Source organism: Viridibacillus sp. FSL H8-0110 (assembly GCF_038003565.1).
Taxonomy (GTDB): Bacteria; Bacillota; Bacilli; order Bacillales_A; family Planococcaceae; genus Viridibacillus; species Viridibacillus arenosi.
Map to the genome: position 1 here is coordinate 1095756 of NZ_JBBOPJ010000001.1, position 57671 is coordinate 1153426.

Below are 57671 nucleotides of genomic sequence, written 5' to 3' on the forward strand. Positions count from 1 at the left end.
ATCTTTGTTCTTCTTCTAATTCTTGTAACTCTGCCAATGCCGCAATAGTTAATATTGCCTCACCTAGTGTTGTAATAGAAGCACCGATTACATGAAGTTTGGCGGGATGATTTTCTGGTGATTCAAAACCTTTTTCGAAGTGTTGTTTGCGATTAGATTAGGATTATTTTCTTTCATTGTCATGCCTCCCCTTGGCTATTTTATGTTTTTTAAACAAGTCATGAAACTCGTCCATGGATTGTTTATGAAAATGAGGAACTTTAAATTGAGAAATAACGGAAGGTAATAAATCATGTAATGAATACTTGGATATTAGGTATTATTAACCAATTTTTACAAAAGTTTAAATAAGTATTTGATTTAGAACATTTGTTCGTATATTATTGAGTTGTAAGTACTTACTAATAACAAACAAAGGGGATGTTAGAATGGTAAAAATCTTTATTGATCCAGGACATGGTGGGAGCGATCCAGGGGCTATTGGAAATGGAATTCAGGAAAAGGATATTACTTTAAAAATTGGCGCAAAGATTAGAGACATTCTTACGGCAGAATATAATAATGTAACAATTTTAATGTCTCGTACAGGTGACTCGTTTCCAAGTTTAACGGATCGTACGAATGCGGCAAATGCATGGGGTGCAGATTTTTTCTTATCAGTCCACATTAACGCTGGTGGGGGAACTGGTTTTGAAAGTTTTGTATATCCAGGGGTTGGGGTACCCTCTACAACTTATCAAACTAATATTCACACAGAGATTATGAACGTGAATCAGTTAACGGATCGTGGTAAAAAACAATCCAATCTACATGTTTTACGCGAATCGAACATGCCTGCACTTTTAACTGAAAATGGGTTTATTGATAGTGTAAGTGATGCTACAAAGATGAAAAATGAAACGTGGCTTACAAATGTAGCGCGTGGACATGTGAATGGATTAGTTAAGTGCTTTAATCTACCTAAGAAGGACTCTGCGATTTATCATACAGTTATTTCGGGTGATACGGTTTATTCATTGAGTGTAAAATACGGTAGCACAGTTACTCAAATTAAGACGTGGAATAATCTTGATAGTAATTATACAATTTATTTAGGACAAGTATTGAGAGTGAAATAGCAAAAAAATATCATAAAAAGCGCATCCAATAGGGTGTGCTTTTTACCTACTCGGGAAAGGTGGAGACTAAACATTGGAGAAAATAGTAGAGGTCGATCATCTTTTAGATAATCATGAGGGGCGTATAAAACAGTTAGAAGTGAATGACTTAGACAAAGAAAAACGATTGCGTGCAGTGGAGCAATCTTATCTGAAATTAGAAAATACGATACTACAAGAAAATCGAGATACACGTCTGTTATTTCAAAATACTATTCAAAATCAGTGGGAACTTATTAAATCTCGTGACATAGCAGTTGAAAATGATAAAAGTCGAAATTATGATCTAGCTAAGAGTAATTTAGAAAGACGAACAGAATTGGCTATGAAGTTACTCGGTACAGGAGGATTATTATATTTATGCATTCAATCCCTACTTGAGTGGATGTCTAAATGAGAAGTAGGGATGATTTAAGAATTAATAGAAAAACAGATTATAGTGCTAATCATTTTGGCCGTGATGGAGGGAATAAAACGAATAATGAACATAATGAAGAATTTTATGATACTCACTGCGTTAGCTGTGAGTATTTTTGTTTACTACCTAAGAATAATTCATAAACCCCAGCATTGTGGTCGTTATCTGTTAAATATACATAATTTGCCGAATAGTGCTAGTGAGTTGCGTTTAAAGCATTTAGGTTGGGCAAATGAGCAAGAGCGTTTGCAAAAACTTGAACGGTATAAAGCTTTGGATCCCGGGGCTAAGTATGGTGATATTAGGCAATACACTTCTATATTAGATGAAAATCCTAATTTGATTGAGTGGCAAGGTTTGAAAAGGAGTGAACGCAATTTATAACTAAAGTAAACAGAATGTAACAATGGCGAAAAATGAGAATTGACAGGGAAAATACAGCATATACTAGTGGACTAATACGATATTTACAAAACTTTAACATAAGAGAAAAGGGGGATAAGTATGCAAAGTAGGCTTTCTTTATTTGTGAAAGTATTTATGCTAATGGTTAGTTTTTTATTATTTGGCCAGACGATTGATGCTGGTACTCAGGACTTAAATCCATTAAGAGAAGATATTGAAAAGATTGTAAGGGAACAGCTTGACGGAGCAGAAGTGAGTATTTCCGTTCGGCAAAAAAATTCTGGGCATCTGATCTATTCATACCATGGTGGTCAAGTGATCAAACCAGCATCGAATATGAAATTGCTGACCTCAGCAGCTGCTTTAGAAACACTTGGTAATAATTATCAGTTTAAAACACAATTGTTTACGAACGGTAAGATTACAAATGGTCTTTTAGAGGGGGATCTGTACATAAGAGGAGAAGGGGATCCGACTTTAATGAAAGAAGATTTGGAGCAGTTTGCAGGGGAATTGAAAGCTAAAGGTGTTCATACAGTGGATGGTCATTTGATCGGTGATGATACTTGGTTTGATAGTGAATTATTAACGCCAGGTATTGTATGGGATGATGAACCGTATTATTACGCTGCTCCGATTACTGCATTAACAACTTCGCCCAATACTGACTATGATACGGGGACTGTTATCGTAGATGTGTCGACAGAGTCAGTTGATACTCCACCTACTATTAAAGTCACACCTTATATTGGTGAAATGGAAATAATTAATAAAGCAAAGACAGTCAAAGAAACTGATGCGTACACATTAGATATTACGAGACTATACAAATCCAATCAAATTGTCATTAGTGGAAATTTGCCAATAGGTAAAACGGGGCGAGAGTGGATTACAGTAAAAAATCCGACCATACACACATTATCTTTGTTTCAATCAGTTTTAGAAGAAGCGGGCATCCAATTTATAAGTGGTCATACGCTTAAAGTGATGAAGACGCCTAAAAAAGCTACTTTGCTAGTTGAAAAAAGGTCAATGCCATTAAAAGATATTATGATTCCATATATGAAACTTAGTAATAATGGAATCGCCGATATTTTAGTTAAAACAATGGGGCGAGTTGAGAAGCATGATGGAAGCACTAAAGCGGGTTTAAAAGTTGTAAGATCTTACGGCAAATCATTAAAACTTGATATGAAAACATGGAACTTTGAAGACGGTTCAGGTATGTCCCATAAGAATAGTGTATCTAGCAATGCATTAACGGATATGCTTTACAAAGTTCAAAAAGAGAAAAATTGGTACAAAACTTATTATTCTAGTTTACCTGTAGCTGCAAATGCTGAACGAATGATAGGAGGTTCGTTGCGTAATCGTTTTAAAGACCCATTAACGGCAGGTAAGGTTATTGCCAAAACAGGTTCTCTAAATGGGGTCAATACTTTAAGTGGATATGTGCAAGCAGATAGCGGCAAGTGGTACATTTTTAGTGTTCTTGTACAAAATAAGGAAGACACCATTCCGGTCATTGATAAAATAGTAACTACTATGGCGAAAGAATTATAATAAAATTTAGCACCTTCTAAAGCGTTTTTTATCCTTTAGAAGGTGCTTACGTATGTATTTATTTTTCTCTAGTTTTACTACTAATGAAAAAAACACCTGCATAGAGTATAGATGAGGTGGTTTTTTGAAAAATAATAATAACGATAAGATGGATAAGAAAGAACAGCAACTCCAGCAGTTTGTACGTCAAAACGAAGGGAAAATCATGACGTCAAATGAAGGTGTGAAAATCTCCAATGATGAAGATTCGTTAAAAGCAGGGGACCGAGGTCCAACGCTAATTGAAGATTTTCTTTTCCGTGAAAAAATGGCGCATTTTGATCGAGAGCGAATTCCTGAAAGAGTTGTGCATGCACGTGGATATGGGGCGTATGGTGAATTTGAATTGTATGAGTCACTTGAAGAATTAACAATGGCTAAATTCCTTAATGATACTGCTGTCAAAACGCCATTATTTATACGTTTTTCACAAGTGGCAGGTTCTAAAGGTGTAAATGAAACGAATCGAGATGTCCGTGGTTTTGCTACGAAATTTTATACTGAAGAAGGTAATTTTGATTTAGTCGGCAACAATATTCCTGTGTTTTTCATTCAGGATAGTATTAAGTTCCCGGATTTAATCCACGCAGTTAAACCGGAGCCTAATAATGAGATTCCTCAAGGGCAAACAGCGCATGATACATTCTGGGATTTCATAGCAAATAATCAGGAGTCAGCTCATATGGCAATGTGGATTATGAGTGATAGAACCATTCCAAGAAGTTTCCGAATGATGCAAGGCTTTGGAGTTCATACATTTCGATTCGTCAATAAGCATGGCAAATCCCGTTTTGTGAAATTTCATATAAAGCCCGTACTAGGCTTACGGTCACTCATTTGGGATGAGGCGCAGAAGTTAGGTGGGGCTGATGCAGATTACCATAGAAGAGATCTATGGGAAAATATAGAAAATGGAAATTATGCAGAATATGAACTTGGTATTCAAGTGCTAGAAGAGGCAGATGAATTTAAATTTGACTTTGATATATTAGACTCTACTAAATTATGGCCTGAAGAAGATATACCAGTTAGAATGATTGGGAAAATTACCTTAAATCGAAATGTTGATAATGTATTTGCTGAAACTGAGCAAGTCGCATTGCATCCTGGAAATATTGTTCGAGGTATTGATTTTACGAATGATCCACTTCTACAAGGCCGACTATTTTCTTATTCGGATACTCAGTTGTATCGCGTAGGTACGAATCATCAAGAATTGCCGATTAATCGCCCTGTTTGTCCTTTTCATAATAATCAACGTGATGGAGCTTCTCGCTACATCATCGACAAAGATCGAATTGCTTACCATAAAAACTCATTAGCAGATAATACACCATACACAGTGCCAGGTTCAAAAGGGGGCTTTGTCACATATCCTTCTTTGGTAGATGGGAGAAAAGTAAGAGAAACAGCAGAAAGTTTTGAAGATCACTTTTCGCAAGCGCGCTTGTTTTGGAATAGCATGTCACCAGTAGAAAAAGACCATATTATGCAAGCTTTTAGCTTTGAATTAGGAAAGGTGCAAAGTATTTCCGTAAGGCAACAAGTAGTGAATATGCTAGGTCATATTAGTACAGAATTAGCAACAGTAGTTGCTACTGCATTAGGTGTTGAGGTTCCGAAAGTGCCAGAATCTCAGGTGAAAAAGTCATCTCCAGCTTTAAGTCTATTTAATACTAAACATTCACCAAAAACGCTAAAAGTGGGTGTTATTTTAGAAAGTGGTTTTAATGGTAGGGAAACTAATTATTTATTAGAACAGTGGAAAAAAGTCGGGCTCCAACCTGTCATTGTTCATGATGAATTAGGTGTAGTGAAAGGTACTGACGGCATAGAATTAAAAGTAGACCAAAGTTTTCTAACGGGTTCACCTTTACTTTATGACGGGCTTTATGTAGGTGTAAGTCCAAATGCAAATGAAAATTCCCTATGGAAAACAAAGTCCTTTTTAATAGATACGTATAATCATTTCAAACCAATTGGTGCTTCTGAAGCGGCTGCGCCAATTTTAGAGTCGATTGGAATTTTAGGAAAGCCAGGTGTATTAGTAGATCAAAATCCGCAAACTTTTTCGAAGGAATTTATAGATGCAATGACCATTCAACGTTTCTGGCAACGTGTATGAAATGAATAGGGAAAGATTCCAGGGAACCCTCAATTTAAAGGGTTCTTTTTTGTATAGGCATTTGTCACGCATTTTTGTTATTTGCATAAAATACGATGAGACGAATCATTTAATGAAAAGAGGTTTTTAATCAATGTCTATTTCTTACATGGATTTTACACAACCGAATGTAGAATTCTTTTTTGATTTAAATAAAAACAGATTATTTACGCGTAATAATGAAAATTTTATTAATAGTCTAGGTAGAAATAATTTAAATACGCTAGGGAATGTATCGCTTTTTGATATATTTTTAAGTAAAGATCGTATTATTGAACCGCATTATCATCAAAATGCTTCGGAGTTAGTATATTGTATTTCAGGATCTGCAGTCGTTTCTTTGATTAACCCATTTACTAATAAAGTGTCACATATACCGATTACCCCTGGGCAAGTTGCGAACATACCTCAAGGTTGGTGGCATTGGGAAATAGCGACAAAAGAAAAAACGCATTTACTTGCTATTTTTGATGCCCCGTATCCAGAATCTATATTAGGGTCGGATCTCCTTACAAAAACACCTACTGAAGTACTTGCTTATGCTTATTGTTTAGATCCTAACCAATTGAAAAAAACGCTTGCACCTTTAAATAATGAAACAATACTCATTGGCCCAACTGACAATTGTTTGAAACAGCCAAAGAACACCAACATAGAACAACCTAGCATACCTATGACAAACTATCATCCATATTATAACGCTGTACAGAATCCTTATTATTATGGAGGAGGGCATTGATCATACTTTGCATGTTGTTCGTATATAGGGCTAGAAGTTTTTTGATGAATATGATGAATAAAGGACAACATCGAAAAAAAGTAAAGTTAACTAGGTCGATAAATAAGGTTCCTTTGTGTCTTTTTTAGAATCTCTTCTTAATGAATCGATGAGCCTAACGAAAAACTGGGTCATACAAGAAAAAGTCAAAAAGACCGTCATCCAAATGGATAACGGTCCTATTATTATTTGAATAGATTAATGGTAGTGATAATGATTGGTATTGCAAAAACATCAATTAAAAATGCGCCAACGATTGGTACGATTAAAAATGCTTTACGAGATGGTCCGAAACGGTTTACAACAGCTGACATGTTAGCCATTGCATTTGGTGTTGCACCTAATCCGTGTCCAGCAAAACCAGCAACCATTACAGCAGCGTCGTAGTTTTTTCCAAGGATACGGAATAACACGAAGATACTAAATACGACGATAAATAATACTTGAACAAATACGATAGCAAATAATGGTAATGCTAAATCTGCGATTTCCCAAAGTTTAATACTCATTAATGCCATTGATAGGAAGATACCTAATGTCACGTCACCAATTAAGTTAACACTCTTCATATGAACTGAATGTGGTTTAATTTTATCTAAAACATTGCGTACAATGACAGCAGTAAACATAGCACCTACATATCCTGGAAGAACAAATCCTGTAGCTTCTGAGAATAATGTGCCTAAATATGTACCAACCGCCATACAGAATGTAATGATAAACACTTGGAATAGAAAAGATTCAGAAGTAATTGGATAGTCATCATCCTCGTGGCTAGCAACTTCCTCTTCTTCTGCAGGTTTCAAGTCGTGTTTAGTGATTAAATATTTAACAATCGGACCACCAATAAGACCGCCTGCTACAAGACCACATGTTGCAGCCGCAGCGCCAATTGTCATCGCTGAGGAAATTCCGAGATCCTCTAATGTTTGTCCGAACGCAGCGGCAGAACCATGTCCACCTTCCATTGATACAGCTCCAGCCATCATGCCAATTAGAGGGTCGATGCCAAATAATGATGCAAGTGAGACACCGATTACATTTTGCATAAGTGCTAAAAAGCCACAAGCTAGCCAATAAATGATTAGTAATTTCCCGCCAAGCTTTACTAATTTAAAACTTGCCCCTAAACCAACAGTCGTGAAAAAAGTAATCATAAACAAACTTTGTAAAGAGGTATCTAATGAAATTTCTAAAGTGCCCGTTGCTTGTAAAATAGTCGCAAGTGCTGCGAATATTAAGCCCCCAACAACCGGTGCTGGAATACAAAAACGCTGTAAAACCCCTATTTTTTTAATGATAAAGCTACCTAAAGTTAATAGAGCAACCGCTAAAAAGACGGTTGTTATTTGATTAATTTCTAACATCTACCATACCCCTTTATAAAAGAAACTATTGCTTCGTTGACGAAATATGCCCCTAATTTTGTCGTTCTTCCCCCTTCGTCTAACGATGGATTCACTTCACAAATATCAAATGACACCGTTTTGTCATCACTTGTCACAAATTGAATAATAGAACGTACAATTTGTGGAGATAAGCCAAACGGAGAAGGTGCACTAACACCAGGTGCAAATGCAGCGTTCAATACATCTGTACAAAGTGTTAGCAACACTGCGTCATGGTTATCGATAAATTCTTGTAACTCGCTTTTATAAAGTTGAGATGAATCAGTAAATAGCTCATCTTCATAGATGTAGTGAACACCAAGTTCATCTGCTTTTTCGAATAATTCCATTGTATTGCCATAACGTTGAATACCAAGTACAAAATAGCTAGCATTCATATCTTTTTCTAAAATTTGACGGAACATCGTACCAGATGATGGCTCAATTTCATATGAGCGCAAGTCAAAATGCGCATCAATATTGATTATGCCGAGTTTTTTATCCGGTCCAATCGCTTCTCTAATTCCTAAGTAATGGCCATATAGAGTTTCGTGACCTCCTCCGAGCACGATACACTTAGATTTAGAATTTAAAATTTTAGTAACAGCTTTACCTAGTTCAATTTGAGCTTCTTCAAGATGCGAACCTTTACATGCTATATTTCCAGCGTCCTGTAATTTACTTTCAGAAGGCAGTATCCAAGGCAAACTTGATAATGAGGATCTTATAGCATTAGGAGCAGCAGCTGCGCCAAGACGTCCTTGATTTCTTCTAACGCCTTCTTCACATTCAAAGCCAATAATAGTTGAAGTGGAAGTTGTACTTTCCTTGATTTCTTGAATATTAATTGGTTCGACTGCTTGATGGTATCGAAAACTCACTCGATTTGTCGGATGGTCTATACGACCTTGCCATTGTTCTTTAGTAATCATTGTATACATATATTTCACCTCAACGTTTAGAATAATTAAAATTGATTGTAAATTCATTATATATTTCATTAATTATAATTTCTAATATATAATTATTATAAAATAATAGTTAAAAACTATAAGTGGAGAGAGATAATAATTATGGATTTAAAAAGATTATATTATTTCATCACAATTGTGAATAATAAAAGTTACTCTAAAGCAGCTGAAAAACTACATATATCGCAACCTTCCTTAAGCAATGCAGTAAAGAAGCTAGAACATGAAGTTGGAGCACCTTTACTTGAAAGAAGTACTCGAAAATTTGTATTAACGGATGCAGGTGAATTGCTATATACGAGAGCAACTATCATGTTATCTCAAATGGATATTATGAATAAAGAAATGAAGGAAGTAATAGTTGGAGGAAAAGGTGAAATTGTACTTGGTATAATTGAATCACTTAAGACTTGGCTACCTAATTTGATCTATACCTATAAACAAAGTTACCCGGCTATGGTATTTAAGCTTTTTGATGTACTAAGCGTAGAGCATGTTAAACACTCTCTTCAAACATATAAATCACATGCAATCATTACGAATCAATTGATTTATGAGGAGGATATAGAATCGATTCCACTTTATAAGGAACGATTAGTAGCTGTGTTGCCTCAAGGACATCCACTAACAAAAAAAGCTAGTTTGAGCTTAGCTGATTTAGAGCAGGAATCATTCATTATTAGTACAGAAGGTTTTCAAACACGAATAGATATTATAAATGCCTTTAAAGTTGGGCAATTAAACTTAAACATTCAATTTGAGATAGAGCGTTTTGAAACAGCAGTTTCTTTAGTGAGAAATAATTTAGGGGTTACAATTGTCCCTGAAAATTATGTTATGGAGCCAATCGACAAAACAGTTGTCCAAAGACCGATTGATCATCCTTCCCTTGAAAGAACAGTCTATCTAGCATATATGAAAAATCGTCATCTTCCAGTAGCGATACAACACTTTTTACAGTCAGTTGAGCAGCATTTTACAGCCAATTAACCTGTGTAGTATATTTTGGAAGGTGACTTCGATTATATACGATAGAAGACGGTTATAATGGGAGAAAGTCGCCTTTGTTACTATGTGAGATATAGAGTTTCTACCTATATAAATATTGGAAGTAAAATCCTTTTTATTGAACTTGTTGCTTTGAACTTCCACTATCTAAGAGGGAATATGGGTGTGTAAAATGTTTTTGTGTATATGCAAAATATGATAAAATAGAGTGGGAGAGTGAGCACACATGCGAAAAAAACGACACAATATTCTAAAACAAGATAATGTCATTGTGTTTCCTGGAGCTATTAATAAACTAATAGCTGATGGGCATCACTATGCAGAGCATTATCAATATGACTTAGCTGTGCAAGCTCTTAGTGAAGCATTGCAGTATACTGAAGGCGATGAAAGTACGCTTAGTGTATATGCTTTCTCCTTATATGAAATACGAAATTTTGAAAAAGCGAAAGAGGCATGTGAGAAATTACTCGCGATAGGTCCTCATAAATACATAGAAGCGATGGAGTTATATCTCACTGTCTGCATGGAATTGAAAGAGTTCAATCAGGTAGAGGAATTAATCAGATCATTACTTGAAGAACAAGTCATTCCAGAGGAATCAATTCCTAAGTTTATTCGCTTGCAAGAACTTAATGCTCGTATAGCAGAGAATCTTATTCAGGCAGATGAGCCGGTAGTCGATCAGGAGATTGATAGTACAGCGTTACAACCAGATCATTTTTTCTCTTTATCTTATATGAAACAGTTTCAATTATTGCAGAGTATTCGACATGTTAATATTCGTCATATAAAAGAGGAAATTGTAGCCATTATCGAAGATGACCGAATCCACCCCTTACTTCAAAGTGAGGCATTGTTATTGCTAGTAAATCAACAAGTTGATACAACGGTGAAGGTTACAAAATTCAATGTTCTGTGTACGGTTAATCCTGTCGAGTTAGCAGAACCATCTGCCTTACCTGTTACAGAAGCGGTCTTGGCAATTGTTGAAGATGAGCTACAGCAAGAACCATCGGCATTAGATATGGTACAATATTTGATACAACGACATATTGTCGTAACTTATCCATTTGAATGGTTCGATTATGAAGCACGGGAAATAGCGGATGGCTACGTTGACTTTGTACATGCAATGTTCGGAGAAGTAAAGGAAACTGATTACGACTTGATGGACTTTTTCCACAAGCTTGAGCAACTTTCTGAACTGCCTGACGTATGAAATAAGTTGAAAGTATAGCTATCTATGATATACTAAAATGGTTGTCAAAATCGTAAAAACGAATGAATTGTCTAACATTTGAAATTATTTTTGGAGGTAGAATAAATGTCAGTGAAATGGGAAAAACAAGAAGGTAATACTGGATTATTAACAGTAGAAGTATCTGCTGAAAAAGTAAACGAAGCTTTAGATCAAGCTTTCAAAAAAGTAGTAAAACAAATTAACGTACCGGGCTTCCGTAAAGGTAAAATGCCTCGTCAAATGTTCGAACAACGTTTTGGTGTTGAATCATTATACCAAGATGCATTAGAAATCTTAGTAAATGGTAACTATCCATTAGCTCTTGATGAAGCTGGAGTAGAACCAGTTGATCAACCAGAAATCGACTTCGAAGCTATTAATAAAAACGAAGCGTTCACGTTCACAGCGAAAGTAACTGTTCGCCCAGAAGTAACTCTTGGTGACTACAAAGGTTTAGAAGTGACTAAACAAGACACTGCTGTAACTGATGAAGAAATTGAAGCTCAATTAAAAGAACAACAAGAACGTCTAGCTGAGCTAGTTGTTAAAGAAGATCAAGCAATCGTAACTGGCGATACTGCTGTTATCGATTTCGAAGGTTTCGTTGATGGCGAAGCATTCGAAGGCGGAAAAGGCGACAACTACTCACTTGAAATCGGTTCTGGTTCATTCATCCCAGGATTCGAAGAACAATTAGTAGGTGCAAAAACTGGCGAAGCTAAAGAAGTTGAAGTAACTTTCCCAGAAGAATACCATGCAGCTGAATTAGCTGGTAAAAAAGCTACTTTCAAAGTAACTATTAATGAAGTTAAAGGTAAAGAACTTCCTGAGCTAAACGATGATCTTGCAAAAGAAATCGATAGCGAAGTTGAAGGTTTAGATGCTCTACGTACTAAACTAAAAGAAAAAACTGCAGCTGAAAAAGCAACTGCTTCTGAAACAGCTTTACGTGATGAATTAGTAGAAAAAGCAGCAACTAACGCTTCTATGGATATTCCAGAAGCTATGATTAACACTGAAATTGATCGTATGATGCAAGAATTCACTCAACGCCTTCAAATGCAAGGTATGAATCTTGATCTTTACTACCAATTCTCAGGACAAGACGAAGCAGCTCTTCGTGGACAAATGAAAACTGACGCTGAAAGCCGCGTTCGTGTATCATTAGTTTTAGAAGCAATTGCTGAAGCAGAGAAAATCGAAGTAACTGAAGAAGATTTAACTGCTGAATTAGAAAAAATGTCTGCACAATTCGGTATGGATGCAGAACAAATTAAAACTGCTTTAGGTGGTACTCATGTTTTAGAACACGATATCAAAATCCAAAAAACAGTTGAGTTCCTAGCTGAAAACGCAAAAATTACTGAGTAATATTTAAATAGCATCATGAATTGATAGGACAAGGTACGTGGTTTTTAGCGTACCTTGTTTTATCACATACATAATTAGCACTTTGTAATACATAGAGAGAATTATAAAGCAAAGTGTTACAAGCTATACAAAATCATTATATTTGATAATGTTAACGTAATCTTGTAACATTATTGCTTGAATAGGGGTGAAATAATTGTTCAAATTTAATGACGAAAAAGGCAACTTAAAATGCTCATTCTGTGGCAAACCACAAGAACAAGTTCGTAAACTGGTTGCAGGACCAGGTGTATATATTTGTGATGAATGTATCGAGTTGTGTTCTGAAATCGTAGTTGAAGAACTAGGTACAGAAGAAGAAGTAGAATTAAAAGATATTCCGAAACCGAAAGAGATACTTGCAATTTTGGATGATTATGTCATCGGTCAAGAGCGTGCGAAAAAAGCCCTATCTGTTGCAGTGTATAATCACTATAAACGTGTAAACTCAAACAGTGTAATTGACGATGTAGAACTTTCAAAATCTAATATCGTGTTAATCGGCCCAACTGGTAGTGGTAAAACATTACTAGCCCAAACATTAGCGCGTATTATTGATGTACCGTTTGCTATTGCAGATGCTACATCCTTAACAGAAGCTGGTTATGTTGGTGAGGATGTAGAGAATATTCTACTTAAACTGATTCAATCTGCTGATTACGATATCGAACGTGCTGAAAAAGGGATTATTTATATTGATGAAATCGATAAAGTAGCCCGTAAATCAGAAAATCCATCGATTACACGTGATGTATCTGGTGAAGGTGTACAACAAGCGCTTCTGAAAATTTTAGAAGGCACAGTTGCTAGCGTTCCTCCTCAAGGTGGACGTAAACACCCACATCAAGAATTTATCCAAATCGATACAACTAATATTCTATTCATCGTTGGTGGAGCATTCGACGGAATTGAATCTATTATTAAGCGTCGTTTAGGTCAAAAAGTAATTGGCTTCGGTTCGAATGGTAAGAAAGACGAACTTGAAGATAATAACTTGATGAAATATTTAATCCCAGAAGATCTATTAAAATTCGGATTAATTCCTGAATTTATTGGTCGTCTTCCGGTTTTAGCAAGTCTTGAACAACTAGATGCGGAAACACTTGTTCAAATTTTAACTGAGCCTAAAAACGCGCTTTCTAAGCAATATCAAAAAATGCTAGCTCTTGATGACGTTGAACTTGAATTCAATCAAGATGCATTATTGGAAATTGCTAAAGAAGCAATCGAACGCAAAACAGGTGCTCGTGGTTTACGCTCAATTATTGAAAACATTATGTTAGATGTTATGTTTGAACTACCTTCTCGCGATGATATTGCAAAATGTATCATTACGAAAGAAACGATTACAGAAAAAGCTCGTCCAAAACTTTTACTTGAAGATGGAACTGAGTTAAAATCAGACAGCGAAAAAACATCTGCTTAATAACTGATTGAAAAGCTGGCTTCGAAAAAGTGCCAATCAGCACTACTCGAAAGCTGGCTTTTTTTAAAATTAATTTCAGTCGATAAACACTTATGAAGAGTGAAATTGAAATGGTAATCATTTCTGTAATTAATAATGTTTGATTTGCGGGTAAATCGGACAAAATCTAATGGAGGTGATCACCCGCATGACTGAAGTAAAAAGAACAAAAAATATCCCATTATTACCCTTAAGAGGTTTACTAGTTTATCCCACGATGGTATTACATATCGATGTAGGTCGAGAGCGCTCTGTTGCAGCTCTTGAACATGCAATGCTGGAAGATAATCTTATTTTCTTAGTCACTCAAAAAGAGATGAGCATTGAAAATCCTACGCTGGATGATTTATATACAGTCGGGACAGTCGCATATGTAAAACAAATGCTAAAGTTACCCAATGGAACAATTCGTGTTCTAGTTGAAGGTCTAAATCGTGCGAAAGTCGTTGATTATCGTGATGGAGAAGAATTTGCAGTTGTAGAAATTGAAAACTTTGAAGATTCAAAAACTGTAGATGCTGAAACAGAAGCCTTAATGCGTACTCTTTTAACTTATTTTGAAAAGTACTCGAAAGCTTCGAGTAAAGTAACAACAGAAACATATGATACTGTTGCTGATATTGAAGAACCAGGACGCTTTGCAGATATGGTTGCTTCTTATTTGCCGTTGAAAATTAATGGCAAACAAGAGATTCTTAAAATCATCGACGTAAAGGAGCGTTTGGAAATATTAATCCAACGTTTACATGATGAGCAAGAAGTATTGAATCTTGAGAAAAAGATTGGCTCTAAAGTAAAACGTGCAATGGAAAAAGCGCAAAAGGAATTCTATTTACGTGAACAAATGAAGGCTATTCAAACGGAACTTGGTGATCGTGAAGGCAAAACAGGTGAAGTATCTGAATTGAAAAAGAAAATTCAAGAATCAGGAATGCCTGAATCTACATTAAAAGCTGCGTATAAAGAATTGGATAGATACGAAAAATTGCCTGCAGCAGCAGCTGAAAGTGGCGTTATCCGTAGTTATATTGATTGGCTTGTTGCTTTACCATGGAAGGAAAAAACCGAAGATAGACATGATATTAAAATGGCAGAAAAAGTTTTAAATCGTGATCATGAAGGACTTGATAAAGTCAAAGAACGTATTCTTGAGTATTTATCAGTTCGACAATTAAAACAATCTTTACGTGGTCCTATTTTATGTTTGGCGGGACCTCCTGGAGTAGGTAAAACTTCTTTGGCAAAATCGATTGCAGAAGCTTTAAATCGTAAATTTGTCCGTATTTCACTTGGTGGTGTACGTGATGAGTCTGAAATTCGTGGGCACAGAAGAACTTACGTGGGTGCGATGCCAGGACGTATCATACAAGGTATGAAAAAGGCCGGTACAGTAAACCCTGTATTTTTACTTGATGAAATCGATAAGATGTCGAATGATTTCCGAGGAGATCCTTCAGCCGCTATGCTTGAAGTATTAGACCCAGAACAAAACAATTCATTTAGTGATCATTACATTGAAGAAACTTATGATTTATCAAATGTATTATTTGTTGCGACAGCAAATGATTTAAGTACGATTCCTGGTCCATTGCTTGATCGTATGGAGATTATAACTATCGCAGGTTATACAGAGCAAGAAAAGCATGAAATTTCGAAAAAACATCTTATTCCGAAACAACTGAAAGAGCATGGTATGTCAAAGACACAATTGCAAATTCGCGATGATGCTATTATTGATCTAATTCGATATTATACTCGCGAAGCAGGTGTTCGAGGATTAGAACGTCAAATTGCAACATTATGCCGTAAAGCAGCAATGCAAATTGTTGCGGGTGATAAAAAACGTGTGGTAATGGCGGCTAAGAATCTTGAAGATATTCTTGGGAAACATCGTTTCCATTACGGCCAAGCTGAAACAGAAAATCAAATAGGTGTGGCGACTGGGTTAGCGTATACAACAGTTGGTGGTGATACTTTACAGATTGAAGTGTCATTAACACCTGGTAAAGGCAAATTGCAGTTAACTGGTAAACTTGGAGACGTGATGAAGGAATCTGCTCAAACGGCTTTATCTTATGTCCGTTCAAAATCAGAGGACCTTAATATTGACCCGGAATTTTTTGACAAACATGATATTCACATTCATGTACCAGAAGGAGCCGTACCAAAAGATGGTCCATCAGCGGGGATTACAATGGTTACAGCTATAACTTCTGCAATAACGAAACGTCCAATCCGACGAGAAATTGGGATGACCGGTGAAGTGACGTTGCGTGGACGAGTATTACCAATTGGTGGTTTGAAAGAAAAAACGTTAGGGGCGCATCGTGCAGGCTTAACGACAATTATTTTACCGAAAGACAATGAACGCGATATTGATGATATACCAGATAGTGTTCGTGAACAGCTTTCATTTAAGATAGTGTCAAACGCAGATGAAGTACTGGAAATAGCGTTAGACGGAGGAGAAATATGAAAGTTAATAATGTAGAGATGGTCATTAGTGCAGTACGACCAGCACAATATCCAGAGGATGGTCTGCCAGAGTTCGCTTTGGCAGGACGTTCAAATGTAGGTAAGTCATCTTTTATCAATCGAATGATTGGACGTAAAAGTATGGCGCGTATTTCATCTAAACCAGGAAAAACTCAAACACTAAATTTTTATAAAATTGAAGAGCAATTGTTCTTTGTGGATGTTCCAGGTTATGGTTATGCGAAAGTTTCAAAATCTGAGCGTGAAGCTTGGGGACGAATGATCGAACAATATTTCACAAGCAGATCTCTATTAAAAGCGGTTGTGTTAATTGTGGATATTCGTCATAAACCAACAGTTGATGACTGTATGATGTATGATTTTTTGAAGCATTACAATATCCCATGTATCGTCGTTGCAACGAAAGCGGATAAAATTGTAAAAGGTAAATGGGAAAAGCATAAAAAAGTCGTGAAAGATGTATTGGACATGGATCCAAATGATCCGCTTATCTTATTTTCTTCTGAAAAAAGCATGGGTATGGACCAAGCTTGGGCAGAAATCGAAAAAAGAATGTAACAGTTTAATAGGAAGAGCGCGAGTGATAGTTGCTTGCGCTCTTTTGTTATGTAGTGAATAGTTATGTGCTCGTTTGGGGAAAATAATATATAAAGCAATAAGGTTGTTGTTCGACAAATTTTTTGATACACTTACATTATAATTATTCTAAATAAGACGCGTGCTATTATCATTCATATACCGTTCACAATTAAAACTAGCTGTGACGGACATTTATGCTATAATAGAAATCGTGAATTAGATGAACGTGAGAGGTGTATGATTTCATGCATACCATCGTAGTAGGCTTGAATTATAAGACAGCTCCAGTAGAGATTCGTGAAAAATTCTCATTTATTGAGAGTGAAATACCGAATGCTATGAGAGCTCTTCAAAGTGAAAAAAGCATATTAGAGAACGTAATTGTATCTACATGTAACCGAACAGAAGTGTATGCTGTTGTCGATCAATTGCATACCGGACGACACTATATAAAACAATTCCTGGCAGATTGGTTTAAAGTTCCTGTTGAAACTTTTTCTGCTCATTTATATATTCGTGAAGATGAACAGTCGATGGAGCATTTGTTCCGCGTAACTGCAGGGATAGATTCAATGGTACTTGGAGAAACGCAAATCCTTGGACAAGTGCGTACAAGCTTCTTGAATGGGCAAGAAATCGGTGCAACTGGTACTGTTTACAATAAACTATTTAAGCAAGCTATTACATTTGCAAAACGCGCGCATGGTGAAACAGCTATCGGCGAAAATGCAGTGTCTGTTTCTTATGCGGCAGTAGAACTTGCTAAGAAAATCTTCGGCTCATTACAACAAAAACATGTTGCTATTTTAGGCGCAGGTAAAATGGGTGAGTTAGCTACTCAAAATTTGTATGGTAGTGGTGTTGGTAAAGTAACGGTGATTAACCGTACATTTGAGAAGGCGGAATTACTTGCCTCTAAATTTGAAGGAACAGCAAAATCAATGCAAGAGCTACAATGCACACTTCTTGAAGCTGATATTTTAATCAGTTCAACTGGTGCGACAGACTATGTTATTGATTTTGAATTAATGCAATTTGTAGAACGTTTAAGAAAAGGAAAACCATTATTTATGGTAGATATCGCTGTACCTCGTGACTTAGATCCGCGTATTGGCGATTTACCAAATGTTTTCCTATATGATATTGATGATTTACAAGGCATAGTTGAGGCGAACCTAGCTGAGCGTGAACGTGCTGCTAAGCAAATTTCGTCAATGATTGACACTGAAATTCATGAATTCCAAGACTGGTTATCAACACTTGGTGTTGTACCTGTAATTGCTGCGCTTCGTAAAAAAGCAGCAACAATTCAAGAGGAAACAATGCAAAGTATTGAAAACAAAATGCCTGATTTAACAGAACGTGAGAAAAAAGTGTTAAGTAAACATACGAAATCAATTATCAATCAATTATTAAAAGAACCAATTTTGCAAGCTAAGGAAATGGCTAGTTCAGCAAAAGCAAATGAACAATTACAGCTTTTCCAACAAATTTTCGGAATTGAGAATGATGTGCAAGATGAAGTGAAAAAACACCAATTAGAAGAAAAAAATCGAATGCAAAAAATAGCAGAAGAAGCACAATCTTCTAGTCCTGGATTATCATATTAATGAAATTTGTTTAGGAGGCGTTTTCGTATCTGTATGGTAAACTAATAGATGCGAAATCGTCTTTTTTTCGAGATAAAGTTAAAAATAAAGGAGTAAGTTATGGCTGATTTGACGATGACAAGACTACATGAAGCGATGGTCGTCTTATATGCAATCAGTCTTGTATTCTATTTTATAGATTATTTAAATAAGGATGCAAAAGCTCACCGTGTTGCATTTTGGCTACTTTCCATCGTATGGATTTTACAATCAGTTTTTTTAGTAATGTATATAGTGGAGACACATCGTTTCCCTATACTATCGTTGTTTGAAGGAATCTATCTATACGCTTGGTTATTAATAACCATTTCGATTCTTTTACATTGCGTATATCGAGTAGATTTACCAGTATTCTTCATCAACGTAATTGGATTCATCTTCATGACGATACATACATTTGCACCATCGCAAATTACACAGTCGCCAGTAGGTGAGGCACTAAGCTCTGAGCTTTTATTTATCCATATTACGTTTGCAATACTTTCGTACGTGGCATTCTCACTATCGTTTGTTTTTTCGACATTATATTTGATTTTATATAATGTATTAAAGAAAAAGAAATGGACTAAGCAATGGACGAGACTTCCATCATTACAGCAAACTGAGCAAGGAATGACGGCTTCATTATTAACGGGTATACCGTTATTATTAATAAGTTTAATTTTAGGACTACAATGGGCATATTTAACATTAGATAACATATCTGTATTTGATGTGAAAATTGTTGGTTCATTTGTTTCGTTGTTAATATATTGTTTCATCATTTATGGAAATCGAAAAAGGAGATTACATTCGACAAGTTATGCGTGGGCTCATGTGTATGCATTTCTATTTGTAATCATTAACTTCTTTTTAGGAAGTAAGTTATCTGATTTTCATCTCTGGTATTAATAGAAAGGTTGGATTATTGTGAGAAAAATAGTAGTAGGTTCAAGAAGAAGTAAACTGGCTTTAACGCAAACTAATTGGTTTATCAATCAAATGAAACAGGCGGGTGCTCCGTTTGAATTTGAAGTCAAAGAAATCGTGACTAAAGGTGACCAAATTTTAGATGTCCAACTTTCTAAAGTCGGCGGTAAAGGACTTTTTGTAAAAGAAATCGAACAAGAACTCTTTGATAAAGGAATTGATTTTGCTGTCCATAGTATGAAGGACATGCCTGCAGTTCTGCCCGAAGGTCTTGTAATCGGCTGTATCCCTCCACGTGAAGATGCACGTGATGCTTTCATTTCAAAAGGTCATGTGAAATTTGCTGATCTACCAAAAGGTGCTGTTGTTGGAACAAGTAGCTTACGCCGCAGTGCACAATTATTAGTCCAACGTCCAGATATCGAAATCAAATGGATTCGTGGAAACGTAGATACGCGTTTAGCGAAACTTGAAACGGGCGAATATGATGCGATTATTTTAGCAGCAGCAGGTCTTAAACGACTAGGCTGGAGTCAAGATGTCGTAACAGAATACTTATCTGCTGAAATGTGTATCCCTGCTGTTGGGCAAGGTTCTCTTGGTATTGAGTGTCGTAGTGATGATGCTGAATTATTAGCCGAGCTTGCTAAATTAACAGACAAAGCAACTTGGGAAGAAGCACATGCAGAGCGCGCATATCTTGCAGCAATGGATGGCGGTTGCCAAGTACCAATCGCAGGTTACGCAAAATATGATGGAAAACAAATTGAACTAACAGGTTTAGTAGCAGCCCCAGATGCGTCTGTTATTTATAAAGAAACAGTGACAATGGAAGATGCTAAAGCAGCTGGTGAAGAAGTTGCTCGTATTTTAACAGAGCAAGGAGCCTTTGATTTAATTCAAAAAGTAAAGGCTGAGCAAGATGCTGAATGATTTATCTCTTAATGGAGACAAAATCGTATTAACAGGCACACATGTTACAGCAGCTGTGAAAAAGCAAATTGAACAATTAGGCGGTCAGGCTATACACCTACCGCTTATTACTGTTAATGAGATTAAAAGTGACATGGACCGACAACGACTTGAAAAAAGTAAGCAGTATGATTGGCTTATTTTCACAAGTCAAAATGCGGTCCTTGCTTTTATAAGTAAAATACAGCGTTTTCATTTCCAGGCATCTGAGTGGTCATGTAAAGTGGCTGCTGTTGGTACAAAAACAGCCGAAGCTCTTGAAGAAATAGGTTTTGAGATTAAATTTATGCCATCAACTTTTAGTGCAGATGTATTTGTACAAGAGTTTCCTACAATTGCAGGAGACAATGTATCCTGTCAATTTTTTAAGGGTTCGATGGCAAAGGATACTATAGTAAAAGGTTTATCTTGTCATGTCGATGAATGGACTGTCTATGAAACCGTTCAAACGACAGAACATACTACAGAACTGCTAACACTTTTAAAAGAATCGACAAATGTAAGTATTGCCTTTGCAAGTCCATCTGCAGTAGAGGTTTTTTCTGAGCATGTAGCAAAGGTAATCGGTTGGCATTCATTTATGGTTCTATCCATTGGACATATCACGGAGCGAGCGCTAATTAAGGCGGGAGCTAAAGTTGATATAATGCCACCGACCTATACAATGAAAGCTTTGATTCAAGAGTTAGCTAATAGAAAGGAACATCTAAAATGAAAGATTTAACATTTAAAAGACACAGACGTTTACGTCAATCTGCTACTATGCGTTCAATGGTAAAAGAAACATATTTGCATAAAGAAGATTTCATCTATCCCATTTTCGTCATGGATGGCGAAAATATTAAAAATGAAGTATCTTCTATGCCAGGCGTTTTCCAATTTTCAATTGATCGTTTAGGTGAGGAAATGGATGAAGTAGTATCACTAGGTATTCCTTCGGTTATTCTTTTTGGCTTACCTGCCGAAAAAGACGAAGTAGGTACTCAAGCTTTCCACAATCACGGTATTGTTCAAGAAGCAACTCGTTTTGTGAAAAAAAATTACCCAGAAATCGTTGTTATTGCAGACACATGCCTATGTGAATTTACTTCTCATGGTCACTGTGGCGTCGTTAATGACAAAGAACAAATTTTAAATGATCCTTCACTAGATTTATTAGCAAAAACGGCAGTTTCTCAAGCAGAAGCAGGAGCAGACATTATTGCACCATCTAATATGATGGACGGTTTTGTAGCAGCGATTCGTAAAGGCTTAGATGATGCTGGATTTGAAGATGTTCCAATCATGTCTTATGCAGTAAAATATGCCTCAGCATACTATGGGCCATTCCGAGATGCGGCTGATGGCGCACCTAAATTTGGTGATCGTAAAACATATCAAATGGATCCTGCAAATCGTATGGAAGCAATGCGTGAAGCTACTTCAGACGTAGAAGAAGGAGCAGATTTCTTAATCGTTAAACCAGCATTAGCTTACTTAGATATTGTACGTGATGTACGTAATAACTATGATTTACCGATTGTTGCTTACAATGTAAGTGGCGAATATGCGATGGTCAAAGCGGCATCTATTAATGGCTGGATTGACGAAAAACAAACGGTCCTAGAAACACTGCTAGGTATGAAACGCGCAGGAGCAGACTTAATCATTACTTATCATGCAAAAGATGCAGTTCGTTGGATGGAGGGAAAATAATTCATGACACGTTCATATGAAAAATCAAAACAAGCTTTTCAAGAAGCAGTAAACTTAATGCCAGGTGGCGTAAATAGTCCAGTTCGTGCATTTAAAGCAGTGGATATGGATCCCATTTTCATGGCTAGTGGTAAAGGAGCAATCATTACGGATATCGATGGTAATGATTATATTGACTATGTATTATCATGGGGTCCACTAATTATTGGTCACACGCATCCTGATGTTGTAGCTGCTATTCAAAAAGTAGCTGAAACAGGAACGAGCTTCGGTGCTTCTTCACTAGTAGAAAATGAACTAGCAAAAGTAGTAATAGATCGTATTCCTTCAATCGAAATGATTCGTATGGTATCTTCAGGTACGGAAGCAACAATGAGTGCAATCCGTGCAGCACGTGGCTTTACAGGAAGAGATAAAATTTTGAAGTTCGAAGGTAGCTATCACGGACATGGTGATAGCTTACTGATTAAAGCTGGTTCGGGTGTCGCAACACTTGGTTTACCAGACAGCCCAGGTGTACCATTGGGAATTGCTCAAAACACATTAACTGTTCCTTATAATGATTTAGAATCTGCTAAACTTGTCTTCGAAAAATTCGGCGAAGAAATTGCTGCAGTAATCGTTGAGCCAGTTTGCGGTAATATGGGTGTCGTTCCTCCGTTACCAGGATTCCTTGAGGGATTACGTGAACTAACAACAAACGCTGGCTCACTATTAATCTTTGATGAAGTAATGACTGGTTTCCGTGTAGGGTATCATAGTGCTCAAGGTCACTTTGGTGTAACACCAGATTTAACTTGTCTTGGTAAAGTAATCGGTGGTGGACTACCTGTAGGTGCATTCGGTGGTAAGCGTGAAATTATGGAGAAAATTGCTCCGGCAGGTCCAATCTATCAAGCGGGTACATTATCAGGTAACCCACTTGCAATGTCTGCTGGTTTAGCAACAATAAGTCATTTAAAACCTGAAACATATGATTATTTCACAAAATTAGGGGATCAATTAGAAGCAGGTTTCCGCGAAGCTGCAGAAACTTACAATATCCCGTACACAGTAAATCGTGCAGGTTCAATGATTGGTTATTTCTTAACTAATGAGAATGTCATTAACTTTGAAACGGCGAAAACTTCTGATTTACAATTGTTTGCTGAATACTACGGTTTAATGGCGAATGAAGGAATCTTCTTGCCGCCGTCACAATTTGAAGGTGTATTTGTTTCTACAGAGCACACTGAAGAACATATTGCAAAGACAGTTCAAGCTTTCCAAAAAGTATTTAAACAACTTGCACGCTAATATAATAGTAAAAGAAAAAGGCTTTCTCCATTTAGAGAAGGCCTTTTTTTATGCATGTAAATACATTGATAATGTACCTAATATAAATAATCTTTATCATAGAGCATCAATGACTTTAATGGATCCGAACAACAAACGAATAACTAAAACCGTTTGCTCTAAGGACATAACATAATGCATATTCACGATACTATCAAGCATATAATCTATTAGATATATGAAGGAGGTCAAGCTATGCAACATATTTCCTGGGAAATCGCAGAAGGATTTAACTTCCCTGAAAGTTTTGGTAAACCGCAAGATACGTCGAATGTGAAAATTACACCTCGTTGGACACAAGAAGAGTCAGGTGAATCAGTATTCTTAACAGGTATTTATCATATTTCTGCCAATGTAGCATTTGCAGAAGGAGAAACACCACATCATGGGACTTCAACTTGGACAACAATAGAGGATTTAGACATGCAAGGAGAATCGGGTTATTTTGAATATGCTGTGCCGTTACATGTAAATTTGCCGCGAGATCGAGTGAATAAAGACGTCCCTGTAGAAATAAAAGTAGACTATATTACGACAACATTCCAAGATGATGGTAGCTGTCATTTTAGCTGGCAAGCGACATGTAATTATGAGGAGCCGCAAGCTGCTACTGCACAAGTAGAAGCAGAAGTAGTAGAAAGTTCTTCTACCACTACTGCTGAGGCAAGTGCTCAAGAAATACCAGAATCTGATGCGCTCTTATGGGATTTAGAAGAAGCATATACGATTAAAACGTATAATTTAAAGGAAATCCGTAAACAGTAAGTACCACAATAAGGCTAATACCAAAAGTAATATAATGTCTCCTGTTGTCGGGATGATGATTACACGAATACCTTGGAAGCAACAAAGAGGAATGATAATACTTCTACAGTAAAACCTTGTTTTCCGTAGCCAAGGTGGTAGAAAATAAGGGTTATATTTTCGACGTGACATGAAATGTAGTCCTCCTTTCTAAAAAACTTGAAAATGCATCTTTTTTTCGATACAATAAGGTCATCTTAATATAGATGCATAGATAGGGAAGAGTAGAATGCATTGTGTTTGCCAAAGAGAGGAAACGTTAGGTGCGAGTTTCCGCTTACACACATTTGAAGGTCGCCCTGGAGCAGTTTCTGTGAACCTGATAAAGCTTAGCAGAAGCCGGTTAGAAGCCGTTATACAATGAAGTGTCAGCACGTTTTTTGTGTTGAAATAAAGGTGGTACCGCGAATTCAACTCCTTCGTCCTTTTTAGGCGATAGGAGTTTTTTATTTGCAAAAAACTACAAGTTACTTCGTTGTTAACAAAAAATTAAAAGGAGGTCGTCAAATTGACAGAACAACAAACGACATCAATGCCAACGAAATATGATCCACAGTCAATCGAACAAGGGCGTTATGAATGGTGGCTAAAAGGCGAATTCTTTAAAGCACAACCTGAAAGTGGCAAAGAGCCATATTCAATTGTAATTCCACCACCAAACGTAACAGGTAAACTACACTTAGGGCATGCTTGGGATACAACATTACAAGATATTCTAATTCGTATGAAACGTATGCAAGGATACGATGCACTTTGGTTACCGGGTATGGACCATGCGGGTATCGCAACACAAGCAAAGGTAGAAGCGAAACTTCGTGAAGAAGGCATTACTCGTTATGACTTAGGTCGCGAAAAGTTCGTAGAAAAAACATGGGAATGGAAAGAAGAGTATGCAGGTCATATTCGTCAGCAATGGGCAAAAATGGGTCTAGCGCTAGATTATTCTCGTGAACGTTTCACATTAGATTCAGGACTTTCTGATGCAGTAAAAGAAGTATTCGTAAAACTTTATGAAAAAGATTTAATCTACCGTGGCGAATATATCATCAACTGGGATCCTGCGACAAAAACAGCGTTATCTGATATCGAAGTTATTTACAAAGATATACCAGGTGCTTTTTATCACTTCAAATATCCATTAACTGAAGGAACTGGAACAATTGAAATTGCTACAACTCGCCCTGAAACAATGCTAGGTGATACTGCAATCGCTGTTCACCCTAAAGATGAACGTTACCAACATCTAATCGGCAAAACAGTGACATTACCAATTGTAGGTCGCGAAATTCCAATCATAGCAGATGAGTACGTTGAAATGGAATTTGGTACGGGTGTTGTGAAAATTACACCAGCTCATGACCCGAATGACTTTGAAGTAGGTAACCGCCATGACTTACCACGTATTCTTGTAATGAATGAAGATGGTTCAATGAATGATAATGCTGGTAAATACAAAGGTATGGATCGCTTTGAATGCCGTAAAGCAATCGTGAAAGATTTACAAGACATGGGTGTTTGCTTCAAAATTGAGGATCATATGCACTCAGTAGGACACTCTGAACGTTCTGGTGCTGTTGTTGAGCCGTATCTTTCAACACAATGGTTCGTTAAAATGCAACCACTTGCAGATGCATCATTAGAGCTTCAAAAAGATGAAGAAGGCAAAGTGAACTTTGTACCTTCGCGTTTTGAAAATACGTATTCCCGTTGGATGGAGAATATCCGTGATTGGTGTATTTCACGTCAACTTTGGTGGGGTCACCGAATTCCAGCTTGGTACCATAAAGAAACTGGTGAAATTTACGTAGGTACGGATGCTCCAGCTGATGCTGAAAACTGGAATCAAGATACTGATGTATTAGATACTTGGTTCTCATCTGCATTATGGCCGTTTTCAACGATGGGCTGGCCAGATGAAGCCAACGAAGAATTTAAACGTTATTACCCAACAAGTACATTAGTAACGGGTTATGATATTATATTCTTCTGGGTTTCTCGTATGATTTTCCAAGGCATTGAATTTACTGGAACACGTCCATTCGAGGATGTATTAATTCATGGTTTAGTTCGTGATGAACAAGGACGCAAAATGTCTAAATCACTTGGTAACGGCGTTGATCCAATGGATGTTATCGAAAAATACGGTGCTGACTCATTACGTTATTTCTTAGCAACTGGTTCTTCTCCAGGTCAAGATTTACGTTATTCAAATGAAAAAGTAGAAGCTGTTTGGAACTTCTCAAACAAAATTTGGAATGCTTCACGCTTTGCTTTGATGAACATGGAAGGCATGACTTACGATGAAATCGATTTAACTGGTAAAAAATCAGTAGCAGACCAATGGATTCTAACTCGTCTGAACGAAACAATCGAACAAGTGACAACTTTAGCCGAGAAATTTGAATTTGGTGAAGTAGGTCGTCAATTATACAACTTCATCTGGGATGATTTCTGTGATTGGTACATCGAAATGGCGAAATTGCCATTATACGGTGAAGATGAAGCAGCGAAGAAAACAACGCGCTCCGTACTAGCATATGTTTTAGATAATACAATGCGCCTGTTACATCCATTTATGCCATTTATCACAGAAGAAATTTGGCAAAACCTTCCGCATGAAGGCGAATCAATTACAGTAGCTGCTTGGCCGACAGTTGATGAAACATTAACTTCACAAGCACAATCGAATAACATGAAATTACTAATGGACATTATCCGTGCTGTTCGTAACATTCGTGCTGAAGTACAAACACCAATGAGCAAAAAAGTACCTTTATATGTTTCAGCTAAAGATGCTGCAACGCTTGCAGTACTAGAAGATAACAAAGCGTATCTAGAAAAATTCTGTAACCCAGAGCCGTTAACACTTGGCGAAGGCATTGAAGCTCCTGGACAATGCATGTCAGCTGTTGTATCTGGTGCAGAACTATTCTTACCACTTGAAGGATTAATCGATGTAGCGGCTGAAATTGAGCGCTTATCGCATGAACTTGAGAAATGGGATAAAGAAGTGAAACGTGTTCAAGGTAAACTGAACAATGAACGTTTCGTATCTAAAGCTCCAGATGATGTTGTAGCTGCTGAACGTGCAAAAGAAGCGGACTATATTGAAAAATATGCTACAGTGGAGAAACGTATTAACGAATTGAAAAATATGTAATCAAAAAAATCGCTCAAGTATTTTACTTGAGCGATTTTTTTGATATTAAAACGAACAATTTTCGGTAAAATATGAGAAATTATTGTAATTTAATTCTCAACAGATATAAGTTGAAAGATATTTTAGTTCTATTGAAATTAATCCTGCAAGGAAAAGTCAAGTGGTAATTATAACTAAAATGTAATATAGTTATTGTTCTTTATAATGGCTTATAATAAGAAGGTAATTGATTAAATAACAAGCACAATATACATACCAGGAGTGTTGAATAGTGTTTACAAATATAGAACAGTGCGTCGAGTTTTTAACCTCATTAAAAAAAGGTAGTAGTACATCGATTCCATTAGAAGTCGTTACTTCATTATTACATGAGTTTGGCGACCCTCAACATACTTTTAAAACAATCCATTTAGCAGGTTCAAACGGCAAAGGCTCTACTTTAAATGCATTAAAGGAAATATTAAAATACAGTCAAGTAGAAAAAGTAGGCTGCTTTGTTTCTCCACACTTAGAGCGCATAAATGAGCGTATTACAATTAGTGACAAGCAAATTACGGATGAGCAATTCCTGTTATACGTCAATAAGGTGTTTGCTGCAATAGATGAAAAGGACGGAGTATACCCAAGTTTTTTTGAAATTATGACAATTGTTGCTTTCCTCTATTTTGCAGATGAGAAAGTAGATGTTGCTCTAATTGAAACAGGTATTGGTGGCAAATTAGATTCAACTAATGTGATTGATCCCGTCATTTCAATAATTACAACGATTTCTTTAGAACATACAGCGATTTTAGGTGATACTTATGATGAAATTGCTTATCAAAAGGGTGGCATTATTAAAGAAAATAGACCTGTAGTGACAACGGTAGAGAATGAAGATGCAATAGAAGTTCTTCGGAAAATAGCAGAAGAGAAGCATGCACCTATAGCTATTTTTAACGAGGATTTTACGGCAACAAAAGTCACTCAAAAGGAACATACACAGATGTTTAATTACTCTAAAGGTGATTATGCCATAAATGATGTTGAATTACTTATGGCAGGTCCTCATCAAATTAACAATGCTTCATTAGCTATTACAACGGCATTATTGTTAAAAGATGCTGGATACTTTGATATTACAGAAGAAGCTATTCGAAAAGCTTTAAAAGAAGCTAAATGGGCGGGACGTTTTGAAGAGTATGGTCATCTTATCGTAATTGATGGAGCGCATAATCCTGAAGGAACAGAAGCACTAATTGCAACATTAAAAGCGAAATATCCGACGAGGGAATACGATTTTATCTACGCCGCGCTACAGGACAAAGATCATCTAAAAAGTATTAAGATGATGGCGGAAGTGGCAGCATCTATGACATTTACGCAAATAAGTATGCCTAATGCCGCACCAGCTGCAGAATTAGCAGCATTATCACAGCACCACCATACTTATTTTGATGCAGATTGGGAATGTGTAGTGAAACGAGCAGTTGAGGAAAAAGAGGACGAGCATGTATTGGTCATAACAGGATCTCTTTATTTTATTTCTGAAGTACGTGCATTTTTAAACAATAAAGTGAAACAGTAAACGGGGTGCCGACATGATTCCTAAATTAGATCATTATAAAGAAAAGTGGGGTGTCCGTAGTGATGCCTCTATAAAGCCAGGGTTAACAGCTATTACTGAAGCATTGCAATTAGTAGGGAACCCACAAGAAAAATTATCCGCAGTCCATGTAGCAGGTACAAATGGCAAAGGCTCAACAATTACTTTTATAGAACATATAAGTAAGGCTCATGGACTGTCAACCGCTACATTTATGTCTCCGTGTATTGAAGATGTACACGATCAAATTCAGCTAAATGAACAACCCATTAAACCAGAAGAAATGGATGTAGTATTTAGTATCATGGCGGATGCGGGATTAGATGGAAAGCTAACAGATTTCGAACTGTTAACAGTAGCAGCCTTTTTAGCTTTCGAGCGCTTAGCACCTGATATTACTATTATCGAATGTGGTATGGGGGGACGCTTTGATAGTACTAATGTTGTGACGCCAATCGTGTCAGTTGTACCTAGTATTGCTATAGAGCATACAAATTTTTTAGGCTCGACTATAGAAAGTATTGCTATGCATAAAGCAGGTATTATTAAAAAACAAAGGCCTGTGGTGACAGGTGTGTTACCAACTGAAGCGATGGCTATATTTACACAAGAAGCGGAAAAACTTCGCTCACCATTACTTGTCTACAATGAAAATTTCACCGTTACAGAGGAAAACTCGACGGAAATATACATGGCTAATGATGTACGAATCACGAACTTAACACGTACAATGCCAGGGCTGCATCAGCGTAGTAATATGGCTCTAGCAATTACAGCATTTAATATCGTTGCACAAGTAAATGGAGTAAAAACAAATGTCGATGCATTTCGAAATGGGATTCAAAGTGCTCAGTTAGCATGTCGCTTTGAACAACTTGCACCGAATCTCTATATTGACGGGGCACATAATCCAGCGAGTGCTAAAAGTTTGGTCGATGCGATTCAAGAGCGATTTCCTAATGAACCCATTCACTTTATCGTGGGCATGCTTGGGGATAAGGATATACGTGGAGTTTTAGCAGAATTAGAAAAAGTAGGTACTACCTTTACTTTTGTAAATATAGCGAATGATCGTGCGATGGCTGCTGATGAGATTATGAAAATGAGTTATGCGGAAAATAAATCGACAACATATGACATTTTGACTACTGTTCAACAAAAGTTGCTGTTGAATGAAGTAATTATCATGACTGGTTCCTTATATTTGTTAGCAAAATGGCGAAAAATATTGCATGAAACATTTAATTGAATTTCTTTAAATGGATGACTTTGGTAAAACGATTTGCTATAATTGCTTAAAAGTAGGCATAAATACTCACGATGAGAGGTGTGAGAAGTGAATTTGTCACTAAAGTTCAGATGGGCCGTATTTATAGTATGGTTGGCAACTGTACCAATTGGTTTAAATTTGGTATACCACTATTTTCCTCCACCAACTTATATTAATTGGTCTGAGTTAATAGGTTTCATAGTATTGGCGATCATTACAGCCATTTTCCCTTTTGTTATAAACGGGGTCCCTTTATTTTTTATGCAATGGGTAAACTTAGCGGTCTTTTTGAAATATGGTTTATTTATAGAATTAATTGTATTCCAAATTGCACTGATTCCCTTTTTATATCGTGCAAAGTTACTTAAGTTAAGTCTATATCGTATACCTTGGAATTCGATAATGTTTTTCCTCGTCTCTTTCATCAGTGGTTTACTTTTTATCTTAATTGGTGGAGAATTTGGTTCGCTTAACATTCCTCATATTGTCTTATTCGGAATGTTTTACTTATTTATGAATACATTTGTGAATCATGTATTACTGAAATTGAGCTTAATCGTTATGAAGAAAAGAGCTCCATTTCTAACAAAAGATGATTATTGGGACTATAATAGTATGCTATTTACTTTTCCTATGGGGTTAACACTATATCTACTGTCGGAATATGTGGGTCCTATATCATTTGTTTTACTTGGATTGCCATTCTTGATAGTGACTCAGATTTTAAGAATGTATAGTACATCAGAAAGAGTAAATGAATACTTATCGTTGGCTGCCCATTTTGGCCATCAGTTAGGGGATCGCTTAACGAGTGATGAAGTTGTGGATTTATTTATGGGTAAAACAATTGAAATCATGCCTGTAGATCATGCTTACATTATCGATATAGTGAATGGTCAGCTACAATTCCTTAGATCACATGAAAATGGAGTATGTACAGCAGTTAATATCTCTCATGAAAATATTTTAAAAACACCTATCAAAGAAATAATGAATACTGAACAAACAATTGTCTACAATCAACAGACCGAATGGATAGGGATGGGGATAGGTTTTTTACCTTTTGCTACACAAAGTATAGTAATGATGCCAATCTCGAGAAATCAAAAAATGGTAGGAGTTTTCTTATTAGCTTCTAATAAGAAAAAGTTCTTTGAAGAATATAAAATTCGTATATTAGATATACTATGTTCTTATTTTGCTGTTTCAGTGGAGCGGTCGCGTTACATTGAGGCGACAATAAACAAAAGTGAGCGCTGTGGTTTAACTGGGTTATATAATTACAGATATTTCGAAGAACAACTTACAGTTAAAATGCAACAATTAATGGACGGAGAAATACGTCAACTTTCGTTAATAATGCTTGATATTGATCATTTCAAACTTATTAATGATACGTATGGTCATCAAAGTGGCAATAGCATTTTATGTGACTTCGCTCGTACTTTAGAGGGAGAAGTGGGAAGTAAAGGACTATTAGCTAGATTTGGTGGTGAGGAATTCGTTATTTTACTTCCCAATATGTCTAAAAGTGAGGCACTGCACTTAGCTGAAGATATTCGTATGAATGTGCAACATAAGTTATTTGAAATTGGATCCGATTTGAGTTTGAGCCATATAAAAGAACATGTCACAATCACGACAAGTGTTGGTGTCTCAACTGCTCCTGAAGATTGTGATAAACCAATGGCATTAATACGAAACGCTGATAGGGCTTTGTATGTAGGAGCTAAACAAAAAGGGCGTAATCGAGTAGCGGAGTATCTAAAAACCTAATTAATAGCTAAGAGATTCCTAGAATTCTCTTAGCTATTGCAACATATAATGATTAGCAGAATACATATCAGTTAAATATTTTTTACTTATGAATGCCTGCATTTCTACACTATTTAAAAATAAGCAATGAAAACTTGAAATATAAAAGAGAGGATGTACTAAAATCAATCAATTTGAATTTCTAAACAAAGATCCTGGAAGTAGACAGTTAGATAAGGTTCTTCGTGCACTCCAGAATATTGAACAGCTAACTATCACGAAGATTGATCATATTGTGATTAAAAATGATGTAGACATTTCATTAAATAATTTGTCAGGAAAAGAATTAATAGATGGAATAACGAATCATAGTAGTGAATCAATAATTACTGATGAAAACCTGTCCTTTAATCATTCATCAGTAAATCAACAAGTAGAAGAAATTCAGTATGCAACTCCCGTGTGTTCAAATGCATCTGTAAAGTCCTCACTTAAGCCCGAATGTATAACATTTGATGCAATGCTAATCTCTCCAAATTATGACGATGTCTATGATTTTATTAAAGAAGTAGAAAGATTAGATCGTATCGTCCGTATAGACAAAGTAAACTTTTCAGTTCCAAACGGAGATCAAGTTTTAAATGGTTTGAAAGAAACCATTCAAACGACATTAAAGCTCACGACTTTTTATTGTAGGGATAAGTCTTATTAATTTTAATTACTGAAGTTGGTTGTAGAATACTTTTTCTATGTGGTTAGTATTCTTTTTTAGTTGAGACGAGGAACATTTAGGTTATAGAAGATTCCTTAAATGGATTCCAAATGAGTTTTTAGTTCAAGAGACCAATAAATTTTTCTGTAGAAAATGTGCAACAGAATAATTAAAAAGGCGTTTCAAAGTTAATTCTTCAACTTTGAAACGCCTTTTTGTGTTTAACAATATCCTTAATTTTTTTAGTTATTTATTAAAAGAATTAATACTATTATATTACTCTTCTATTAAAGCTCCTTGAGATGATAATTGTTTAGGGTCATCATAAGACGGAACTGTTTCAATAGGTATAGGGTTAGAGGAAGCATATTGAACATATGATCCACCTGAAGCAGTAAAAGATTTTGCAATAACTGCTCCTGTAATATTTCCACTACCTGATAAAGTAACATCTGCGTTTGGTGCGAAAAATACTTTAGTAATGGCTGAAGAAGCTCCATCTAATTCAACTTTACTTCCTCCAGAATAAATATCCCCTTGGAATCCTCCGCTACCTCCAAATTTAATATTGGCGTTTTTTGCATATAGTGATCCAAAGATCCTTTGATCACCAGCCATGTTTATTGCATTATTTCCTTTGTAATACACTTTTAGTTTGGATATACTCCCATTGTTGTTTACTGTACTTGAAGAGTTTGTAGTTATTTTATCTTTCACATAAATAGTTAATTTTCCAGAACCTATTATGTTTATATGTCCATTATCAATATTTAAGTGGTCTACTAGGAGGGACTTGTCTGTATTACCAACATTGATCGTTAATGAATAGTTACTAGATAGTATGATATTTTTAAATTTCATATTATTTGTCATATTAAGTGTGTATTTGTTAGTAAGGTAGTGATTAATTAATAAATCGCCATTTTGTATGACATTTGTCTTTTCGGAGTCATTTTTTTTGACTAACTCATTATTAGGGTATTTCAATTGCTCTAAATTTTTAAAATCATCCTCTGGGAAAGAAGGTAACTCGATATCAATAGGAGTGCTAAGATCTGCTTTAGGTTTATGTCCATAATACGCAGGAATATCTATACTCCCGGGATTAGATGATTCGGTTGCAATATCTGCCCCATAAATATTAGCGCTTCCTGATAATGAGATAGTATTTTTAACATGGACTGCATATTTAGGTGTATATGTCTCGGGTGTTGGAGTCGTTTCAACAACTAAATATACAATATATTCTTGTGTTACTGTTCTTTTTTTGCCTCCAATTTCACCTGTTGATTTTATATAGTATTTGTTAGAGTCATCTTTATCTTTTGTTAATATTATTGTTGATTTCGGTTTTTTGCCAAAATGTTCTTCATAATTACTAAACTGATTGACTGTTGAGCTTGCAATAATTTGCTCAGCTTGAGTGTAAAAATAGTCTGTGAAATTAAACTTTAATTTTTCTTTAGTAGTTAAAGTTTCATAGTGATTTTTAGTGGAAATGAAAGCATCGTTTACCTTGTTATTAAGTTCTTCTCTTTTTTGTACAATACCTGCTTCTGCAATATAGTATACCGATTGATCTGTACGTTCACCTGAAGATTGCTTCATTGTTGTTGCAGTAACGCTCATCAATGAAACACCAAGTATCGACATAACAACCAGTACCATAAGGACGATAATTAGTGTATAGCCATTTTCATTTTTTAAAGTGTGGTTATGTTTATATAATTTTCTCATTAGTTTCCACTCCTAACGACTATGTTTGTTTCAACAGTTTTGCCATCAAGATTTGTTATTTTTATATTCCATGAATTTTCTTTGTATTCAACCAAGAATTCTTCAATATTAGTAGCGAATGGTACACTGTTTTTCGTGATGCCATTTGTACTTTTCTCGAATCTATATTCTTCATTTTTTATTTTTATCCCATCTTTAATAGAGACAATATCAGTTGTTTTTCTCATTTCTTTTGTAATGACTTTTAAGACATATGAAACCTCATGAAGCTGCTGATTTTTATTTAATTGTTTGTCGTATTGTTTAGAACTAGACAATTGAACGTTGAATATTAAAGTAGCAACTAAAGCGGATATAACGATAACTGCGAGTGTCTCTACTAATGTAATTCCTTTTTCGTTGTTTGCTATATTCTTCATTGTTTGCCTCACTTCCATACGAATACATTTTCCATTTGTGCTTTCGGAGTAACCTCTTTGTTCTCATAGACAGTAATAACTATGTTCGTTAAATTAGGTGCATTTGTGTTTTTTTTAAGCTTTAATTTAATAGTATTTTTAGCTTCTGTTTTAATGAATTCAACCCCATTAGCTTCAAGCGTATAGCCTAAACTTTTTAAGGCTTTTTCTTGATTGCTCTCCTTTTTACTCACTGCATAGGCCTTTTCCATTTCTGACTGTGCGATATAAGTCGCATCTACTATATTTTCTGAGCTCTTTCCTGTTTTTGCTGTTTGGATAAAGAAGGTAAAAAATGTTATTAGTAGAATTACTAATATAACGAAAGATGCCAAAACTTCAATAAGTGTGAATCCTTTTTCATTTGAATGAAACATCTTATAGAATTTCTTCATTTTTAAAACCTCTTTCGTAAGATTGATGGAATATATTTTTCAACAATATGAGGTGATAGATAAAATAAAATGCAAGTGGTTCAAATAACCTGTTTTATATATTAAACTATACACTTATATCATACCTTCTTCTGTGATATATAGCATATGTTTTCATTAATTATTCACAAAAAACATTTTAAATTGTGATAAAAGTCGTATCTTTTAGGATAATTTTTATTTATAATCTAGTTTATAGATGAGGATATACGAATATACAAAAAAATATAATAGGAGAATTAGAATATGAGGTTATTTACGAAATTTACAATAATTACACTGCTAGTATTCGGTTTTCTTGTTTCATTTGAATATAACGGGGATAAAGCATTAGCTGCTCCAAAAGGTTCTACTATAGGTAATGTATCTATAGAGAATTTGTCTAAGGAAGAGATGAAAAAACAGTTAAATGCAGCCGTTGATACATGGCAAAGTAGCGAAATATTGATAATGGTTGGGGAAAAAGAGATTTTATTGACCGGGGAAGATTTCAAATTCGATATAAATGCCTCTATTAGACAATATGAACTTAGTATTGAGAAACCTTGGTATGCGTTTTGGGAAAAGAAACGTATTGTACATGAGTCTTTGATTGTAGAAGCAAATCCTACTTTAAAAGAGAAAATTGAAAACCAAACAAATTTAAAAGATGAAAATTTAATTACTCAAATTCTTGAAGCGGCATCTTATCTGAAGAGTTCTCCGATTAAGGTTGCAGTTAAAGATATATCAATCGATCAAGCTGAACGAATTTCATTTGAAACGATAGCTTTGAGTGAAAGCCAAACCGCAGAAATTTCGAAAATTGTTGCTCAATTAAATGGTTTTATAATTGAGCCGGAAAATGAAGTTTCATTTAATGAACTAATAGCCAATGCTTCTAACAATGAAAGTGTAATGACGATTGTAGCATCGGCTTTATATAGTGCAGTAGTACAAAGTAGCTTTGAAATTTTGGAAAGACATCAAGCTAATGAAATTCCAACCTATGTGAATCCAGGGTATGAAGCTGTTGTTAATCCAATATTTAAAAAAGATTTGCGATTTGTATCCCATAGTAAAGTACCAGCAAAAATTGTTGCTACAGTAAATTCAGGTGAATTAAAAATTGAACTATATTCTCTACGAGGCAATCCAAAAGTGTCAGTCTTTGAAGAGGATAAAAAAAATGTTAAGCCTCGAACTATTTATCGATATTCTTCTTATTTAGAAGAAGGAGAAAGAGAGATAGCTCAACAATCAGAATCAGGTCTACAACTAGTAATTTATCGTACAGTCACTAATGATGATGGAAATGAAAAGACAGAATTAATAAGTCAGAATTACTATGCTCCACAAAATGAAATTATTGAGCTTTCATCAAAACAAACACCGGTTGATTTGAATTCTGCAAGTGGAGAAGAAGTTTCAGAAGAATGTAATGAGGATGATACCTCAGATGTTTGCAAACCAACAACTACTAAACGAAAAAAGGCAACTAAAAGTAAAAATGGTGGTCCTGTTCCCGAAGGAAGCTACTATACCGAAACAGGGGATATTGTAACACCTGGTGATTCTAAATAAGGTTGCAAAGAGGTGAAGGAGAAATGAGTAAGGTAAAAAGAAAAAGACTCGGGGATTTATTAGTTGAAGCTAACGCAATTACTCAGGAGCAGTTAGATTATGCTCTAAAGAGTAGAAATATAAATGAAAGACTTGGAGATTTTCTAATCAGAGAAAATTTACTAACAGAGCAATTATTAATTGAAGTACTAGAATTCCAATTAGGCGTACCTCATATTAGTATCAGTCAATATGCAATTGAACCGGAACTCATTCAACTAGTACCAAAAGAATTAGCTAAACGTTCGTTATTAATGCCTTTGACGCGTGAAAAGAATAAATTACTCATTGCTATGGCTGATCCTATGGATTATTTCGCGATAGAAGAAGTTCGTATGGTGACGGGCTGCCAAATAGAAACGAGTATTGCAACGAAGGATGATTTATACCGTTCTATTTCTAAATACTATGATTTACAGGAGACAATGGATGCGGCGTTGAATGATTTTATCCCACTAGAAAAGGATGAAGAAGTAGAAATTTTTGATGATGATTCTCCTATTGTTAAGTTAGTTAACCAAATTATCTCGAATGCTGTTGTTCAAAGAGCGAGTGATATTCACTTTGACCCACATGAAACTGAACTACGTATTCGATTACGTATAGATGGTGTATTAAAAACAGAGCGTTCCCTTCCGAAACATATGCAAAATATGATCATCGCTCGTATTAAGATAATGGGGAATTTGAATATTACAGAAAATCGTTTACCACAGGATGGGCGAATAAAGGCAAATATTAATCTTCACCCGATTGATATTCGATTATCTACGTTACCTACAATTTATGGTGAAAAAGTTGTTATGCGTGTTTTGGATTTGAATAATTCACACGGAGATATTCGAAAGCTTGGGTTTTCAGATAATAACTTAGTGCATTTTAAAAAAATAATTTCTAAACCGAATGGAATCGTACTTATTACAGGTCCAACGGGTTCCGGTAAATCTTCTACATTATCTGCGACATTACATCATCTAAATGGTGAAGATGTCAATATCGTGACAGTTGAGGATCCAGTTGAATATCAAATGGATGGTGTAAATCAAATTCAAGTTCGTGAAGAAATAGGATTGACGTTTGCTACTGGTTTAAGATCTATTTTACGTCAAGATCCAGACATCGTCATGATAGGTGAAATCCGAGATTTAGAAACAGCGCAAATTGCGACTCGTGCATCTCTAACTGGGCACCTAGTATTAAGTACATTACATACGAATAGTGCGGTTGAATCTATTTCTAGATTGATTGATATGGGGATTGAGCCGTTTTTAATTTCATCATCAGTTGTCGGAGTAGTGGCGCAGCGTCTTGTTAGACGAGTCTGCCGTGATTGTGGTGAGTATCATGACTTATCTATACAGGAACAGGAGATTTTTGTGAAACATAATGTCCACGTTGAAAAAGTAAAGCGTGGTAAAGGATGCCCGTCATGCAATAAGACGGGATATAGAGGGCGACTTGCAATTCATGAAATACTCGTAGTCGATGATTATATAAAAGAATTGATACTAAATAAAGCAGGAATTGCAACGATTAAAAAGCAAATGTATAACAAAGGCTATCGAACATTATTAGAAGATGGACTGTTAAAGGTAGCGGAGGGTATTACAACGACAGAAGAAATATTACGTGTAGCGACTGATAACTAGGATGTGAGGAAATGGCAAAATCTATTATAGAATTACTAATTTATGCGGACGACAGTGACGCTTCAGATTTACATGTAACTGTAGGTGTACCTCCGCATTATCGGATTAACGGACAATTGCAACCGTATGGAGAAGAGAATCTGACACCTGATGATTTAGAGCTGATGATAAAAGAAATTCTGCCTCCGCATCGTCAGGAGGAATATGAAATAAAAGGTGAAGTTGATTTCAACTACTCACTCCCTGGAAGATGTCGGTTCCGTATGAACGCCTATCATCAGCGCAATAGCTGTACATTAGCAGCACGTAAAATTACATCTGAAATTCCAACAATCGATCAATTAGGCATGCCGGAAGTATTGAAAAATTTATGTAGTAAACCCCAGGGGCTCATTCTTGTAACAGGACCAACAGGCTCAGGTAAATCTACAACTTTAGCCGCAATGATTGACTATATTAACACCAATAATGCGAAACATATTATTACGCTAGAAGATCCTATTGAATATTTGCATAAACATAAAATGTCGATTGTAAACCAACGAGAAGTAGGAACAGATACGAATAGCTTTGCAAACGGTTTACGTTCAGCTCTTCGTCAAGATCCAGATATTATTCTAGTAGGAGAAATGCGTGATCATGAGACGATTTCAACAGCAATTACAGCTGCTGAAACAGGACATTTAGTCATGGCGACATTACATACAAGTAGTGCTCCAACGACAATTGACCGTATTATCGACGTCTTCCCACCTCATCAGCAAAGTCAAATTCGTATTCAGCTAGCGAATGTGTTACAAGGAATTATTTCACAGCGACTGTTTAAACGAATAGACAAGCCAGGTAGAGTAGCAGCAACAGAAATTTTAGTACATACTCCATCTGTTTCTAATTTAATAAGAAATGATAAAGTACATCAAATTCCGAATATCATGCAAACAAATCGAGCAGTTGGCATGCATACAATTGAAAGTTCTATTCAACATCTTTTAGCGAAGAAAATAATAGATTTTGAAATTGCCAAAACGTATTTGAATGCAGGTGAATTTGGATGACAGTATATCGCTATAGTGGTCGGTCATCAAAGGGATCTACGGAGAAGGGAACTATTGAAGCTGGCACCAAGCAATTAGCCGTTAAAAAATTGCGAGATCAAGGCATTAATCCTAGACAAATTGAAGAATCCAAAAGTATTTTGCACAAAGATTTATCGCTTGGTAGTGGAGTGAAAAATGAGGACTTTGTTATTTATTGTCGCCAATTTGCAACGCTGATTCGAGCAGGTATATCGATCGTAGAAGCAACACGGATTCTTAGTGCGCAAACGTCTAGTAAGGCGCTAAAAAAAGCTTTAGTTAGTGTGGAAGAGGATATACGCTCCGGTATTGCTTTTTCTGCCTCAGCAGCAAAATATCCTAAGATTTTTCCGACGCTCTTTATCAATATGATGAAAGCTGGGGAAGCAACAGGTAATTTAGATGACACATTAGATCGAATGGCTTTTAGCTATGAGAAATCGTTTAAATTACAGAAGAAGATTCAATCGGCTATGACTTACCCGATTGTGTTAGTTATATTAATCGTTTTTGTGGCCGTTTTTATGCTGCTATGGCTTGTCCCAAGATTTACAGCGTCCTTTGCTAGTTTTGGTGCTGAACTACCAGCCATTACATTGGTTGTCCTGGCATTTAGCGATGCTTTGAAAAAATTCTGGTGGCTATTTTTACTCGTAGCTATAGTTGCAATCGGAGGATTTGCTTTTCTATTTAAGAAGAATGAAAAAATTAATTTTATGACGCACTATATCCTACTGAAAATGCCGATTTTCGGAAAAGTACTGCAAAAATCGGCTATTGCTCGTATGACTAGAACGTTATCAACCTTATTTAGTAGTTCAGTTCCCATATTAAGTGCTTTAGCTATTGTTGAGAAAATTATCGGTAACCCTGTAATAGAAGAAGTGATTAGTGAATCTAAAAGTTCATTAGAAAAAGGGAGTCCACTATCGCAGCCGTTAGAGAAAAGCTGGGTATTCCCACCACTTGTAACGCAAATGGTTGCTATCGGAGAGCAAACGGGTTCTTTAGATTATATGCTAGAAAAAATAGCGGAGTTTTACGAGGATGACGTGGATCGTACAGTCGATTCGCTGAAATCCTTAATTGAACCATTAATGATTTTGCTATTAGCAGCTATTGTTGGATTTATAGTAGCAGCCATTATGCTACCGATGTTTAATTTATATGAACAAATCTAGTGAATTTTTAATTGGAAGGAGGTGAAAGGAAAAATGACAACCGAGCAAGTACAACTATCATCTAAGGATCAACTTACATATACGAAAAAAGGAGGTTTTATCATGAATAAGATCAAAAAAATGATAAAAAATGAAAGAGGTATGACTTTAATCGAACTATTAGCGGTAATCGTTATTATCGCGATTATCGCTGCTATCGCAATTCCTGCCATTGGTAATATAATTAATAATCAAAAAGACAAGGCAATTTTAGCGGATGCTTCCACAATTTTAGCTGGGGCAAAATTAGCAATGGCTGATGGGGCGTGTGGAGCTGATAATTCATGTAGTAACGTTGAATTAGAAGGTTTTGTAGATGAGTTAAAATATCCTCTTGTTGCAGCAGATAAAGTTGATAAAACTACAAATGGTTACTCTATTACGTATACTGCTTTAGAAAAAATAAATAATAATAAATATAAAGATGGTGTTGCTACAGGAAATGTAATAACGAGCGACAAATTAATTGAAAATATGGGAAATAAATAACTGATATACAGCAGCCTCCACTGCTGTATTCCCTTTAATCTTTCGTTGAAGAAAGCCATAGCATTTCAAATGCATTCCCGGCTTTCTCCACCGAAGTATTAAAGCTTTTCGATGTGGGAGGTACTCTGATGATATTTAAGAAGAAAAAGCGACAACTGTCATTTATATATAATGATTATGCAATGCATATGTTAGCAGTCAGTTCAAATGATTTAGAGCAGGCTACAATAGAAGGTATTCCTTTAGATGAAGGTATTGTGGTGGATGGTGTCATTGAAGATGAGCTTTCTTTTTTTGAGCTACTAAAGGAGCAAGTAAAAAAATATGGACTTAAAGGTCAGAATGTACGCTTTTTTGTGCCTGATAGTACAGTCATGATGAAGGTAATTGAGCATCCACAGGAATTAAAGGGAGAAGAAGCGATTAAAGAGTATGTAGAGATGGAGCTAGGACGTTCAATTCATCTACCATTTGAAGATGCACTTATTGATATTTATGATGCACAGGCTGGGGATGGAAAGGCGACTTTATTTGCTACGAGTGCAGATGAGATTCAGAAGTTGACGGGGCTATTAGCTGATGCTGGCTTATCACCTGTTGTAGCGGATATAAAAGCGATTTCTAATCTACGTTTGCTTGAAATGGTTATGCCGAATATACATAACAGCATTACGCTAATTACAGATTGGTCTATTAATGAGCTCTCAATAACAATTTATTCGCAAGGGGAAGTCGAATTTTTACGCTATCAAACGATTAATACAGAGCGTAGTAAATGGTACCCGAAACACACGGAAGATGCTTTTGATTATGCTTACAGTGATGATGTGATGAATTATAAAACAGCATTAATGGAGCCGTTATCTGAAATTGATCGTATTTTAAACTTTTATCACTATTCTTTAAATAAAGGTGAAAAGAGCGTAGGGAATATTGTTGTTATAGGAGATTCACCTGAGCTGCCATACATCATTGACATGCTAGAAAGTCAATTAACTTTGCCGGTACATACTTTAACAGATTCAGTGATTACTAGTAAGTTTCCTAACTTTAAGGCATCACAATCAAGTTTAATTGGACTAGCCTTAAAGGAGGTAGAGTAGGGTATGATTCCAGATATTAATCTCTTACCTAAGATAGAAAGAAAAAAGACAAATAGTCTACTTTTTTGGTTATTTGTAGCTGTCATTTGCTTGTTATTTATTGCTATTGGGGTGAAATATTTCTCGTTAAAAAGTGAGGTTGAATCTTTGTCCTCAGAGCAACAAGGTTTATCAACAAAAATTGATCGTTATAAAGACCAAATCGCGAATATTCAGAAGCAATCACAAGGTACACTTGCACAATCTGTACAATTTGTTGAATCGGTTTCATACCCGGTTGCACCGATTATTGATAGTTTAGAAGGTCATCTTGAATCGTACGAAAAGCTTACGGATATTAAATACGGTCCTGAAGGTATTGTAGTGACAATCGACTTTGAAACGCTTAACGACGTATCTCTGTATGTTCAAAAATTATTAATGGATCATTTATATACAGATGTCCAAATTGAAAAAGTAACTTCTTTTAAACCAGAAAAAAACGAGTATAATGACGCCGATTCAGATGAGGATTTAGTACCCCGCTATACAGCAGAGTTTAAATTGGCTATTAGTAATTCAGATTTACTTGCGGAGGTAGAACGTCCATGAATTCTTTAGGGAGTAATGAGAAATCAGCATATATTCTTATCGGAATACTTGTTATCACAATCTTAGGCGCTATCTTTTATTACGCGGTATATCCAAAAATGGAGGAAAGTAATTCATTGAAATATCAAATCGCGGATATGAAGAAAGAGGCAGCCACACTAGATGAACAGCTTGATATAATGAAGGAAGAACAAAAAGCTAATGAGAAAAGTATGAGTGAATTAAAAACGAAAGTACCGTTAGATCGTGATTTAAGTAATGTGATTAATGCTATTGAACAAGTGGAATTAGTAAGTGAAACGAATGTAATTGATATTACATTTAATAATTATGATGAGACAGTTAAAGAGACAATCCAAATGGAAGAAACCTCAACAAATAAGGAGCCACAAAATCAAGCAAGTAGTGATAATGTGAATGGTAATGATGAGAGCGAAACGTCGGTTACTCCTGTTTCGCCGATTGCATCTAGTAGTCTACCAGAAAAATTAAAGCTAATATCAATGACGCTATCAATTAATGCAAAGGATAAAAAAGAAATAAGAGCTTTTTTAAAGGAAGTTGAAGTATTGCCTCGTATTATGCGTATTGACTCTGTTGAGTACGAAATACCAAATACAGATGTACAAAGTTCAGGGGCAGATGAAGCGCTTGAAGCTACCGTTCAACTCACAGTATTCTACTACGAGGGTTCAGTAGAAGAATAAACTATAATAAGAGGGATATAAATGATAATTGTTTATGCACTATTCTTTTTTATATTTGGTCTAGTTTTTGGTTCGTTTTTTAATGTAGTTGGGTTAAGAGTACCTAAGGGAGAGTCTATTGTTAGCCCGCCTTCACATTGTACAAATTGTCAAAGGCGGTTAACAACTAGGGACTTAGTACCTGTGTTATCTTTTTTGTTTTTGAAGGGTAAATGTAGAAAGTGTGAAACGAAAATTCATTGGGTATATCCGTTAACGGAATTTGTGACAGCTTTTCTTTTTACATTGGCGTATTTGGAATTGGGATTAAATCCTGAATTGATTATTGCACTATTATTTATTTCCTTATTAATCATTATTACAGTTTCAGATATTGCGTATATGTTGATTCCTAATAAGATTTTATTGGTTTTTGGAGTGCTCTTAGTGGTTGGACGTTTTTTCATCCAGTCGAACCCATGGTGGGACAGTATTGTTGGGGCATTTGGTGGATTTTTAATATTATTACTCGTTGCGATCCTGTCGAAAGGTGGGATAGGGGGCGGGGATATTAAATTATTCTTCATCATTGGACTAGTACTTGGTATTTATTCGACATTACTTGCGTTATTTTTGGCGTCGGTTATTGGTTTAATAGTAGGCGTTGTACTATTAAACTACCGAAAGCAAGGGCGTAAAACTCCGATTCCTTTTGGTCCATCGATTGCATTGGCAAGTATCATTACTTATTTTTATGGCGAACAAATTCTCGAATGGTATATGAATTTGTTATTTTAACAAGATAAATTTTATGGACAAGACGACAAGAGTCTTGTCTTTTTTTATGGTCATCATGCTACGGTTAATAGAGGGGTGATGACATGAAATTTGAATCTAGAAATAATAAAAAAATGCTGCTCTTGTCTATGGTGCATGGTGTGATTATTGGTGTGGCAGGAGTATTTCTATTTTTCATTGCATTGCATTTTTTTGATGGACAGGCAGAAAAGCAAGTTACTAATGATAAGAAAACTGCATCTAAAACGACAACAACTGCTAAGGCTGATGACAAAGCATATACCTTTTATGCACAACAGTATGGTGTTTTTTCAAGTGAGCAATCCGCGACAGAATTTTTAGGTACTAATCCGAAACTATATACTAGTGCGATCGTTTCATTTGGCGGTCAATATTTTGTATGGTCTGCAGTTGGAACGAAGGAAAAAGAAATTAAAGAAAGAGTAGATAAAGATTCTTTCGTAAAAAAGATTAGCTTTAGCGGTGCTAAATGTGAAAGTCCGGCACTTGTCGAAATGCCCAAAGTACTGAGTGCATCAAAAGTGTCAAAGTTTACTTTTGAAGGCGGTAAGAAAAAGATTGATCCACCTTCTAAATGGGCTTCTAACATTGAAGCAGTGTCAAAGGTTTCGGACGATATTCTAGTAATCAGATTGCAGCTAATTAGCCATTATACAGCTCAAAACAAATGTCTCAAAATTGGATTTTAAGGTGTTAAAACCCATCAAATCTCGATTTTAACACTTTTGAAAAAAATGTCATTTCGATTATGATGTCAAAAAAGGAGGGAATTGAAATGACTTTAAATCCAGTAACGACTATTGTTTTAGTGAGCCCGAAAGGCAATGCTGAGGATATTTTTGCTCGCATTAAAATACCTTATGAGGTTGAGTATCATCATGTAGCCATTGATTATCCTTCAACTACATCACCTTTGGATTTTACTGTGTACTGTTCTTTTGTGACTTTGTGGCGTCAATTTATGGTAGAGCATAATAAGGCATATATTTCTACGAAAAGAACCGTTAGCATCAATGGTGAAATTATGAGCCCCCCTACTACTAGACAAGCTGCATATCGTTATTTAGCTAAACTATCAAATCGTCAACATATTGTAACGACTGCGATCGCAGTTAGATATCTTGGACAGCTAACAATGGTTGTAGTTGAGTCCAAAGTAACGATGAAAAAATTATCTCAAAAAATAATTGAACATTATGTTGAAACAGGGGAACCTTTTGAACATGATATTGGTTATAATATACAAGGATTAGGGGCAAATTTATCGGAATCTATCGAGGGTGATTTTGATAATGTCGCGGGATTACCAATTGACTCTTTGCAAGAGCATCTAATTAACAAAAAGATTCTCGATGTAAAGGAAGGGGAGATAGTCGATGTCTACTGACACTATTAAACCAATGATGATCCGTGATGTGCACCAAGATGACCGCCCAAGGGAACGATTAAAGCGACAAGGAGCAGAGAGTTTATCGAACCAGGAGCTTATCGCAATATTATTACGGACAGGAACGAAGGAAGAATCTGTTTTACATATTGCAAATCGAGTTTTAACTTCTTTCGAACAGCTTCACGAATTAAAGCATGCAGCCATTGAGGAAATCATGACTGTAAAAGGAATCGGGGAGGCAAAAGCGATTCAACTGCTGGCTGCCATTGAGCTCGGCAGAAGAATTTCGCAACAGCGAATAGAAGATCGCTATACTATTCGATCTCCTCAAGATGCAGCTACATACTTAATGGCTGATATGACTGCTTTACTACAAGAGCATTTCGTAGTGTTGTTTTTGAATGTTAAAAATCAAATTATTCATAAGCAAACGATCTTCATTGGTAGTTTAAATGCTAGTATCGTTCACCCACGTGAAATTTTTCGTGAAGCTGTTAAACGCTCTGCTGCTTCGCTTGTTTGTGCGCATAATCATCCCTCAGGCAACCCCGCTCCTTCACCAGAAGATATTGAAGTTACAAAACGAATCCAGGAAGCCGGCTATATAATAGGTATAGAGCTTTTAGACCATGTCATAATTGGGGACCACCAATTTATAAGTTTAAAGGAGAAAGGGTACATGTAACACTGTAATTTTTCATTCCTTTCCGTTATAATAAAACTTATGATTTTATGACAGCTAAGAAAGTTATGGCTATAGAGAAAGGAAGAACATAATAGTGTTTGGATTAGGTGGGAAAGATGTCGGGATTGACCTCGGCACAGCAAATACATTGGTATTTATTAAAGGTAAAGGAATCGTACTCAGAGAGCCTTCTGTAGTTGCGAAAAATACAAAAACAGGTGAAATCGTAGCAGTAGGTAACGATGCAAAAAATATGATCGGACGTACTCCAGGTTCAATCGTAGCAATCCGCCCAATGAAAGATGGCGTAATTGCTGATTTTGATATTACTACTACTATGATTCAATATTATTTACGTGAGGCTATGAAATCTTCTGGTGGTAACTGGAAAAAGCCGAATGTGATGATTTGTGTACCTTATGGTATTACATCTGTTGAACAACGTGCTGTTATAGATGCATCTCGTCAAGCAGGCGCGAAAGATGCTTTCACAATTGAAGAACCATTTGCAGCGGCGATTGGTGCTAACTTACCAGTATGGGAACCAACAGGTAGTATGGTTGTTGATATCGGTGGTGGTACTACTGAGGTTGCTGTTATCTCATTAGGTGGTATTGTGACAAGTGAATCTGTACGTGTTGCGGGTGACGCAATGGATCAAGCCATTACAGCTTATATTCGTAAATCATATAATTTAACAATTGGTGAACGTACTTCTGAATCTATTAAAATGGAAATTGGTTCTGCAAGCACTGAAGGTCCAGAAGAGCGCATGGAAATTCGTGGTCGTGATTTAGTAACTGGTTTACCAAAAACAATTGAAATTTCTTCTATCGAAATTGCTGAAGCATTACGTGAATCTATCTCTGCTATTATCGACGGCGTGAAGAAAACATTAGAGCAAACTCCTCCAGAGCTTTCTGCTGATGTTATGGAACGCGGTATTGTATTAACAGGTGGTGGAGCTCTACTGAAAAGCTTAGATAAAGTTATCAGTAGCGAAACAAATATGCCGGTATTTATTGCTGAAAACCCGCTAGATTGTGTTGCGATTGGTACTGGTATGGCGTTAGATCATATCGATTTAGTACGTCGTCAACAAACGAAAGGTTAAGGAGGTTTAGGCAATGCCACAGTTTTTCTCGAATAAGCGATTAATTTTGCTGCTTGTCGGCGTAATTTTCCTAGTGGCATTGATTAGCTTCTCCTTACGCGATCGTCAAAACGCCTCGCTTCCTGAACAAATTATTAAAGATACAGTCGGTTTTGGACAATCTCTAGTGACCAAACCGGCTCACTACATAACAGGAATCTTTAATAATGTCGATGCATTATTAAACACGTATGATGAAAATAAAAGATTAAAATCGCGTTTGGAAGAATTTGCAGTACTGCAGGGCGAAGTCAATGATTTGAAGATTGAAAACGACAAGCTAAGAGCTATAATTGACAAAAAAGAGGATTTAAAGAAATTTAATCCGATTCAAGCAACTGTTATTGCACGAAATCCAGATCAATGGGAAGAAAAGTTAATTTTGGACCAAGGTACGATGGATGGGATTAAAGTCAACATGGCAGTTAGAACATCTGAAGGCTTAATTGGTAAAATCGTGCAAACGACACCGTATACATCAGAAGTAGAGTTATTGACTACCAATAATCCGAACTATCGTGTATCAGCGGTTGTTGCAAATAAAAAACAAGTATTTGGTCTAATAGAAGGTTTTGATGAGAAGCGTAACGAATTAATACTAAAACGTATTGACTCTAGTTTGAAAGTGAAAAAGGGCGATAAAGTTATGACATCTGGTTTAGGTGGTATTTTCCCGAAAGGTATTTTAATTGGGGAAGTAACAAAAGTTACTACAGATGATTATGGTTTAACAAAACTTGCTTATGTGAAACCAGCTGCTAACTTTTCTATGCTTGATCATGTCATTATTGCGAAAAGAGATTCTATTAATATTGATGGTTCTGATGGCAATAGTACAAACAATGACGAAACAAATAAAACTACTACTAACACGACTGGGGATGGAGAATGATGGTACGTTTTCTAATTCCTCTAGTCGCTGTTGTTTTGTTCTTTTTGGAAACTGAATTCGCCCTATTCTCACCGATTAAATGGAATGGTGAATTAGCTTATTTAGTACCAAGATTTTTGATATTATATTTGATATTTCTTTCGATATACTACAATCGAAAACGAGCTATGCTATATGGATTAATTTTTGGCCTCTTGTATGATATCTTCTACATTGATATTATTGGATTATATTCATTTTTGTACCCATTTATTTGTTTTATAGCAGGTTCTACAGTAAAATATATCCATCAGCATTTGTTTGTAACAACAACATTATCGCTACTATTAGTCGCGTTATTAGAGATTATCTTACATCAATTTTTCTTATTAATTTCATTTACGACTATTCCATTTTCAGAATTTTTAAATCAGCGTTTAATACCAACAATGATAGCGAACTCGATTTTCCTAATTATGCTTGGTTGGACGTTTAGATATTTAATACAAGCGCGCGTATTGCAAAAAGCAAATCAATCCATTTTATAAAAAATCGTGAGGTGACGCATTTGTCGACAAAGCAGCTAGTCTATATTAAAGGTACGAAGGATGGACTTGTGCTTCGACTAGACGATCAATGCGCTTACTCAGAGTTAATCGATGAACTTAAGCGTAAGGTGTCCGAAGAAGGTATGGAAGGTCAAGCTGAAGTACAGATTCAATTAGGAAATCGTTATTGTGATGAAGAACAATTAAAAGAAATATTGCATATTGTTCAGAAATCCGAGCATTTAAAAGTTTCAAAGATTAAGAGCGATGTAATTTCTGTAGAGGAAAGTAATCGTAGAGTGGTAGAAAGCAGATCAGCTACTTATGTTGGTATCGTACGATCGGGACAAACGATTCGTGCAGAAGGTGACTTAGTGGTTGTTGGAGATGTTAATCCTAACGCTAGAGTTGAAGCAGGCGGTAGTATTTTCGTCTTAGGGCGTTTGAAAGGAATTGCTCATGCTGGTTCAAAAGGCAACCGCGAAGCAGTTATAGCAGCGTCTTGGCTTGAAGCAACCCATCTACTGATTGCTGACTTGATGGAACTTATGACAAATGAATTAGCCGTTTTGTCCGAAACACCTGAAATGGAATGTGCGTACATACATTCAAATGGTCATATTACGATTGACCGCTTGCAAGATTTGCGTTTATTTAGACCAAATCTGTCAACGTTTAAAGGAGGAAGCTAATGTGGGAGAAGCAATTGTAATAACTTCTGGTAAGGGAGGCGTTGGTAAAACAACGACTACTGCAAATCTAGGAACTGCATTGGCCCTTCAAGGAAAAAAAGTATGCTTAGTTGATACAGACATCGGTTTACGCAACCTTGATGTTATCCTTGGATTAGAAAACCGCATTATTTATGATTTAGTAGATGCTATTGAAGGACGATGTAAAATTCACCAAGCGCTTGTTAAAGATAAACGCTTTGATGAATTATTGTTTTTATTACCAGCTGCTCAAACGACAGACAAGACAGCAGTAACACCACAACAAATGAAGCAGTTAATTGGTGAATTAAAAAGAGATTATGATTTTGTGTTAATTGACTGTCCAGCTGGAATTGAACAAGGTTATAAAAACGCTGTTGCGGGTGCAGACAAAGCAATAGTTGTAACAACACCTGAGATTTCAGCGGTACGTGATGCAGATCGCATTATTGGTCTGTTAGAACAAGAAGAAATAGAACCGCCTAAATTAATTATTAATCGGATTCGTCCACATTTAATGAATCGAGGCGATACATTAGATGTGAACGAGATTACTACACACTTATCAATTGATTTGGTAGGAATTATCCCGGATGATGAAAATGTGATTAGCTCATCTAATAAAGGTGAGCCGATTGTGATGGAGCCAACTACGCAAGCGGCTTTAGCATATCGCAATATCGTGCGAAGAATCCTAGGTGAATCAGTTCCACTTATGACTTTAGAAGGTGAGAGTAAAGGTGTTTTCGCTAAACTCAAATCACTATTTTCTAAGTAAGTTCTGAAGATGCTCGTCCATAATAGACAAGCCTTGAAGCCTGGTAAATAATGTTCTCGATTAGTTAGACTACTCAACACATAAAATGTGATGAGTAGTCTTTTTGTTTGGTAGGGAATATGTAAGGTGGAAATAGAACTTGAATTTCAGAGATAGTACAAAAAAGTACTATTAATTTAATTTATTTCTCTCTCTAATTAAAGTTAATATATTACATGTAAATGAATGAAGTACCTTCTCTACTCATATATTGCAATAAAGAATACTATGAGGTGAAGAGTTTGAAGAATAAATTGAAGTGGATTTTGGCATTCCTCATTACACTTTGTGTTGTCATGATTTCAACACTTGAAAAAAACGGCACGATGCAGACGAATATTAAGCAAATTACAAGTACTGGTGAAGATTTTGTAGTGCTACGAAATTGGACAAAGGGTTTGCTTAATCCAGATGCTAAAGAAGTTGATTCAATAACTGTTACAGCTCCTTTATATGAGGGAGAGCTCGCTACATTTTCCACTTTACAGCCGTTCTCGAACGGTACTTTACTGTCTTATAAAGAGAATATAAGTATACGTGCCAAACAAGATGGACTTGTCATTTTCACTGGCCATACGCAATCACTTGGGAAAACGATGACAGTTATTTATGAGAATGGAGAAAATGTTACGTATGGCTTTTTAGACGAATTGACAATATTACCGTATACCTCAGTTAAGGAGGGAGAAACAATTTCGAATTTAACATCAGGGCGTCTTTATTTACAAGTTGAGAAAAAAGGAACTATGCTTGATTCAACCGCGATAAAAGAGTGGTTGAAGTGAGAGAGAAATTAAGCATATTGAAATTTCGGATACATCCTACAATGATACCGATAATCATTATATTATTGTTATCAGGTAATGTAGCACATTATGCCATGATTCTCGGTTCATTGCTTTGGCATGAATGCGGACATTTAATAGCAGCTAACAAATATAAGCTTAAAATTGAAGGCTGCACGATCATGCCTTATGGAGGGGAAATTAGACTTGCAAAAACACAGCTGATTCGTAAAAAGTATAGGTTGGTTGTTGCGGCTGCAGGGCCGATAGCTACTTCTTTTCTCTTGATTTTAGCTCTGTTCATGCCAGGGGCGATTCAAGAACCGCTGGTATACATACAGTTCTTTATTTTATTTATTAATCTATTGCCTATTTGGCCGTTGGATGGTGGTCGTATAATCGAAATCTTATTAAGTGGAAAACGACCTCTATATGAAATACATGAGTTTTTTTTAAAGTATTCGATTATTACGTGTTTAGCGGTTTTACTGTGCTGTATATTATTATTACCAAAATCGGTATTTTTGCTCTTTTTATTTCTTTTTATTTTATTTCAAAATATAAAAGAATGGCGATATCGGAAATATACTAAAGCATTTGAAAAGTATGCGTTGAATATATTGACGTAATAGTTTCTATGTGGTAGTATTTTAATGTTATTGTTTGTAGCACCCGTGCTACTACAACCGCGCTGAAAAGGTTTTAAGTATCTTTCGGGATCACCTGATTGAGGGCGAGTCTGAGTTATAAGAGGAGGTGCAGATATGTACGCAATTATCGAAACTGGTGGTAAACAAATCAAAGTTGAAGCTGGCCAAGAAATCTACGTTGAGAAATTAAACGCAGAAGATGGTGAAGTGGTTACTTTTGACAAAGTTTTATTCGTAGGTGGCGAAGCAGTTAAAGTTGGTGCTCCATTCGTGGAAGGCGCTACTGTAACAGCTAAAGTTGAAAAACACGGTCGTCAAAAGAAAATCGTTGTTTTCAAACTTAAAGCTAAGAAAAACTACCGTCGTAAACAAGGTCACCGTCAACCTTATACTAAATTAGTAGTTGAAGCTATCAACGCTTAATAGTGAGGTGATTAAATGATCCAAGTAACAATTAATCACGATGAAAAAAGACATGTATCTTCATTTGAAATGAAAGGTCACGCAGATTTTGATGAATCAGGGAAAGATTTAGTGTGTGCAGGCGCATCAGCAATTGCTTTCGGCACTGTTAATGCCATGTACCAACTATTAAATGTGGAACCTACAATTCAGCAAGAGGGTGAAGGTGGATATCTCCACGTCACATTGCCAGCCAATCTAGATGAAGAATTAGACAGTCGCTTACAATTAGTTGTTCAAACAATGGTTGCACAGTTGTATACAATTGTGCAAAGTTACGGACAATATATTCAGATATCATATTCCCAAATGTAGGAGGTGGAACAGATGATGTTATTAACTTTAGATCTTCAGTTTTTCGCTTCGAAAAAAGGGGTAGGTTCTACTAAGAACGGTCGTGACTCTGAGTCAAAACGCCTTGGAGCTAAACGTGCCGATGGTCAATTCGTTTCTGGTGGATCAATTCTTTACCGTCAACGCGGTACTAAAATTTATCCAGGTGAAAACGTTGGCCGCGGTGGAGACGATACACTTTTCGCAAAAGTTGACGGCGTAGTTAAATTTGAACGCTACGGTCGCGACAAGAAAAAAGTAAGTGTATACCCTGTCGCTCAAGAAGCTTAATTTCAAAAGCTAAGGACTGCATTTATTGCAGTCCTTTTTTAAATGAATAAGCAAGTATATATCTTTTAATCATGTCCAGGCATTCGCGCCACCCTCGAGGTCGTTTCAATTCCTCTAATGAAAGTAGGAAAGACAATTTCGTTTTCGGGCGTTCCAACGCTTCTCGGAGGTGAACGGGCACGATTGCGCTTTTATTATTCACTGGTAAAAAGTATGTTTTTAGTAACCAGTTCCTGTTCTAAATCGGCTTTCGCTCAAGTTAGCGGAAGCCTTGTTTTTCTAATGCGAGAAAAACCGATGAAAAATTGGTATACTGAAGACTGAACATCTTATTGGAGGAGTGTGTACAATGACTGAAAAGCCTCTCACCGTAAATGAAGTGCTACGCTTTGCACACCATGATTTTTTAAATCAGCTTCAACTAATAAAGATTAATTTGGATATGGGTCGTGTAGAGGATTCGAAGGAAGTAATTTCTGGAGTGGCCGAACAATGTCGTATCTTTTTCAATATTAATCAATTAGGATTACCAAAAACGATTGAATGGTTACACACATTGAAATGGCGTTATCCGTCCTATCAAGTAACTATTCAAAGTAACGTTGATTCTGAGGTGGATATAGCATTAGATGGACCGATCAAAGAACATTTAGAGCGGACTGTCTCCTATGTATACTCTTCATTAAACCCATATATAGAGCAAAATCTATCACTTCATATCAACTCAACGCAAGAACAATTAGAAATTTCATTTCATTTAAAAGGCTTATGGGATATGGAGCCATTCAAAGAAAAATTAGATCATCAATCCATAATGATTAAAAATAATCATTATACAAATGAAGATTGGTGTTATTGCATAGAAGCAAGCAAGGAGGGTATTTAAATGTTTGTAGATCACGTTAAAGTGTTTGTTAAAGGTGGAGACGGCGGAGATGGTATGGTGGCTTTCCGTCGCGAAAAATTTATACCAAATGGTGGCCCAGCAGGTGGCGATGGTGGTAACGGTGGAGACTTAATCTTTATCGTTGAAGAAGGACTACGTACATTAATGGATTTCCGCTATAAACGTCATTTTAAAGCAGAACGCGGTAATCATGGTATGAGTAAAAACCAACACGGTAAAAATGCGGAAGATTATTATGTAAAAGTGCCACCTGGTACAATCGTAACTTCTGAAGAAGATGGTAGAGTAATTGCTGATTTAGTAGAGCATGGTCAAACGGCAGTTATTGCTCGTGGTGGACGTGGAGGACGAGGAAACTCTCGTTTTGCTACACCTTCAAATCCAGCGCCAGAACTTTCTGAAAAAGGCGAGCCAGGACAAGAACTTAATGTTATATTAGAGTTAAAGGTATTAGCAGATGTAGGTTTAGTCGGTTTCCCAAGTGTAGGTAAATCAACATTACTGTCAGTTGTTACTGCAGCAAAACCGAAAATTGGTGCATATCATTTCACAACAATTGTGCCGAACTTAGGTATGGTTGAAACAGAGGACGGCCGTAGTTTCGCTATGGCAGATTTACCAGGATTAATCGAAGGAGCTCATCAAGGTGTAGGATTAGGACATCAATTCCTACGTCATATTGAACGTACGCGCGTAATCGTGCATGTGATTGATATGTCTGGTATGGAAGGTCGCGATCCTTACGACGACTACTTAACGATTAACAAAGAATTAGAACAATATAATCTACGTTTAACAGAGCGTCCACAAATTATTGTTGCCAATAAAATGGACATGCCTGATGCGGAAGAAAACTTACAAGCTTTCCGTGAAAAAGTTGGAGAAGATGCGAGAATTTTCGCGATTTCTGCTGTTTCACGTAAAGGATTGAAAGAATTACTATTCGCTGTAGCAGACTTATTAGAAGTAACACCTGAATTTGCATTGAACGATGTGGAAGAAGAAGAAACGGATGCGACTGTTTTATACAAACATGAATCACAAGGTCCGGACTTCGAAGTTTCACGTGATGATGATGGTTCTTACGTATTAAGCGGCTCTTCTATCGAAAGATTATTCAAAATGACTGACTTTAGTCGTGAAGATTCAATTCGACGCTTTGCTCGTCAATTACGCGGAATGGGCGTTGACGAAGCATTAAGAGAACGTGGCGCTGAAAATGGCGATATTGTTCGATTACTTGAATTCGAATTTGAATTTATAGAGTAAGAATTTAGGGGGAAAAGAGATGAAAAATGTAGCAGATCAACGCTATTATTTAGTACGCGAAGATGTTCTGACAGATGCCATGCAAAAGACACTTGATGCAAAGTATTTATTACAGACAGGTGCCGTTTCATCAATATGGGATGCTGTTAAGCAAGTAGATTTATCTCGTAGTGCATTTTATAAATATCGAGATGCTGTTTTCCCCTTCCACTCTATCGTTCAAGAACGTATTTTAACTGTTTTTTTACAGCTAGAAGACCGTAAAGGGACATTAGCACGTCTATTATCGACTGTTACAGAAACACATTGTAATATCTTAACTATTCACCAAACGATTCCGATTCAAGGAAGAGCGAACGTGACATTATCGTTAGATGTGACAGCGATGGATATAGAGTTAGATGATTTAATACAGCAACTAAAAAAATTAGATTTTGTAGAGTCAGCAGAGGTAATTAGTTCAGGAGCATTATAAGGGGGCTTTTTTGAATTGACATCAAAAGAGTGGGAAAATAGAGTGGCTTATTTAGGCCCAACAGGCACGTTTACGTATTTAGCTACGCAAGAGTTATTTCCAAACGAATGGCTTATTCCTTACAAAACAATTCCAGAGTGCATTGAAGCGGTCGCATCCAATCAAGTGGATTTAGCAGTAGTACCTGTAGAAAATGCGCTTGAGGGATCTGTACCGTTAACGATTGACTATTTATATCATGAAGCGGATTTATATGTAGTTGGAGAAGTTTTATCTCCAATTGCACAACATTTAATGGTAAATCCAAAATTTGCTGATCATTGGGAAGGTATTGAGGGTATATATTCACACCCTCATGCACTTGCTCAATGTCATAAATATTTGTACTACAGATTTAGAGGAATTCAGTTAAATCCAACGACATCGACGGCAGCGGCAGCACAGTATATAGCTGAAAACCCCGATCAATGTATTGCTGCAATTGGTAACAGTTCGGCAGCAGAAACTTATGGCTTAAAAATTGTTCAAGATAATATTCATGATTTCCATTTTAATCATACACGCTTTTTTGTTTTATCTAGAACCAATCAACGGATTGAAAGAGATCATCGTGATGAACAGATAAAAACAACGGTAATGATTACATTACCTAATGACCGTTCAGGAGCATTACATCAAGTACTATCCGTATTTGCATGGCGTCAAATCAACTTAAGTAAAATCGAGTCAAGGCCGTTAAAAACAGGACTGGGTGACTATTTCTTTATCGTTGACGTGTTAGAAGATGAAAATGCACCAATGATGAGAGGTGCGATGGATGAGCTATCTGCATTAGGATGCTCAGTGAAATCACTCGGCACTTATTATATATACCAAAATAGCCATGACTGATATACGAGAAAAAACTCTTAGCATCTTTGCTAAGAGTTTTTTTGTATGCTGGTATTTAATTTGTCGTAATTAAAAAGCCTTTCGATTGTAATTGCTGTATAGCAAAATTTATTTTTTCTTCAGAGGAAGCAGAAATAAGATGGATATGAATTCCTTCTGTTAATTCCAATAGAAGATTCGAATTTGTATCGGCAAGCTTTTGCATAAATTGTTGAACGTCATGACGACTAGAGACCATAATGGAAGCGGTAATCTCTCCATATACGGCATGTTCTACAGTAACGTTTTTCACTGTGACTCCCGCATCGACAAATATATTTAATTCTTCTTCTGTATCGGCAGATGTATGACGACATGCAATCTGACGTTCACTGCAGTTTGTATCTTCATTAGAAGTAAATAGTATATACCCTTGGCTTGTCGCCATAATCGGTATGTTACGTGCTTTTAATAAGGCCATATCACTGACAATTACTTGTCTCGAAACGCTGGTGCGTTTAGCAAGTTCAGTACCGGTAATTGGTTGTCCCTCTTGCTTTAACATGTCTAAAAGAATATCTCTACGTTCTTCTCCTAATAATTTTTTCATCTAAATCACCTCGAATACAAGCATAAATTGCCCTTCTCAACTCATAGT

Annotated in this window: 56 protein-coding genes and 2 other annotated features; of the genes, 50 read left to right on the forward strand and 6 right to left on the reverse strand. The window is 36.1% G+C overall.

Going from position 1 to position 57671, the window contains the following annotated elements:
* The first annotated feature begins 428 nt into the window (after nucleotides 1–428).
* The 6 genes from MHH98_RS05410 (at nucleotide 429) to MHH98_RS05435 (ending at nucleotide 6485) form a co-directional block, all read left to right on the forward strand.
* Complete coding sequence (locus MHH98_RS05410; RefSeq protein ID WP_076034335.1) at nucleotides 429–1118, forward strand: N-acetylmuramoyl-L-alanine amidase; 690 nt, start codon at nucleotides 429–431, stop codon at nucleotides 1116–1118.
* A 73-nt stretch (nucleotides 1119–1191) separates the two neighbouring features.
* Nucleotides 1192–1554 (forward strand): hypothetical protein, encoded by a 363-nt coding sequence (locus MHH98_RS05415; protein ID WP_038187529.1) that lies wholly within the window; start codon nucleotides 1192–1194, stop codon nucleotides 1552–1554.
* 84 nt (nucleotides 1555–1638) lie between these two features.
* Nucleotides 1639–1959, forward strand: a complete 321-nt coding sequence (locus MHH98_RS05420) for a hypothetical protein (RefSeq protein ID WP_038187526.1) — start codon at nucleotides 1639–1641, stop codon at nucleotides 1957–1959.
* A 120-nt stretch (nucleotides 1960–2079) separates the two neighbouring features.
* On the forward strand, nucleotides 2080–3543 hold the full coding sequence (dacB, locus tag MHH98_RS05425; protein WP_076034336.1) for a D-alanyl-D-alanine carboxypeptidase/D-alanyl-D-alanine endopeptidase: 1464 nt from the start codon (nucleotides 2080–2082) through the stop codon (nucleotides 3541–3543).
* Nucleotides 3544–3691: 148 nt separating this feature from the next.
* Nucleotides 3692–5707: a catalase gene (locus MHH98_RS05430; RefSeq protein WP_076034435.1), complete on the forward strand. Its 2016-nt coding sequence runs from the start codon at nucleotides 3692–3694 to the stop codon at nucleotides 5705–5707.
* A gap of 133 nt (nucleotides 5708–5840) precedes the next feature.
* Nucleotides 5841–6485 carry a cupin domain-containing protein gene (locus tag MHH98_RS05435; RefSeq protein WP_038187520.1) on the forward strand — a complete coding sequence of 215 codons (645 nt, stop codon included), beginning with the start codon at nucleotides 5841–5843 and terminating at the stop codon, nucleotides 6483–6485.
* A gap of 224 nt (nucleotides 6486–6709) precedes the next feature.
* Here the strand turns inward: MHH98_RS05435 and gltS are convergent, their stop codons facing one another.
* Nucleotides 6710–7891, reverse strand: coding sequence for a sodium/glutamate symporter (gene gltS / locus MHH98_RS05440; RefSeq protein WP_038187517.1), 1182 nt, complete (start codon nucleotides 7889–7891; stop codon nucleotides 6710–6712).
* Nucleotides 7885–8853 (reverse strand): formimidoylglutamase, encoded by a 969-nt coding sequence (gene hutG / locus MHH98_RS05445; RefSeq protein ID WP_076034338.1) that lies wholly within the window; start codon nucleotides 8851–8853, stop codon nucleotides 7885–7887. Before hutG ends, gltS begins: the two co-directional genes overlap by 7 nt.
* A gap of 132 nt (nucleotides 8854–8985) precedes the next feature.
* Here hutG and MHH98_RS05450 point away from each other — a divergent pair, with 132 nt between their 5' ends.
* The 18 genes from MHH98_RS05450 (at nucleotide 8986) to MHH98_RS05535 (ending at nucleotide 32930) form a co-directional block, all read left to right on the forward strand.
* A complete protein-coding gene (locus MHH98_RS05450; RefSeq protein WP_340712272.1) occupies nucleotides 8986–9873 on the forward strand; it encodes a LysR family transcriptional regulator in 888 nt (295 codons plus the stop codon).
* A 244-nt stretch (nucleotides 9874–10117) separates the two neighbouring features.
* A complete protein-coding gene (locus MHH98_RS05455) occupies nucleotides 10118–11113 on the forward strand; it encodes a tetratricopeptide repeat protein (RefSeq protein WP_038187496.1) in 996 nt (331 codons plus the stop codon).
* 105 nt (nucleotides 11114–11218) lie between these two features.
* The gene (gene tig, locus MHH98_RS05460) at nucleotides 11219–12505 is read left to right on the forward strand and encodes a trigger factor (protein WP_038187494.1); all 1287 of its coding nucleotides are present in this window, start codon (nucleotides 11219–11221) and stop codon (nucleotides 12503–12505) included.
* A 196-nt stretch (nucleotides 12506–12701) separates the two neighbouring features.
* Complete coding sequence (gene clpX, locus MHH98_RS05465; RefSeq protein WP_038187490.1) at nucleotides 12702–13970, forward strand: ATP-dependent protease ATP-binding subunit ClpX; 1269 nt, start codon at nucleotides 12702–12704, stop codon at nucleotides 13968–13970.
* Nucleotides 13971–14157: 187 nt separating this feature from the next.
* Nucleotides 14158–16485 carry an endopeptidase La gene (lon, locus tag MHH98_RS05470; RefSeq protein ID WP_038187488.1) on the forward strand — a complete coding sequence of 776 codons (2328 nt, stop codon included), beginning with the start codon at nucleotides 14158–14160 and terminating at the stop codon, nucleotides 16483–16485.
* On the forward strand, nucleotides 16482–17063 hold the full coding sequence (gene yihA, locus MHH98_RS05475; RefSeq protein WP_038187485.1) for a ribosome biogenesis GTP-binding protein YihA/YsxC: 582 nt from the start codon (nucleotides 16482–16484) through the stop codon (nucleotides 17061–17063). The genes lon and yihA overlap by 4 nt, the downstream gene beginning before the upstream one ends.
* A 266-nt stretch (nucleotides 17064–17329) precedes the next feature.
* The gene (hemA, locus tag MHH98_RS05480) at nucleotides 17330–18694 is read left to right on the forward strand and encodes a glutamyl-tRNA reductase (RefSeq protein WP_038187481.1); all 1365 of its coding nucleotides are present in this window, start codon (nucleotides 17330–17332) and stop codon (nucleotides 18692–18694) included.
* A 99-nt stretch (nucleotides 18695–18793) separates the two neighbouring features.
* The gene (gene ccsA / locus MHH98_RS05485; RefSeq protein WP_038187478.1) at nucleotides 18794–19624 is read left to right on the forward strand and encodes a cytochrome c biogenesis protein CcsA; all 831 of its coding nucleotides are present in this window, start codon (nucleotides 18794–18796) and stop codon (nucleotides 19622–19624) included.
* Nucleotides 19625–19642: 18 nt separating this feature from the next.
* Nucleotides 19643–20575 carry a hydroxymethylbilane synthase gene (gene hemC / locus MHH98_RS05490; protein ID WP_038187475.1) on the forward strand — a complete coding sequence of 311 codons (933 nt, stop codon included), beginning with the start codon at nucleotides 19643–19645 and terminating at the stop codon, nucleotides 20573–20575.
* Nucleotides 20565–21329: a uroporphyrinogen-III synthase gene (locus MHH98_RS05495; protein ID WP_038187472.1), complete on the forward strand. Its 765-nt coding sequence runs from the start codon at nucleotides 20565–20567 to the stop codon at nucleotides 21327–21329. The genes hemC and MHH98_RS05495 overlap by 11 nt, the downstream gene beginning before the upstream one ends.
* Nucleotides 21326–22309, forward strand: coding sequence for a porphobilinogen synthase (gene hemB / locus MHH98_RS05500; RefSeq protein ID WP_038187470.1), 984 nt, complete (start codon nucleotides 21326–21328; stop codon nucleotides 22307–22309). Before MHH98_RS05495 ends, hemB begins: the two co-directional genes overlap by 4 nt.
* A gap of 3 nt (nucleotides 22310–22312) precedes the next feature.
* A complete protein-coding gene (hemL, locus tag MHH98_RS05505) occupies nucleotides 22313–23605 on the forward strand; it encodes a glutamate-1-semialdehyde 2,1-aminomutase (protein WP_340712273.1) in 1293 nt (430 codons plus the stop codon).
* A 234-nt stretch (nucleotides 23606–23839) separates the two neighbouring features.
* Nucleotides 23840–24409 carry a hypothetical protein gene (locus MHH98_RS05510; protein ID WP_051448777.1) on the forward strand — a complete coding sequence of 190 codons (570 nt, stop codon included), beginning with the start codon at nucleotides 23840–23842 and terminating at the stop codon, nucleotides 24407–24409.
* A 241-nt stretch (nucleotides 24410–24650) separates the two neighbouring features.
* Nucleotides 24651–24878 (forward strand) — a binding site (T-box leader).
* 102 nt (nucleotides 24879–24980) lie between these two features.
* The gene (locus tag MHH98_RS05515; RefSeq protein ID WP_143691005.1) at nucleotides 24981–27608 is read left to right on the forward strand and encodes a valine--tRNA ligase; all 2628 of its coding nucleotides are present in this window, start codon (nucleotides 24981–24983) and stop codon (nucleotides 27606–27608) included.
* Between the two features lie 271 nt (nucleotides 27609–27879).
* Entirely contained in the window at nucleotides 27880–29175 is a 1296-nt protein-coding gene (locus MHH98_RS05520; protein WP_038187462.1) for a bifunctional folylpolyglutamate synthase/dihydrofolate synthase, read from the forward strand.
* Between the two features lie 13 nt (nucleotides 29176–29188).
* Complete coding sequence (locus MHH98_RS05525) at nucleotides 29189–30442, forward strand: bifunctional folylpolyglutamate synthase/dihydrofolate synthase (RefSeq protein WP_340712274.1); 1254 nt, start codon at nucleotides 29189–29191, stop codon at nucleotides 30440–30442.
* An 87-nt stretch (nucleotides 30443–30529) separates the two neighbouring features.
* Nucleotides 30530–32239 carry a sensor domain-containing diguanylate cyclase gene (locus tag MHH98_RS05530; protein ID WP_038187457.1) on the forward strand — a complete coding sequence of 570 codons (1710 nt, stop codon included), beginning with the start codon at nucleotides 30530–30532 and terminating at the stop codon, nucleotides 32237–32239.
* Nucleotides 32240–32513: 274 nt separating this feature from the next.
* Nucleotides 32514–32930 (forward strand): hypothetical protein, encoded by a 417-nt coding sequence (locus MHH98_RS05535; protein WP_340712275.1) that lies wholly within the window; start codon nucleotides 32514–32516, stop codon nucleotides 32928–32930.
* Between the two features lie 276 nt (nucleotides 32931–33206).
* Here MHH98_RS05535 and MHH98_RS05540 read toward each other — a convergent pair whose 3' ends face one another.
* From MHH98_RS05540 to MHH98_RS05550, 3 genes are read right to left on the reverse strand one after another with little or no spacing between them, the layout of a single operon-like run.
* Nucleotides 33207–34667 carry a DUF7305 domain-containing protein gene (locus tag MHH98_RS05540; protein ID WP_340712276.1) on the reverse strand — a complete coding sequence of 487 codons (1461 nt, stop codon included), beginning with the start codon at nucleotides 34665–34667 and terminating at the stop codon, nucleotides 33207–33209.
* Nucleotides 34667–35086 (reverse strand): type II secretion system protein, encoded by a 420-nt coding sequence (locus MHH98_RS05545; protein WP_340712277.1) that lies wholly within the window; start codon nucleotides 35084–35086, stop codon nucleotides 34667–34669. Before MHH98_RS05545 ends, MHH98_RS05540 begins: the two co-directional genes overlap by 1 nt.
* Nucleotides 35087–35094: 8 nt before the next feature.
* On the reverse strand, nucleotides 35095–35520 hold the full coding sequence (locus tag MHH98_RS05550; protein ID WP_051448776.1) for a type IV pilus modification PilV family protein: 426 nt from the start codon (nucleotides 35518–35520) through the stop codon (nucleotides 35095–35097).
* A gap of 285 nt (nucleotides 35521–35805) precedes the next feature.
* Here MHH98_RS05550 and MHH98_RS05555 point away from each other — a divergent pair, with 285 nt between their 5' ends.
* The 26 genes from MHH98_RS05555 (at nucleotide 35806) to pheA (ending at nucleotide 57034) form a co-directional block, all read left to right on the forward strand.
* Nucleotides 35806–37122: a VanW family protein gene (locus MHH98_RS05555; RefSeq protein ID WP_076034346.1), complete on the forward strand. Its 1317-nt coding sequence runs from the start codon at nucleotides 35806–35808 to the stop codon at nucleotides 37120–37122.
* Nucleotides 37123–37145: 23 nt separating this feature from the next.
* Nucleotides 37146–38810, forward strand: a complete 1665-nt coding sequence (locus MHH98_RS05560; RefSeq protein ID WP_038188330.1) for a GspE/PulE family protein — start codon at nucleotides 37146–37148, stop codon at nucleotides 38808–38810.
* Between the two features lie 11 nt (nucleotides 38811–38821).
* On the forward strand, nucleotides 38822–39865 hold the full coding sequence (locus MHH98_RS05565; protein WP_038187443.1) for a type IV pilus twitching motility protein PilT: 1044 nt from the start codon (nucleotides 38822–38824) through the stop codon (nucleotides 39863–39865).
* Nucleotides 39862–41067 carry a type II secretion system F family protein gene (locus MHH98_RS05570; RefSeq protein WP_038187441.1) on the forward strand — a complete coding sequence of 402 codons (1206 nt, stop codon included), beginning with the start codon at nucleotides 39862–39864 and terminating at the stop codon, nucleotides 41065–41067. Before MHH98_RS05565 ends, MHH98_RS05570 begins: the two co-directional genes overlap by 4 nt.
* 102 nt (nucleotides 41068–41169) lie before the next feature.
* A complete protein-coding gene (locus MHH98_RS05575; protein ID WP_143691510.1) occupies nucleotides 41170–41595 on the forward strand; it encodes a prepilin-type N-terminal cleavage/methylation domain-containing protein in 426 nt (141 codons plus the stop codon).
* A gap of 128 nt (nucleotides 41596–41723) precedes the next feature.
* Complete coding sequence (pilM, locus tag MHH98_RS05580; protein ID WP_076034347.1) at nucleotides 41724–42698, forward strand: type IV pilus biogenesis protein PilM; 975 nt, start codon at nucleotides 41724–41726, stop codon at nucleotides 42696–42698.
* Nucleotides 42699–42701: 3 nt separating this feature from the next.
* Nucleotides 42702–43289 carry a PilN domain-containing protein gene (locus MHH98_RS05585; protein WP_038187435.1) on the forward strand — a complete coding sequence of 196 codons (588 nt, stop codon included), beginning with the start codon at nucleotides 42702–42704 and terminating at the stop codon, nucleotides 43287–43289.
* Nucleotides 43286–43996, forward strand: coding sequence for a hypothetical protein (locus MHH98_RS05590; protein ID WP_076034348.1), 711 nt, complete (start codon nucleotides 43286–43288; stop codon nucleotides 43994–43996). Before MHH98_RS05585 ends, MHH98_RS05590 begins: the two co-directional genes overlap by 4 nt.
* Nucleotides 43997–44017: 21 nt before the next feature.
* Entirely contained in the window at nucleotides 44018–44773 is a 756-nt protein-coding gene (locus MHH98_RS05595; RefSeq protein WP_038187429.1) for a prepilin peptidase, read from the forward strand.
* A gap of 83 nt (nucleotides 44774–44856) precedes the next feature.
* Complete coding sequence (locus MHH98_RS05600) at nucleotides 44857–45483, forward strand: hypothetical protein (protein WP_051448775.1); 627 nt, start codon at nucleotides 44857–44859, stop codon at nucleotides 45481–45483.
* Between the two features lie 86 nt (nucleotides 45484–45569).
* Nucleotides 45570–46181 carry a Maf family protein gene (locus MHH98_RS05605; protein WP_051448774.1) on the forward strand — a complete coding sequence of 204 codons (612 nt, stop codon included), beginning with the start codon at nucleotides 45570–45572 and terminating at the stop codon, nucleotides 46179–46181.
* Nucleotides 46171–46869 (forward strand): RadC family protein, encoded by a 699-nt coding sequence (gene radC / locus MHH98_RS05610; protein WP_076034349.1) that lies wholly within the window; start codon nucleotides 46171–46173, stop codon nucleotides 46867–46869. The genes MHH98_RS05605 and radC overlap by 11 nt, the downstream gene beginning before the upstream one ends.
* A gap of 94 nt (nucleotides 46870–46963) precedes the next feature.
* Nucleotides 46964–47983 carry a rod shape-determining protein gene (locus MHH98_RS05615; RefSeq protein ID WP_038187415.1) on the forward strand — a complete coding sequence of 340 codons (1020 nt, stop codon included), beginning with the start codon at nucleotides 46964–46966 and terminating at the stop codon, nucleotides 47981–47983.
* A 13-nt stretch (nucleotides 47984–47996) separates the two neighbouring features.
* Nucleotides 47997–48914 (forward strand): rod shape-determining protein MreC, encoded by a 918-nt coding sequence (gene mreC, locus MHH98_RS05620; RefSeq protein WP_038187412.1) that lies wholly within the window; start codon nucleotides 47997–47999, stop codon nucleotides 48912–48914.
* Complete coding sequence (mreD, locus tag MHH98_RS05625) at nucleotides 48914–49441, forward strand: rod shape-determining protein MreD (protein ID WP_038188313.1); 528 nt, start codon at nucleotides 48914–48916, stop codon at nucleotides 49439–49441. The genes mreC and mreD overlap by 1 nt, the downstream gene beginning before the upstream one ends.
* 20 nt (nucleotides 49442–49461) lie before the next feature.
* Complete coding sequence (minC, locus tag MHH98_RS05630; protein ID WP_038187409.1) at nucleotides 49462–50133, forward strand: septum site-determining protein MinC; 672 nt, start codon at nucleotides 49462–49464, stop codon at nucleotides 50131–50133.
* Nucleotide 50134: 1 nt separating this feature from the next.
* Nucleotides 50135–50932 carry a septum site-determining protein MinD gene (minD, locus tag MHH98_RS05635; RefSeq protein ID WP_038187406.1) on the forward strand — a complete coding sequence of 266 codons (798 nt, stop codon included), beginning with the start codon at nucleotides 50135–50137 and terminating at the stop codon, nucleotides 50930–50932.
* A gap of 281 nt (nucleotides 50933–51213) precedes the next feature.
* Nucleotides 51214–51756, forward strand: a complete 543-nt coding sequence (locus tag MHH98_RS05640; protein ID WP_038187405.1) for a peptidoglycan DD-metalloendopeptidase family protein — start codon at nucleotides 51214–51216, stop codon at nucleotides 51754–51756.
* Nucleotides 51753–52385 (forward strand): site-2 protease family protein, encoded by a 633-nt coding sequence (locus MHH98_RS05645; protein ID WP_340712278.1) that lies wholly within the window; start codon nucleotides 51753–51755, stop codon nucleotides 52383–52385. The genes MHH98_RS05640 and MHH98_RS05645 overlap by 4 nt, the downstream gene beginning before the upstream one ends.
* Before the next feature lie 45 nt (nucleotides 52386–52430).
* Nucleotides 52431–52507, forward strand: a sequence feature (ribosomal protein L21 leader region).
* Nucleotides 52508–52520: 13 nt separating this feature from the next.
* Nucleotides 52521–52829 carry a 50S ribosomal protein L21 gene (rplU, locus tag MHH98_RS05650; protein ID WP_038187403.1) on the forward strand — a complete coding sequence of 103 codons (309 nt, stop codon included), beginning with the start codon at nucleotides 52521–52523 and terminating at the stop codon, nucleotides 52827–52829.
* A 15-nt stretch (nucleotides 52830–52844) separates the two neighbouring features.
* Nucleotides 52845–53183: a ribosomal-processing cysteine protease Prp gene (locus MHH98_RS05655; RefSeq protein ID WP_038187401.1), complete on the forward strand. Its 339-nt coding sequence runs from the start codon at nucleotides 52845–52847 to the stop codon at nucleotides 53181–53183.
* Between the two features lie 15 nt (nucleotides 53184–53198).
* Nucleotides 53199–53492 carry a 50S ribosomal protein L27 gene (gene rpmA / locus MHH98_RS05660; protein ID WP_038188306.1) on the forward strand — a complete coding sequence of 98 codons (294 nt, stop codon included), beginning with the start codon at nucleotides 53199–53201 and terminating at the stop codon, nucleotides 53490–53492.
* A 349-nt stretch (nucleotides 53493–53841) separates the two neighbouring features.
* Nucleotides 53842–54378 (forward strand): Spo0B domain-containing protein, encoded by a 537-nt coding sequence (locus tag MHH98_RS05665; RefSeq protein ID WP_038187388.1) that lies wholly within the window; start codon nucleotides 53842–53844, stop codon nucleotides 54376–54378.
* Nucleotides 54379–55668, forward strand: coding sequence for a GTPase ObgE (gene obgE / locus MHH98_RS05670; RefSeq protein ID WP_038187386.1), 1290 nt, complete (start codon nucleotides 54379–54381; stop codon nucleotides 55666–55668).
* 19 nt (nucleotides 55669–55687) lie between these two features.
* Nucleotides 55688–56143 carry an ACT domain-containing protein gene (locus MHH98_RS05675; protein WP_038187384.1) on the forward strand — a complete coding sequence of 152 codons (456 nt, stop codon included), beginning with the start codon at nucleotides 55688–55690 and terminating at the stop codon, nucleotides 56141–56143.
* 15 nt (nucleotides 56144–56158) lie between these two features.
* Nucleotides 56159–57034: a prephenate dehydratase gene (gene pheA, locus MHH98_RS05680; protein ID WP_340712279.1), complete on the forward strand. Its 876-nt coding sequence runs from the start codon at nucleotides 56159–56161 to the stop codon at nucleotides 57032–57034.
* Nucleotides 57035–57089: 55 nt separating this feature from the next.
* Here the strand turns inward: pheA and MHH98_RS05685 are convergent, their stop codons facing one another.
* Complete coding sequence (locus MHH98_RS05685; RefSeq protein WP_340712280.1) at nucleotides 57090–57623, reverse strand: transcription repressor NadR; 534 nt, start codon at nucleotides 57621–57623, stop codon at nucleotides 57090–57092.
* Between the last annotated feature and the right edge of the window lie 48 nt (nucleotides 57624–57671).

What these genes read in the sequence shown, in the direction of transcription:
- MHH98_RS05525 (WP_340712274.1), top strand. Translation starts at nt 29,189, where the DNA reads ATGATTCCTAAATTAGATCATTATAAAGAAAAGTGGGGTGTCCGTAGT.
- gltS (WP_038187517.1), bottom strand. Translation starts at nt 7,891, where the DNA reads ATGTTAGAAATTAATCAAATAACAACCGTCTTTTTAGCGGTTGCTCTA.
- ccsA (WP_038187478.1), top strand. Translation starts at nt 18,794, where the DNA reads ATGGCTGATTTGACGATGACAAGACTACATGAAGCGATGGTCGTCTTA.
- hemB (WP_038187470.1), top strand. Translation starts at nt 21,326, where the DNA reads ATGAAAGATTTAACATTTAAAAGACACAGACGTTTACGTCAATCTGCT.
- MHH98_RS05575 (WP_143691510.1), top strand. Translation starts at nt 41,170, where the DNA reads ATGAATAAGATCAAAAAAATGATAAAAAATGAAAGAGGTATGACTTTA.
- rpmA (WP_038188306.1), top strand. Translation starts at nt 53,199, where the DNA reads ATGTTATTAACTTTAGATCTTCAGTTTTTCGCTTCGAAAAAAGGGGTA.
- MHH98_RS05565 (WP_038187443.1), top strand. Translation starts at nt 38,822, where the DNA reads ATGGCAAAATCTATTATAGAATTACTAATTTATGCGGACGACAGTGAC.
- lon (WP_038187488.1), top strand. Translation starts at nt 14,158, where the DNA reads ATGACTGAAGTAAAAAGAACAAAAAATATCCCATTATTACCCTTAAGA.
- MHH98_RS05595 (WP_038187429.1), top strand. Translation starts at nt 44,018, where the DNA reads ATGATAATTGTTTATGCACTATTCTTTTTTATATTTGGTCTAGTTTTT.
- hutG (WP_076034338.1), bottom strand. Translation starts at nt 8,853, where the DNA reads ATGTATACAATGATTACTAAAGAACAATGGCAAGGTCGTATAGACCAT.
- MHH98_RS05560 (WP_038188330.1), top strand. Translation starts at nt 37,146, where the DNA reads ATGAGTAAGGTAAAAAGAAAAAGACTCGGGGATTTATTAGTTGAAGCT.
- MHH98_RS05430 (WP_076034435.1), top strand. Translation starts at nt 3,692, where the DNA reads ATGGATAAGAAAGAACAGCAACTCCAGCAGTTTGTACGTCAAAACGAA.
- radC (WP_076034349.1), top strand. Translation starts at nt 46,171, where the DNA reads ATGTCTACTGACACTATTAAACCAATGATGATCCGTGATGTGCACCAA.
- MHH98_RS05685 (WP_340712280.1), bottom strand. Translation starts at nt 57,623, where the DNA reads ATGAAAAAATTATTAGGAGAAGAACGTAGAGATATTCTTTTAGACATG.
- dacB (WP_076034336.1), top strand. Translation starts at nt 2,080, where the DNA reads ATGCAAAGTAGGCTTTCTTTATTTGTGAAAGTATTTATGCTAATGGTT.
- pilM (WP_076034347.1), top strand. Translation starts at nt 41,724, where the DNA reads ATGATATTTAAGAAGAAAAAGCGACAACTGTCATTTATATATAATGAT.
- MHH98_RS05455 (WP_038187496.1), top strand. Translation starts at nt 10,118, where the DNA reads ATGCGAAAAAAACGACACAATATTCTAAAACAAGATAATGTCATTGTG.
- MHH98_RS05515 (WP_143691005.1), top strand. Translation starts at nt 24,981, where the DNA reads ATGCCAACGAAATATGATCCACAGTCAATCGAACAAGGGCGTTATGAA.
- MHH98_RS05540 (WP_340712276.1), bottom strand. Translation starts at nt 34,667, where the DNA reads ATGAGAAAATTATATAAACATAACCACACTTTAAAAAATGAAAATGGC.
- tig (WP_038187494.1), top strand. Translation starts at nt 11,219, where the DNA reads ATGTCAGTGAAATGGGAAAAACAAGAAGGTAATACTGGATTATTAACA.
- MHH98_RS05510 (WP_051448777.1), top strand. Translation starts at nt 23,840, where the DNA reads ATGCAACATATTTCCTGGGAAATCGCAGAAGGATTTAACTTCCCTGAA.
- rplU (WP_038187403.1), top strand. Translation starts at nt 52,521, where the DNA reads ATGTACGCAATTATCGAAACTGGTGGTAAACAAATCAAAGTTGAAGCT.
- MHH98_RS05435 (WP_038187520.1), top strand. Translation starts at nt 5,841, where the DNA reads ATGTCTATTTCTTACATGGATTTTACACAACCGAATGTAGAATTCTTT.
- mreC (WP_038187412.1), top strand. Translation starts at nt 47,997, where the DNA reads ATGCCACAGTTTTTCTCGAATAAGCGATTAATTTTGCTGCTTGTCGGC.
- MHH98_RS05675 (WP_038187384.1), top strand. Translation starts at nt 55,688, where the DNA reads ATGAAAAATGTAGCAGATCAACGCTATTATTTAGTACGCGAAGATGTT.
- yihA (WP_038187485.1), top strand. Translation starts at nt 16,482, where the DNA reads ATGAAAGTTAATAATGTAGAGATGGTCATTAGTGCAGTACGACCAGCA.
- MHH98_RS05550 (WP_051448776.1), bottom strand. Translation starts at nt 35,520, where the DNA reads ATGAAGAAATTCTATAAGATGTTTCATTCAAATGAAAAAGGATTCACA.
- MHH98_RS05585 (WP_038187435.1), top strand. Translation starts at nt 42,702, where the DNA reads ATGATTCCAGATATTAATCTCTTACCTAAGATAGAAAGAAAAAAGACA.
- MHH98_RS05410 (WP_076034335.1), top strand. Translation starts at nt 429, where the DNA reads ATGGTAAAAATCTTTATTGATCCAGGACATGGTGGGAGCGATCCAGGG.
- MHH98_RS05420 (WP_038187526.1), top strand. Translation starts at nt 1,639, where the DNA reads ATGAACATAATGAAGAATTTTATGATACTCACTGCGTTAGCTGTGAGT.
- MHH98_RS05655 (WP_038187401.1), top strand. Translation starts at nt 52,845, where the DNA reads ATGATCCAAGTAACAATTAATCACGATGAAAAAAGACATGTATCTTCA.
- hemA (WP_038187481.1), top strand. Translation starts at nt 17,330, where the DNA reads ATGCATACCATCGTAGTAGGCTTGAATTATAAGACAGCTCCAGTAGAG.
- MHH98_RS05605 (WP_051448774.1), top strand. Translation starts at nt 45,570, where the DNA reads ATGACTTTAAATCCAGTAACGACTATTGTTTTAGTGAGCCCGAAAGGC.
- MHH98_RS05600 (WP_051448775.1), top strand. Translation starts at nt 44,857, where the DNA reads ATGAAATTTGAATCTAGAAATAATAAAAAAATGCTGCTCTTGTCTATG.
- MHH98_RS05665 (WP_038187388.1), top strand. Translation starts at nt 53,842, where the DNA reads ATGACTGAAAAGCCTCTCACCGTAAATGAAGTGCTACGCTTTGCACAC.
- MHH98_RS05495 (WP_038187472.1), top strand. Translation starts at nt 20,565, where the DNA reads ATGCTGAATGATTTATCTCTTAATGGAGACAAAATCGTATTAACAGGC.
- obgE (WP_038187386.1), top strand. Translation starts at nt 54,379, where the DNA reads ATGTTTGTAGATCACGTTAAAGTGTTTGTTAAAGGTGGAGACGGCGGA.
- hemL (WP_340712273.1), top strand. Translation starts at nt 22,313, where the DNA reads ATGACACGTTCATATGAAAAATCAAAACAAGCTTTTCAAGAAGCAGTA.
- MHH98_RS05545 (WP_340712277.1), bottom strand. Translation starts at nt 35,086, where the DNA reads ATGAAGAATATAGCAAACAACGAAAAAGGAATTACATTAGTAGAGACA.
- MHH98_RS05590 (WP_076034348.1), top strand. Translation starts at nt 43,286, where the DNA reads ATGAATTCTTTAGGGAGTAATGAGAAATCAGCATATATTCTTATCGGA.
- MHH98_RS05570 (WP_038187441.1), top strand. Translation starts at nt 39,862, where the DNA reads ATGACAGTATATCGCTATAGTGGTCGGTCATCAAAGGGATCTACGGAG.
- mreD (WP_038188313.1), top strand. Translation starts at nt 48,914, where the DNA reads ATGGTACGTTTTCTAATTCCTCTAGTCGCTGTTGTTTTGTTCTTTTTG.
- MHH98_RS05555 (WP_076034346.1), top strand. Translation starts at nt 35,806, where the DNA reads ATGAGGTTATTTACGAAATTTACAATAATTACACTGCTAGTATTCGGT.
- MHH98_RS05450 (WP_340712272.1), top strand. Translation starts at nt 8,986, where the DNA reads ATGGATTTAAAAAGATTATATTATTTCATCACAATTGTGAATAATAAA.